Annotated in this window: 63 protein-coding genes (1 of these 63 only partly in view); 22 read left to right on the top strand and 41 right to left on the bottom strand. The window is 55.8% G+C overall.

Annotated features, from left to right (window positions below):
* The 8 genes from PHC90_00315 to PHC90_00280 form a co-directional block, all read right to left on the bottom strand.
* On the bottom strand, positions 1–490 hold the 5' portion of the coding sequence (locus PHC90_00315; GenBank protein MDD3844780.1) for a radical SAM protein. It extends 443 nt beyond the left edge of the window; the window shows 490 of its 933 coding nt (coding positions 1–490); its start codon is at positions 488–490; the stop codon falls past the left edge of the window.
* Positions 491–654: 164 nt separating this feature from the next.
* On the bottom strand, positions 655–1365 hold the full coding sequence (locus PHC90_00310) for a sulfite exporter TauE/SafE family protein (protein ID MDD3844779.1): 711 nt from the start codon (positions 1363–1365) through the stop codon (positions 655–657).
* A gap of 162 nt (positions 1366–1527) precedes the next feature.
* A complete protein-coding gene (gene ybaK, locus PHC90_00305) occupies positions 1528–2013 on the bottom strand; it encodes a Cys-tRNA(Pro) deacylase (protein MDD3844778.1) in 486 nt (161 codons plus the stop codon).
* A 92-nt stretch (positions 2014–2105) separates the two neighbouring features.
* The gene (gene recJ / locus PHC90_00300) at positions 2106–3818 is read right to left on the bottom strand and encodes a single-stranded-DNA-specific exonuclease RecJ (GenBank protein ID MDD3844777.1); all 1713 of its coding nucleotides are present in this window, start codon (positions 3816–3818) and stop codon (positions 2106–2108) included.
* Positions 3811–4713 carry a dihydroorotate dehydrogenase gene (locus PHC90_00295; protein MDD3844776.1) on the bottom strand — a complete coding sequence of 301 codons (903 nt, stop codon included), beginning with the start codon at positions 4711–4713 and terminating at the stop codon, positions 3811–3813. The genes recJ and PHC90_00295 overlap by 8 nt, the downstream gene beginning before the upstream one ends.
* The gene (locus PHC90_00290) at positions 4695–5453 is read right to left on the bottom strand and encodes a dihydroorotate dehydrogenase electron transfer subunit (GenBank protein ID MDD3844775.1); all 759 of its coding nucleotides are present in this window, start codon (positions 5451–5453) and stop codon (positions 4695–4697) included. The genes PHC90_00295 and PHC90_00290 overlap by 19 nt, the downstream gene beginning before the upstream one ends.
* A gap of 103 nt (positions 5454–5556) precedes the next feature.
* Entirely contained in the window at positions 5557–6012 is a 456-nt protein-coding gene (gene rimI / locus PHC90_00285) for a ribosomal protein S18-alanine N-acetyltransferase (protein ID MDD3844774.1), read from the bottom strand.
* Position 6013: 1 nt separating this feature from the next.
* Positions 6014–6640, bottom strand: a complete 627-nt coding sequence (locus tag PHC90_00280; protein ID MDD3844773.1) for a molybdenum cofactor guanylyltransferase — start codon at positions 6638–6640, stop codon at positions 6014–6016.
* A gap of 204 nt (positions 6641–6844) precedes the next feature.
* Between PHC90_00280 and PHC90_00275 the strand changes: the two genes are divergently transcribed.
* Positions 6845–7312, top strand: a complete 468-nt coding sequence (locus PHC90_00275) for a response regulator (GenBank protein MDD3844772.1) — start codon at positions 6845–6847, stop codon at positions 7310–7312.
* Positions 7313–7611: 299 nt separating this feature from the next.
* Here the strand turns inward: PHC90_00275 and PHC90_00270 are convergent, their stop codons facing one another.
* Both PHC90_00270 and PHC90_00265 read right to left on the bottom strand, forming a co-directional pair.
* Positions 7612–8733 carry a sodium ion-translocating decarboxylase subunit beta gene (locus tag PHC90_00270; GenBank protein ID MDD3844771.1) on the bottom strand — a complete coding sequence of 374 codons (1122 nt, stop codon included), beginning with the start codon at positions 8731–8733 and terminating at the stop codon, positions 7612–7614.
* Between the two features lie 3 nt (positions 8734–8736).
* Positions 8737–8877 carry an OadG family protein gene (locus PHC90_00265; GenBank protein ID MDD3844770.1) on the bottom strand — a complete coding sequence of 47 codons (141 nt, stop codon included), beginning with the start codon at positions 8875–8877 and terminating at the stop codon, positions 8737–8739.
* A 580-nt stretch (positions 8878–9457) separates the two neighbouring features.
* On the opposite strand from PHC90_00265, the gene PHC90_00260 reads away from it, so the two are divergent.
* Both PHC90_00260 and PHC90_00255 read left to right on the top strand, forming a co-directional pair.
* Positions 9458–9934: a TRAP transporter small permease gene (locus PHC90_00260; GenBank protein MDD3844769.1), complete on the top strand. Its 477-nt coding sequence runs from the start codon at positions 9458–9460 to the stop codon at positions 9932–9934.
* The gene (locus PHC90_00255; GenBank protein MDD3844768.1) at positions 9931–11241 is read left to right on the top strand and encodes a TRAP transporter large permease; all 1311 of its coding nucleotides are present in this window, start codon (positions 9931–9933) and stop codon (positions 11239–11241) included. Before PHC90_00260 ends, PHC90_00255 begins: the two co-directional genes overlap by 4 nt.
* 251 nt (positions 11242–11492) lie before the next feature.
* On the opposite strand, the gene PHC90_00250 is transcribed toward PHC90_00255, so the two are convergent.
* Genes PHC90_00250 through PHC90_00225 form a run of 6 tightly spaced genes read right to left on the bottom strand, consistent with a single transcriptional unit; the run spans position 11493 to position 16233 of the window.
* The gene (locus PHC90_00250; GenBank protein ID MDD3844767.1) at positions 11493–11945 is read right to left on the bottom strand and encodes an SRPBCC domain-containing protein; all 453 of its coding nucleotides are present in this window, start codon (positions 11943–11945) and stop codon (positions 11493–11495) included.
* 53 nt (positions 11946–11998) lie between these two features.
* Positions 11999–12214: a hypothetical protein gene (locus PHC90_00245; protein MDD3844766.1), complete on the bottom strand. Its 216-nt coding sequence runs from the start codon at positions 12212–12214 to the stop codon at positions 11999–12001.
* Between the two features lie 29 nt (positions 12215–12243).
* Positions 12244–14529: a molybdopterin-dependent oxidoreductase gene (locus PHC90_00240; protein MDD3844765.1), complete on the bottom strand. Its 2286-nt coding sequence runs from the start codon at positions 14527–14529 to the stop codon at positions 12244–12246.
* A 1-nt stretch (position 14530) separates the two neighbouring features.
* Positions 14531–15016, bottom strand: coding sequence for a (2Fe-2S)-binding protein (locus tag PHC90_00235; GenBank protein MDD3844764.1), 486 nt, complete (start codon positions 15014–15016; stop codon positions 14531–14533).
* An 11-nt stretch (positions 15017–15027) separates the two neighbouring features.
* Entirely contained in the window at positions 15028–15900 is an 873-nt protein-coding gene (locus tag PHC90_00230; protein MDD3844763.1) for a xanthine dehydrogenase family protein subunit M, read from the bottom strand.
* A 57-nt stretch (positions 15901–15957) separates the two neighbouring features.
* Positions 15958–16233, bottom strand: coding sequence for a hypothetical protein (locus PHC90_00225; GenBank protein ID MDD3844762.1), 276 nt, complete (start codon positions 16231–16233; stop codon positions 15958–15960).
* A gap of 264 nt (positions 16234–16497) precedes the next feature.
* Here PHC90_00225 and PHC90_00220 point away from each other — a divergent pair, with 264 nt between their 5' ends.
* Complete coding sequence (locus PHC90_00220) at positions 16498–17520, top strand: TRAP transporter substrate-binding protein (GenBank protein ID MDD3844761.1); 1023 nt, start codon at positions 16498–16500, stop codon at positions 17518–17520.
* A 63-nt stretch (positions 17521–17583) separates the two neighbouring features.
* On the opposite strand, the gene hisH is transcribed toward PHC90_00220, so the two are convergent.
* The 15 genes from hisH to PHC90_00145 all read right to left on the bottom strand — a co-directional run bounded on the left by hisH (position 17584) and on the right by PHC90_00145 (position 32334).
* Entirely contained in the window at positions 17584–18192 is a 609-nt protein-coding gene (gene hisH, locus PHC90_00215) for an imidazole glycerol phosphate synthase subunit HisH (protein MDD3844760.1), read from the bottom strand.
* On the bottom strand, positions 18193–18777 hold the full coding sequence (hisB, locus tag PHC90_00210) for an imidazoleglycerol-phosphate dehydratase HisB (GenBank protein MDD3844759.1): 585 nt from the start codon (positions 18775–18777) through the stop codon (positions 18193–18195).
* A 10-nt stretch (positions 18778–18787) separates the two neighbouring features.
* Positions 18788–19657 (bottom strand): ATP phosphoribosyltransferase, encoded by an 870-nt coding sequence (hisG, locus tag PHC90_00205; protein ID MDD3844758.1) that lies wholly within the window; start codon positions 19655–19657, stop codon positions 18788–18790.
* Positions 19654–20931, bottom strand: a complete 1278-nt coding sequence (hisD, locus tag PHC90_00200) for a histidinol dehydrogenase (protein MDD3844757.1) — start codon at positions 20929–20931, stop codon at positions 19654–19656. Before hisD ends, hisG begins: the two co-directional genes overlap by 4 nt.
* Positions 20912–22186 (bottom strand): UDP-N-acetylglucosamine 1-carboxyvinyltransferase, encoded by a 1275-nt coding sequence (murA, locus tag PHC90_00195; GenBank protein MDD3844756.1) that lies wholly within the window; start codon positions 22184–22186, stop codon positions 20912–20914. The genes hisD and murA overlap by 20 nt, the downstream gene beginning before the upstream one ends.
* Positions 22179–22997, bottom strand: coding sequence for a peptide chain release factor N(5)-glutamine methyltransferase (gene prmC, locus PHC90_00190; GenBank protein ID MDD3844755.1), 819 nt, complete (start codon positions 22995–22997; stop codon positions 22179–22181). The genes murA and prmC overlap by 8 nt, the downstream gene beginning before the upstream one ends.
* 6 nt (positions 22998–23003) lie before the next feature.
* Positions 23004–24068, bottom strand: coding sequence for a peptide chain release factor 1 (gene prfA, locus PHC90_00185; GenBank protein MDD3844754.1), 1065 nt, complete (start codon positions 24066–24068; stop codon positions 23004–23006).
* Positions 24068–24274 (bottom strand): 50S ribosomal protein L31, encoded by a 207-nt coding sequence (gene rpmE / locus PHC90_00180; GenBank protein MDD3844753.1) that lies wholly within the window; start codon positions 24272–24274, stop codon positions 24068–24070. Before rpmE ends, prfA begins: the two co-directional genes overlap by 1 nt.
* A 4-nt stretch (positions 24275–24278) precedes the next feature.
* Positions 24279–25532, bottom strand: a complete 1254-nt coding sequence (gene rho, locus PHC90_00175) for a transcription termination factor Rho (GenBank protein ID MDD3844752.1) — start codon at positions 25530–25532, stop codon at positions 24279–24281.
* Positions 25514–26131 carry a dephospho-CoA kinase gene (gene coaE / locus PHC90_00170; protein MDD3844751.1) on the bottom strand — a complete coding sequence of 206 codons (618 nt, stop codon included), beginning with the start codon at positions 26129–26131 and terminating at the stop codon, positions 25514–25516. Before coaE ends, rho begins: the two co-directional genes overlap by 19 nt.
* A complete protein-coding gene (gyrB, locus tag PHC90_00165) occupies positions 26128–28488 on the bottom strand; it encodes a DNA topoisomerase (ATP-hydrolyzing) subunit B (protein MDD3844750.1) in 2361 nt (786 codons plus the stop codon). The genes coaE and gyrB overlap by 4 nt, the downstream gene beginning before the upstream one ends.
* A 3-nt stretch (positions 28489–28491) precedes the next feature.
* Positions 28492–29577 carry a DNA polymerase III subunit beta gene (gene dnaN / locus PHC90_00160; GenBank protein MDD3844749.1) on the bottom strand — a complete coding sequence of 362 codons (1086 nt, stop codon included), beginning with the start codon at positions 29575–29577 and terminating at the stop codon, positions 28492–28494.
* Between the two features lie 117 nt (positions 29578–29694).
* A complete protein-coding gene (dnaA, locus tag PHC90_00155; protein ID MDD3844748.1) occupies positions 29695–31011 on the bottom strand; it encodes a chromosomal replication initiator protein DnaA in 1317 nt (438 codons plus the stop codon).
* A 220-nt stretch (positions 31012–31231) separates the two neighbouring features.
* Positions 31232–31696: a C40 family peptidase gene (locus tag PHC90_00150; protein ID MDD3844747.1), complete on the bottom strand. Its 465-nt coding sequence runs from the start codon at positions 31694–31696 to the stop codon at positions 31232–31234.
* On the bottom strand, positions 31696–32334 hold the full coding sequence (locus tag PHC90_00145) for an HAD-IB family phosphatase (protein ID MDD3844746.1): 639 nt from the start codon (positions 32332–32334) through the stop codon (positions 31696–31698). The genes PHC90_00150 and PHC90_00145 overlap by 1 nt, the downstream gene beginning before the upstream one ends.
* An 87-nt stretch (positions 32335–32421) precedes the next feature.
* Here PHC90_00145 and PHC90_00140 point away from each other — a divergent pair, with 87 nt between their 5' ends.
* From PHC90_00140 to PHC90_00100, 9 genes are all read left to right on the top strand, one after another.
* Positions 32422–33006, top strand: coding sequence for a methyltransferase domain-containing protein (locus PHC90_00140; protein ID MDD3844745.1), 585 nt, complete (start codon positions 32422–32424; stop codon positions 33004–33006).
* Positions 33003–33617: an L-threonylcarbamoyladenylate synthase gene (locus tag PHC90_00135; protein ID MDD3844744.1), complete on the top strand. Its 615-nt coding sequence runs from the start codon at positions 33003–33005 to the stop codon at positions 33615–33617. The genes PHC90_00140 and PHC90_00135 overlap by 4 nt, the downstream gene beginning before the upstream one ends.
* Before the next feature lie 10 nt (positions 33618–33627).
* Positions 33628–34407, top strand: a complete 780-nt coding sequence (locus PHC90_00130; protein MDD3844743.1) for a methyltransferase domain-containing protein — start codon at positions 33628–33630, stop codon at positions 34405–34407.
* A complete protein-coding gene (locus tag PHC90_00125) occupies positions 34404–35420 on the top strand; it encodes an NUDIX hydrolase (protein MDD3844742.1) in 1017 nt (338 codons plus the stop codon). The genes PHC90_00130 and PHC90_00125 overlap by 4 nt, the downstream gene beginning before the upstream one ends.
* Before the next feature lie 133 nt (positions 35421–35553).
* Complete coding sequence (locus PHC90_00120) at positions 35554–35937, top strand: cytochrome c3 family protein (GenBank protein ID MDD3844741.1); 384 nt, start codon at positions 35554–35556, stop codon at positions 35935–35937.
* Entirely contained in the window at positions 35915–37222 is a 1308-nt protein-coding gene (locus PHC90_00115; protein MDD3844740.1) for a cytochrome c biogenesis protein ResB, read from the top strand. The genes PHC90_00120 and PHC90_00115 overlap by 23 nt, the downstream gene beginning before the upstream one ends.
* Positions 37219–38031, top strand: coding sequence for a c-type cytochrome biogenesis protein CcsB (gene ccsB, locus PHC90_00110; GenBank protein MDD3844739.1), 813 nt, complete (start codon positions 37219–37221; stop codon positions 38029–38031). The genes PHC90_00115 and ccsB overlap by 4 nt, the downstream gene beginning before the upstream one ends.
* Positions 38028–38846 (top strand): phosphoribosylformylglycinamidine synthase subunit PurQ, encoded by an 819-nt coding sequence (locus PHC90_00105; GenBank protein ID MDD3844738.1) that lies wholly within the window; start codon positions 38028–38030, stop codon positions 38844–38846. Before ccsB ends, PHC90_00105 begins: the two co-directional genes overlap by 4 nt.
* Positions 38847–38863: 17 nt before the next feature.
* Positions 38864–39148, top strand: coding sequence for an integration host factor subunit beta (locus PHC90_00100; protein MDD3844737.1), 285 nt, complete (start codon positions 38864–38866; stop codon positions 39146–39148).
* A gap of 219 nt (positions 39149–39367) precedes the next feature.
* Here the strand turns inward: PHC90_00100 and PHC90_00095 are convergent, their stop codons facing one another.
* The 4 genes from PHC90_00095 to PHC90_00080 are packed head-to-tail and all read right to left on the bottom strand — an operon-like array spanning position 39368 to position 42646.
* Positions 39368–40303, bottom strand: a complete 936-nt coding sequence (locus tag PHC90_00095; GenBank protein ID MDD3844736.1) for a diguanylate cyclase — start codon at positions 40301–40303, stop codon at positions 39368–39370.
* Entirely contained in the window at positions 40300–41136 is an 837-nt protein-coding gene (locus PHC90_00090; protein ID MDD3844735.1) for an HDOD domain-containing protein, read from the bottom strand. Before PHC90_00090 ends, PHC90_00095 begins: the two co-directional genes overlap by 4 nt.
* A complete protein-coding gene (locus PHC90_00085) occupies positions 41129–41425 on the bottom strand; it encodes a hypothetical protein (GenBank protein MDD3844734.1) in 297 nt (98 codons plus the stop codon). The genes PHC90_00090 and PHC90_00085 overlap by 8 nt, the downstream gene beginning before the upstream one ends.
* A 57-nt stretch (positions 41426–41482) precedes the next feature.
* On the bottom strand, positions 41483–42646 hold the full coding sequence (locus PHC90_00080; GenBank protein ID MDD3844733.1) for a pyridoxal phosphate-dependent aminotransferase: 1164 nt from the start codon (positions 42644–42646) through the stop codon (positions 41483–41485).
* Positions 42647–42822: 176 nt separating this feature from the next.
* Between PHC90_00080 and PHC90_00075 the strand changes: the two genes are divergently transcribed.
* The 3 genes from PHC90_00075 (at position 42823) to PHC90_00065 (ending at position 45299) form a co-directional block, all read left to right on the top strand.
* A complete protein-coding gene (locus PHC90_00075; protein ID MDD3844732.1) occupies positions 42823–44145 on the top strand; it encodes a glutamine synthetase family protein in 1323 nt (440 codons plus the stop codon).
* A gap of 75 nt (positions 44146–44220) precedes the next feature.
* Positions 44221–44562, top strand: a complete 342-nt coding sequence (locus tag PHC90_00070; GenBank protein MDD3844731.1) for a cupin domain-containing protein — start codon at positions 44221–44223, stop codon at positions 44560–44562.
* A 56-nt stretch (positions 44563–44618) separates the two neighbouring features.
* Positions 44619–45299 carry a PilZ domain-containing protein gene (locus tag PHC90_00065; protein ID MDD3844730.1) on the top strand — a complete coding sequence of 227 codons (681 nt, stop codon included), beginning with the start codon at positions 44619–44621 and terminating at the stop codon, positions 45297–45299.
* A 209-nt stretch (positions 45300–45508) separates the two neighbouring features.
* On the opposite strand, the gene PHC90_00060 is transcribed toward PHC90_00065, so the two are convergent.
* The 4 genes from PHC90_00060 to PHC90_00045 all read right to left on the bottom strand — a co-directional run bounded on the left by PHC90_00060 (position 45509) and on the right by PHC90_00045 (position 47862).
* Positions 45509–45736 (bottom strand): hypothetical protein, encoded by a 228-nt coding sequence (locus PHC90_00060; GenBank protein ID MDD3844729.1) that lies wholly within the window; start codon positions 45734–45736, stop codon positions 45509–45511.
* A gap of 144 nt (positions 45737–45880) precedes the next feature.
* Positions 45881–46207 (bottom strand): AraC family transcriptional regulator, encoded by a 327-nt coding sequence (locus tag PHC90_00055; GenBank protein ID MDD3844728.1) that lies wholly within the window; start codon positions 46205–46207, stop codon positions 45881–45883.
* A gap of 334 nt (positions 46208–46541) precedes the next feature.
* The gene (locus PHC90_00050) at positions 46542–47192 is read right to left on the bottom strand and encodes a gamma carbonic anhydrase family protein (GenBank protein MDD3844727.1); all 651 of its coding nucleotides are present in this window, start codon (positions 47190–47192) and stop codon (positions 46542–46544) included.
* Complete coding sequence (locus PHC90_00045) at positions 47182–47862, bottom strand: MBL fold metallo-hydrolase (protein MDD3844726.1); 681 nt, start codon at positions 47860–47862, stop codon at positions 47182–47184. Before PHC90_00045 ends, PHC90_00050 begins: the two co-directional genes overlap by 11 nt.
* Before the next feature lie 306 nt (positions 47863–48168).
* Here PHC90_00045 and PHC90_00040 point away from each other — a divergent pair, with 306 nt between their 5' ends.
* The 6 genes from PHC90_00040 to PHC90_00015 all read left to right on the top strand — a co-directional run bounded on the left by PHC90_00040 (position 48169) and on the right by PHC90_00015 (position 53217).
* Positions 48169–48825, top strand: a complete 657-nt coding sequence (locus tag PHC90_00040) for an MBL fold metallo-hydrolase (protein MDD3844725.1) — start codon at positions 48169–48171, stop codon at positions 48823–48825.
* Positions 48826–48846: 21 nt separating this feature from the next.
* Positions 48847–49371: a hypoxanthine phosphoribosyltransferase gene (gene hpt, locus PHC90_00035; protein MDD3844724.1), complete on the top strand. Its 525-nt coding sequence runs from the start codon at positions 48847–48849 to the stop codon at positions 49369–49371.
* 17 nt (positions 49372–49388) lie between these two features.
* The gene (locus PHC90_00030; protein MDD3844723.1) at positions 49389–49724 is read left to right on the top strand and encodes a hypothetical protein; all 336 of its coding nucleotides are present in this window, start codon (positions 49389–49391) and stop codon (positions 49722–49724) included.
* Between the two features lie 179 nt (positions 49725–49903).
* The gene (locus PHC90_00025) at positions 49904–50404 is read left to right on the top strand and encodes a flavodoxin family protein (GenBank protein ID MDD3844722.1); all 501 of its coding nucleotides are present in this window, start codon (positions 49904–49906) and stop codon (positions 50402–50404) included.
* Between the two features lie 110 nt (positions 50405–50514).
* Entirely contained in the window at positions 50515–52557 is a 2043-nt protein-coding gene (locus PHC90_00020; protein ID MDD3844721.1) for a PAS domain S-box protein, read from the top strand.
* Positions 52558–52566: 9 nt separating this feature from the next.
* The gene (locus tag PHC90_00015; protein ID MDD3844720.1) at positions 52567–53217 is read left to right on the top strand and encodes a response regulator transcription factor; all 651 of its coding nucleotides are present in this window, start codon (positions 52567–52569) and stop codon (positions 53215–53217) included.
* 540 nt (positions 53218–53757) lie between these two features.
* Here the strand turns inward: PHC90_00015 and PHC90_00010 are convergent.
* Both PHC90_00010 and galE read right to left on the bottom strand, forming a co-directional pair.
* Complete coding sequence (locus tag PHC90_00010) at positions 53758–54324, bottom strand: ElyC/SanA/YdcF family protein (GenBank protein MDD3844719.1); 567 nt, start codon at positions 54322–54324, stop codon at positions 53758–53760.
* A gap of 18 nt (positions 54325–54342) precedes the next feature.
* Entirely contained in the window at positions 54343–55320 is a 978-nt protein-coding gene (galE, locus tag PHC90_00005) for a UDP-glucose 4-epimerase GalE (GenBank protein ID MDD3844718.1), read from the bottom strand.
* Positions 55321–55818 lie beyond the last annotated feature (498 nt).

Here is a 55818-nt window from a genome sequence, read left to right as displayed (position 1 = left end):
AATATTTGAAATCGGGGAGATAGATGTCGATAAGCCCGTCGAGAGACCTCAGCGCATCGATGCTGTCGTAGGCGTTCGTGTTATAGAGAAAGGGTATCCCGATCCCCCTTTCTTTCGCCTCTTTGATGGCCGCCGCGATGAACGGGACATAGGGCGTGGGGCTCACGAGGTTGATGTTGTGGCAACCCGTTGCCTCCAGGGAAAAAAACATGGCAACGAGCTCTTCGAGGCTTACCGTCTTGCCCTGCCCCTCGTGGCTTATCTGGTAGTTCTGGCAGAAGACGCAGCGAAGGTTGCAAAAGGAAAAGAAGATATTCCCCGAACCCCCTGTCCCCGTTATGGGCGGCTCTTCCCCGAAATGGGGCCCGAAATGGGCCGCCATGATATCCGCACCGGCCCCGCAGAACCCCCGATCACCGCCGGGCCGGTCGGCGCCGCAGCGACGCGGGCAAAGGATACAAGGAGCGAGCATGGAAAGGTCGGTCTTCATCCGCAATAGTATAGCAGAAACGAGGGGGCGGGTGATGGGTTCCGGATCATACCTGTCCAAGATAAATTTACGGCAGCGGACAGGCAAACCCTCTGGGGCACCTCACGAAAGTTCCCGGAGGGTCCAATGACCAAAGGAGAACCGGCGCCACTGTATCGCTTTTCTCACAGCCCCAGAAACTGGATCATCAAACCGCAGGTGAGGATGGTCAGCCCGGCTATGGCATGAGTGTAACGCTCGGCCCGATCGAGCACCTTGAAGCTTAAGCCCGCCCTCATGAGCAGCACCGCCGCCATCATCGTCGCTATCGTCACAACCCCGAATGTCAGGCTCACCATCGCCACGCCCATAAAGCTTTTCCGGGCAGCAGGATAAATGAGGAGCGGGATCAGGGGTTCGCAGGGGCCAAAAACAAATATTATGAAGAGGACCCAGGGGGTAAGGGTCTTTTTGCCTTCTTCGTGAAGATGGGCGTGGTTGCCGTGGTGCGTATGCTCATGCTCGTGAACGTCGCCGGCACCGTGGAAGTGGACATGTTTATGGGGTCTGTTGAGGATCGCCCGCCTGATCCCCCACGCGCTGTAGGCGAGGCCGAAGGCGATGAGCAGCCATGCCGCCACCGTCCCCCGGGTGGATTCTATGAACTCGAGCTTCTCCAGGGCAACCCCCAGGGCAACCCCTGCGAGGCCGAGAACGATGGAGCTCAGTATATGCCCCAGGCCGCACGAGAAGGTAACCGCCGCGGTCTTCAGGGTGGACCATTTTCTTGACCAGGAGAGCATCACAAAAGGCACATAGTGGTCGGGACCGAAAAGCGTGTGAAAAAAGCCTATCGATACGGCGGCGATGAGCAGTGCGGACAGTTCAGGAGACATAGTGGTCCTTGAGATTGGTCTTAACGGGGGGCATAGGACGTATGGGACATATAGGACGCATGGCACCTGTTGTAGTTTCGTGTCATTATAATAACTTTGCAGCCGCTTGTCCACATCGACGATCCCTCCCCGTCCGGTCTTTCCTTGAACCTTGAACCGTTTTTATTCTATCCCGACGTGTACCAGCTTCGGTTGCAATGTTTTCACTATGTCGCCGGGGTCCATTGCGATGAGGTAGCCGCGCCTCCCGCCGTTGATGTAGATCTTCGGGAGGGCGAGGATCGTCTCTTCCATGTAGACGGGCATGGCCTTGCGGGTGCCAAAGGGCGAGGTGCCGCCGACCATGTAGCCCGAGTGCTTCTGTGCCGTCTCGGGCGTGCATGGTCCCACCTTTTTGACGCCGATAATGCGGGCGAGATCCTTGGTGGAAACCTCTTCGTCGCCATGCATGAGAACGACAAGGGGCTTTTTGTTCTCGTCCTCCATAATGAGGGTCTTTACCACCATGTGCTCATCGACGTGATACTGTTTCGCGAACGTCGAGGTGCCGCCGTGCTCCACATACTGATAGGGATGCTCCGAGAACTCTATCTTCCTGTCCCGAAGGAACCTGATGGCGGGAGTGACATGTGTCTTGTCTTTGCTCATCGACAACCTGGAGAGAAGATAATGATCAATGACCAGACAAAAACAAGACCGGCATGATATTCACTTTGACGTCGTCATTAATTCTTTTCGTTTCATTGGTTATTATCTGCCCCTGCCATTTCTTTTATGTTCAAATGTATAAACCTCTCCCCCATCTCCATCTTCACCACCGGGGAAGCGATTATTCTTGCGCCGTTATCCTTCTGGAAGGGGCCTTTTGTTGCGTAAAAGCCGTACCACGTCCTGTTGCTGCCGTCCGTGATCCTTGTCCGGCCGCTTGGTGCCGCGATAACGCCTGCGGCCTCGAAGAGCAGGTTCGGGCGGGGATTGCCGATGCCGAAGGGGCCGAGGTCTTCCAGACCGTCCATTGCCTCCGTTGTCAGTTCGTCGAATCCCGCCGCGGTGTCAATCTGCACCACGCGTTTCCGCGAAATGATGGTTCCCTCCACCGCTCTTTCGAACGCCTCGGCGAAGAGGGGAAGGTTCCCCTCTTCCAGGGAGATGCCGCACGCGTACTTGTGCCCCCCGTATTTCAGAAGGAGGGGCGAAAGGGAGCATATGGCCTCGAAGAGGTCCATGCCGTCGCCACCCCTGCCGGAGCCCTTCCATATGCCGTTGACCCGGGTGATGACGATGGCCGGTTTTCCGAACTGTTCCGCCAGCTTTTGGGCAACTATCCCCAGAACGCCTGCGTGCCATTTCTCGTTAAAAACGACGATGGTCTTTTTGGCTGAAAGACCGCCCGTCCGCAGGGAGTTCATAATCTCCTCGTGGATCTTTTTCTCCAGCCTTTGCCGTTCGCTGTTCGCCTTCTGAAGTTCCGCGAGCAGGCCGAGGGCTGTGTTTTCGTCGGGCGAGACGAGGAAGTCGAGGGATTTGTGGGGGCGTGAGACCCTGCCCGTGGCATTGATCCGGGGAACGATGACAAAGCCGAGGGCGAATTCGTTGACGAGACCCTTGGGGACGAGCCTGTTCCCCAGCATCGATCGCAGCCATGCCCTTGGTTTCTTGTTCATGACCTCCATCCCGTGGCGCACCAGGATCCTGTTGTCCCCGAGGAGCGGCACCATGTCGCCAACGGTTCCCACGGTCACGAGGTCAAGCTCTTTTTTCAGGTTGATATGTGCCGGGATGAGCCCCTTTTTGTGCATCACCCGGCGCAGGCCGAGGAGAAAGAAAAAGGTGACGCCGCACGCCGCCAAATCCCTCGTGGGAAACAGGGAGTCCTTGCGTTTGGGGTTTATGACGGCGACAGCCGGGGGAACCTCCGCTCCCATCTCGTGGTGGTCTATGACAATGGTATCCATGCCAAGGCGGCGGGCATGGGCTATTTCCTCGGCATTGGAGGCACCGCAGTCAAGGGAGACGATAAGGCCCACCCCCTGTCTCGCCAGGTCCCCGATCTTGTCGATACTGAGCCCGTATCCTTCCTCCCGGGTGGGTATGTGGACGACGGGCGATATCCCGAGATGAAGGAGGAAATTGAACATCAGGGCAAGGCAGGAAACCCCGTCGGCATCGTAGTCACCCCAGATGCAGATCCGCTCCCCCTTGCTGACCGCATCGATAAGCCGCGCGATGCCCTTGTCCATATCGGGCAGCAGGAAGGGGTCGGACAGGTCATCGAGTCGCGGCTTCAGGAAGACGCCTGCTTCATCGGACGTCCTTACCCCCCGGGCGACAAGGATGCGCGCAATGAGGGGGGGCAGGCCGAGGCCTTCCGCTATGTCACGGGCGAACCGGGCGGCGTCCTTTTCCTTCATGCCCTCAAGAGCGACACCGACCGGCACGCCGCTATTATCCATGGGTGGTCCCTACAATCGCGGATATGTCGCCGCAACGGGACTTGTCGAGCCACGAATCGAGTCCGGCTATGATCTTTGGCATGGTGAACGGGTCTATGAATGTGGCGGTCCCGATCTGAACGGCCCTGGCTCCCGCCATGAAGAACGCCAGGGCATCATCGGTGTCCATTATCCCCCCCACGCCGATGACGGGTATGGGAACGGCCTGGGAACATTCGTGAACGGCACGCAGGGCAACGGGTTTCAGGATGGGGCCCGAAAGACCGCCCTTTAAGGGAACCTTCCGGTTTTTCACGTCAACGACCGCCGCCGGCATGGTGTTAATAAGCGTCAGTCCGTCGGCGCCCCCTTCATGGGCGGCGCGGGCGATCTCGGCCAGGTTCTTTACTTCCGGTGTCAACTTGGCGATAAGGGGTATCTCTGTGACCGCTCTTACGGAGCGCACAATGGTGTGGACAGCTGAGGCCTCTTTTCCAAAGCTGATCCCGCCTTTCTTGATATTGGGACAGGAAAGGTTCATTTCCAGGGCGATGATGAGGTCGTGGGGTTCTATACTCCTCGCGCAGGACAGGTATTCCTCTTCGCTGAAACCGAAAAAGTTGACGATGACGGGACACTTTTTCTCAACGAAGAAAGGGAAGTAACGGGAGAAGAAAAGGTCGACGCCGACATTCTGGAGGCCAATGGAGTTTATCATCCCGCAACGCTCCTCCCAGACACGGGGGGTCGCGTTGCCATGGTGGGGCTTCGCGGAGAGACCCTTCGTTACATAGGCCCCCATTGTTTCCACTGCCCAGAGGGGCTCTATCTCGACACCGTACCCCAGGGTGCCCGATGCGTTCATGACGGGGTTCTTGAGCCTCTTTCCGAAAAGGTCTACAGCGAGAGATCCCATAGGCTGAATACCGGTCCTTCCTTGCACACCCGTTTATAGGGACTTGCCTCGTCCCTCGTGGCGACGACACAGCCGAAACACAACCCCATGCCGCAGGCCATTCTCTCCTCAACGGAAACCTGGCAGGGGATCCCGTGGGGTTCGAGGAGGGTCTTCAGGCTCTTCACCATGCCCTGCGGGCCGCAGGCGAAGACCTCCGGGCTCTTCCCCCGGTACTCGCCGAGATGCTGCCCCAGGAGGCCTACCACGTCGCCCGCGAATCCGCTGGACCCGTCCATGGTCGACGCGAAGACCTCCGGCCCTTCAAGGTCTTCGGCCATGCGAAGCTCTTCTTTTCCCGTGACACCGAGGAACAGGGTCGCCCTGTCTCCCAGGCGCCTCAGGAGCATTCTGACGCCGGCATAACCGATCCCCCCGGCAACGACGAGGCGGGTGGTCCCTTTTGTCACCGTAAAGCCATGACCCAGGGGGCCGAGGACCATGACGGGCGCCTTCCTGCCGGCGGCGCTTAAGGCGTCCGTTCCCTTGCCGACAACACGATACACGACCGTCAACGTTCTACCCTGGGAGTTGTAGATACTGAAGGGCCTTCGCAGGAATATCTCCCCGTCAGGGATCTTCAACATGACGAATTGCCCGGGCGACACCTTGCCGAGAGGCCTCTCAAGGCTTACCCTGAGACGCCGGTAGCCGGCCGCAACGCAACCGTTCTCTATGATCTTTCCCGGAATGTCATCCATGCTTTCTTCTGTCCCCGGTGGAATATACCATTATTACATAAAGGCCGACACCTTCGGTAAGCGATTGTAACCCGTAAGACAGCCGGCGCGCAACCCAAATCTCCTACAGCGACAGTCCCATCACAAGGGCGTCCTCACCGGTTTCACCGTAATACCCCTTGCGCCTTCCCACGGGCCGGAAACCCAGCTTCTCGTAAAGACCCCTGGCAGGCATGTTGCTTTCCCTCACCTCGAGAAAACACTCCTCGATGGAGTTCCTCCGGGCAGATGCCAGGACCCGGGACATCATATCGAACGCAAGGCCCCGACCGCGCCGGTCACGTTGGACCGCTATGTTCATGATGTGCATCTCATGGGCTGCGCAATAGGAGATGATGTATCCCGCGATCCGACCCGTCTCCTCTATGATGAGACTGTCGGCCACGGGCGAAGACAGGGTTTGTTCAAACATTCCCCGTGTCCAGGGGGAAAGAAAAGAGGTTCTTTCGATCTCGAGGACCCCGTCGATGTCCGCGGGGGTCATGTTCCGCATCGACACCTCTTTACTGCCGTCGGTCACGTCAGATCTCCCCTGCGTTGCCGCGGGCGAGCTCCTCCGGGGTGTTGATATTGGAAAAGACGAGGGAGCCTTTCTCGGTATAGAAACAGGGGCGGTCACTGACGGTCTTCACCGACACGTAGGGGAGGATGCCCGAAACCTTCAGCTGGTTCAAACCTATGAGACGCAGCAAGGGGGCGAGGCAGGACCGCGCGTACATGGCATGAAGAGGCTGGTAATAGCCTTCCGCCATGGGGATGGTGATGTCTTCTCCTCGCGCCTCGGCGACAATGCACCGTATGGCTTCGACGGAGAGGAACGGCATGTCGCAGGCAACCACAAAGACACGGGGCCTGGCGGAATGAATGAGCGCCGTTGCGATGCCCACCATGGGGCTCTGGATGGGGAGGATGTCCCTCACCAGCGGGGCGTCGACGCCTTCAATGGCGCCATGCACGGACGAGACGACCATGATGTCGTCGAACACTTCCCGCACCCGGTCGTACACCTCCTTGACCAGGGGGGCCCCGTGGAATTGTGCCGTTGCCTTGTCGCGCCCCATGCGCACGCTTCTTCCCCCTGCCAGTATGGCGCACCCGCAATTCATAGCAATCAATCTATCACCTTTGCTTTCCCCGGTAAAGGACATATCCTCTCCCTGACGTTCGCCCGCTGCAAGGCATTATGAGCTATTTCATTGTTCTTGCGGCCCCTTCGCAACCCGCAAAAGACTTGACTAATCCCATGAAAGCACGTATTTATGTACTAGCGGTTCCTGTCTGGAATGACATTATTGGTTGTCCGCCGGCAGCATCCGACTTTCGCCGTGAACGGCACACACGTGGAGGATTGTATGGAGAAATCATTGCTTGAGAATAAGCACATCCTGGCAGTGGACGACGAGGCCGACGTGCTCGGCGTTCTCCAGGAAGAGATAACCGATGCCTGCAAGAGTTGCACCTTCGACAAGGCGACGACCTACGAAGAGGCCATAAAAAAGATCGATTCCACGCATTACGACATCATTATCCTCGACATCATGGGCGTCAGGGGCTTTGAGCTTCTCGATGCCGCAACAAAAAAGGGCCTCAAGGTTGTCATGCTCACCGCCCATGCCCTGAACTCCGATGCGCTCAAGCGCTCTTTCGAGATGAAAGCCCGTTCCTATTTGCCCAAGGACAAGCTTGGTGAGATCGTCCCCTTTCTGGAGGACGTCTTAAGATACGATTTTACCCCCGGGTGGAAGCGACTTTTTGAAAAACTTGATAACTTTTTTGACCAGCAATTCGAGCCCGGCTGGAAAAACAAGATAAGTTATTAGAATAAACAGGTCATGGAAATAAAAAAACAGGGGTTTTTGCCCCTGTTTTTTTATCGTTAGTAAGTGGTGCGCCTTGCTTATTTTTTCTGTTCGCCCTTGATCGCTTCTTTCAGAAAAAGAAAGGTCGCGACCAAAGATACTGCAAGCACCAAAAGCAACATGAACAAATTATATCCGCTCATCGTTCACCTCTCTATCGCGTAATGTTCACTTCTGATCATAATCATGCCACATTCATCCACAAAACGCACCAGGTTTCTTGCAAGGCCCGGTGGTGGTATCCCGTCCTTGTCTTCGTCCTACTTCAGCAAAGACAGGAACATGCCTGCCGCAACAACTGTACCGATGACCCCGGCCACATTGGGCCCCATTGCGTGCATGAGGAGATGGTTCCTTGGGTCAGCCTGCTGACCCATTTTCTGGGATACCCGAGCCGCCATGGGAACAGCGGACACTCCCGCGGAGCCGATGAGCGGGTTTATCTTTTCCTTGAGGAAGAGGTTCATAAACTTTGCCAGCAAAATACCGCCAACGGTCGAAAAGGCAAAGGCCACAAGCCCGAGGATGAAGATGAAGATAGGTTGAGGCTTCAAGAAGACCTGGGCGGTCATTGTCGATCCCACCGCGATACCCAGTATTATTGTGACGATGTTGAGAAGCTCGTTCTGGGAGGTCTTCAGGAGGCGGTCGACAACCTTGCATTCCCTGAAAAGATTGCCCAGCATCAGAAGCCCGATGAGCGGTGCCGCCGGAGGTGTCAGGAGACAAATGACAATGGTGGCAACGATGGGAAAGATAAGCCGTTCCGTGCGCGACACCGGGCGGAGTTGTTTCATGCGTATCTTTCGCTCCTTTTCCGTCGTAAAGAGCTTCATGATGGGCGGCTGGATGAGTGGCACCATTGCCATGTAGGAGTAGGCCGCCACGGCCACCATGCCAAGCATGTGAGGCGCAAGAGCCGATGCCAGGTAGATGGATGTCGGGCCGTCCGCTCCACCGATGATGCCGATGCATCCGGCCTCCTGGAGGTTGAAATTGAAAAATATGGATCCGAAGAACGCTATATAGACACCCAACTGGGCGCTCGCACCAAGGAGCAGCGTCTTCGGGTTCGCTATCATCGGGCCGAAATCGGTCAGCGCCCCGACGCCAAGAAATATGAGGCAGGGGATTATCTCCGTCTCAAGGCCCCATTTGAAAAAGAGGTTTATGAGTTCCCCGGGGCCCGTCAGCGGCGCGAGGGGCAGGTTCACCAGAAAGATGGAAAACCCGATGGGAACGAGCAGGAGTGGCTCGAAATCATGTTTGATGGCCAGATAGAGAAAGAAAAAACCGATGAGCCACATGACAATGTGACCCCAGTACAGTTCGAGAAAACCGGTCTTGGTGATGACAACGTTGAAGAGGTCAAATGCGCCCATGTGCTATTTCCCTCCCTTTTTGCCGCCCGCCATGCGGGCAAAAAAACTCATCAGCTTCACGCTGAACGCGAGAACGATGAGCGTAATGAAAACAACAGAAAAACCGGTCACCGCCACCCGAAAAGCCTCTCCGTACAGACTCATTTCTCTCCTCCTCTTTTCAATTAATATTGAACTTGACGCTCAACCCGTTCCCGCCGGGATGCCTCACATAATCTGCACTATGTTTACAAAGCATCGATTGGAACAAGGTTTCGATAGATTGTCGGGGCGCGTTCGTGAATCTTGAGGCGTCGCGAACACCAGACAGTCACTTGCGTCACCGCGAGCATTATACGAAAAAACTTTTTCAAGCGCAACAGGTTAATTCAACATGAAAAAAGGAACCGTTGATCCCGCCGGGGGATGTTTCCGGGCCGCCCCCGACCCCACATCGGGGGCCAACCGTATGGGCCCGGGCGGGCCGACAGACCCGCGTACGTTATCGTTCATCATGGAGAATTATTGCGGCTTGATTCGTTCGTTCTAAGGGGGCATAATTGTTTGAATTCTGTTGACATCAAGAAATTGATTCAGGTAAAATTGCGACAATAAATAAGTATTGCAGATATCATCCGCAAAGCGTGAATAAATATCGTTCGTTTTTTTAGAAAAGTGGAAGATACACTAGGTAAGGTATTCGTTTACTATAGTGATTAGGTGATCTTGTTAGGGAGGTTCAACCATGAGTCTTTTCGAAAGAACGAAGAGCGTAAACCGAATTATTTTTCTTGTAGCTGGCTGGGCGCTGATGTTCATGATGCTGCTTACCGTCACGGACGTCATCATGCGGGAGTTCCAATTGCCCGTTATTGGAACGTACGAGCTTGTCGGCCTATCCGCCGTCGTTGTCATCGGGTTCTGTATCCCCTATACCACATCATTGAAGAGCCACATATCCGTCGATTTCTTCACCACAAAGCTCTCGGGGAAAACCCAAAAGGTTTTTTTGCTCCTCACAAGAATCCTTGCCATGGTGATATTTTTCCTCATAGCGTATAATCTGTTGCTGATGGCAAACGACCTCTACAAATCGGGAGAGGTGTCTTTGACCATCAAAATGCCCTTTTATCCCATAGCCATCGGAATAGGACTCTGCTGTTTCATGCAGACCTTTACCCTGATCGTTGACTTCATCACCGTAGCGAGGAAAAAATCATGAGCCCTGAACTTGTTGGTGTAATCGGAATTGTAGGTATGTTCGTTCTGTTCTTCATCGGGCTCGAGATAGGCTTTGCCATGGCCATCGTCGGGTTCATCGGGTTCTGGTACCTTACATCCTTGCCAGCCGCCACGAACCTTCTCGCGAAGGACATTTTCGATGTCTTTTCGTCTTATAGTTTGACGGTCATCCCGCTGTTTATTTTTATGGGTCAGCTCGCCGCCAACTCCGGTATAGGGAGAAGGCTTTTCGCGTCTGCACATCGGTTTGTCGGTCACATCCCCGGCGGCCTCGCCATGGCCACCGTCATCGGCTCCACCTTCTTCGGCGCCATATGTGGGTCCACAACCGCCACCGCCGCGACATTCTCAAGCGTCGCGGCCCCGGAGATGCGCAGGTACAATTACCACGACAAGCTTATCGGCGGTTCCATAGCATCCGCCGGAGGCATCGGCGTCATGATCCCCCCCAGCGTCGTCTTCATTGTCTATGGCATCTTTACCCAGCAATCCATCGGCACCCTGTTCGTCAGCGGCATTCTCCCGGGCATCATGATATGCCTCCTCTTTATACTTGCCATTTATCTCTGGTGTAAGAAGGATCCCTCTCTTGGGCCAACAGCCGTAAAATCGTCCTGGGGAGAAAGATTCCGGTCTCTTCCCGGCGCCATCGAGATAGTCATTATCTTCTTTGTTGTCATGGGCGGGATGATGAAGGGGTTTTTCACTCCCACAGAGGGTGGCGCCATCGGTGCCTTCGCCACGCTGGTCCTGACATTGATAACGCGCTCCATAGACCTCAAGGGGGTAGGCAAGTCCATCATTGAGGCTCTCGTTTCCTCCTGTATGATCATGGTCATCGTCGCAGGTGCCACCATTTTTGGCCACTTCCTTGCCATTTCCCGTATTCCCTTCACCGTGGCTGAGCTTGTCAGTTCCCTTCAGATCCCACCGGCTCTCGTCATGGCCCTCATCGTCTTCATGTACCTTGTAATGGGTTGCGTCCTCGACGCCCTGGCGCTTATCATCCTCACCGTGCCGATCTTCTATCCCGTCGTGACCCAGCTCGGCTTTAACCCCATATGGTTCGGCGTTGTTACCGTCGTCGTCCTTATGATGGGCATCATTACCCCTCCCGTCGGCATGAACAGTTACGTCGTATCCGGCGTGGCGAAGATTCCCCTCAGGGACGTCTTCGCCGGCATCTGGGTCTTCCTCGGCGCCCTCTGTGTCGCGGCCATTCTACTCATTCTTATTCCCGACATTGCCCTTATTCTTCCCAGAATGCTTGGCATGAGCGGGGTGTAATCTCTTTCTGCCCCACTTGATAATATTAATTAAGGGCCCGCCGAATTCATTCGGTGGGCCCTTTCCTTTCCTCGGTCATTCATCCATGCCATGCCGCCCGAGTCTCGGCAACCCCCGTCCCGGCCGCCAACTAACGCCCCTTGCCAACGTCACCTGCCGCACATGTGGAGAAAACAAACCTGGGGGCATAAAAAAAGGGTTTCCGCCGAGGCGGAAACCCTTTTCAGGATTTCTTTCTATTTATCCTGCCATCACACGATGCTTTCTAGTTTCTCCTGAAGGTTCTTGGTGAATTGCTTTTCCGTGTCCTTCGCCTTCGCCCTCATGATCCTGTCGCCGAACATCGCGAGCTTGCCCACAATGTTAACGTCCGTCTTGTAGGCGACCTCAACTTCACCGTTGCCCTTCTCTGTCAGGTCAACAACGCTTTTCTGCTTGAAGTGGCCAAGCTTGGTCATGTCTTCGCCCTCGCCCTCGATCTCGATGTGTGTCGGCTTGTTAACGACGGTCATCTTATTCACAAACTTCAGCGTTGCCTTGATGGGGCCGACCTTCTGTTTCACGATACACTCATATGACGTGTCATCGATCATCTTCACCGACTCTGCGCCGGGAAGGCAGGTAAGGATGGTATCCGGTTTCAGCAGGAAATCGAAAAGCTTGTCGATTGGTGCTTTCAGAGTAAAACCGCCCTCTATGATCATGGATCTTCCTCCTTATGTTTAAGTATGGAACCCCCGGGGGGGTTTCCTGATTCTTACAGCTTGTCCTGTGCTTTCTCTATGAGATCTGACAGAATCTCGTAGCTCTTATTGCCCGCTTCGGTGGTCTGCGCGAGAAGAAGCTCGATGTACGAGTGACCCTGTGATTCGATCCATGCCCTGTGCGCCTTGTCGCCGGTGCCGAACATATGGCGTGCCACCTGCTTGCTGCTTGGCCATTCCTTTTTGCATGCTGGACATTTAAAGCTCACGGTAAACCTCCTTAATTATCTTTATATAACTATTTCTGGGCTTCCTGTTCCTTCTTCTCCCTGAGTGCCGTGCGAATCCTTTCGGGAGTTAGGGGTAGTTCTTTCATCTGGATTCCCATTGCATTGAATACCGCGTTGCCGAGCGCGGCCGCTGTCGGGTTCGTGAGGCCTTCGCCTGCCTCTTTTGCCCCGTACGGTCCTTCGGGTTCATAGGTGTCGATCTCGATGATGTCGGTCTTCGGCATCTCGGGCGCCTTAATAACCTTGTAGTCAACGAGGTTCGGGTTCATCATCTTGCCATCTTCGAAGGGCATGTCTTCCAGGTACGCGTAGCCGAGTGCCATGGAGGCGGCACCTTCGAGCTGGCCGATAAGCCCCAGCGGATTGATGGGCTGGCCGCAGTCGTGGGCGGTCATAACTTCGTGGATCTTGATCTTGCCGGTCTCGGGGTCGATCTCGGCGTCTACCGCCTGCATCATGTAGCTGTATGCGGGGGATATCATGCCTTTTCTGTGCGGCGTGTAGTAGCCGCGGCCCATGATGCGCTGGCCGTCTTTTCCGCGAAGCGCCTTTTTAACGAGATCACCGTAGGGCAGGCCCCTTTCCGGGCGCGCGACGATGTGTACCCACCTGTCCTTGATGTCCAGGTCATAGACGATGTTAATGCCCATCTCGGCGTAGGCAAACTCGAGGAGCTGTTTCTTTGCGTCTTCGCATGCCATCTTTACCGCGTTGCCTGCCATGAGGGTCTGCCTCGAGCCCCAAGCACCCAGGTCTGCGGGGCAGTGATCGGTGTCGCCGGAGTGGACCTTTATATCCTCTATCTTGACTCCCAGGGTCTCTGCCGCGATAATCGCCATCGTGGTGTTGGAGCCCTGACCGATGTCCTGGCAACCGACATGAAGCTCGACCGTTCCGTCAACGTTGATGGTTACAACGGCGGAGGAGAATGAATAGGGTGAGTCGAACCAGTTGAAGATACCGCCTGACATGAAACCGCAGGAGGATATACCGATGCCCCTGTTGGCGGGCAGTTTGCCTTTTGCCTTGACCCACTTCTCGATCTCGTTGATGCACTGTTCGAGACCGCAGCTTGCGATGAATGCCTGGCCCGGGACTTCGTAGCCCTCCGTATGGCCGTTCTTTCTTCTTACTTCAAAGGGGTCGAGGCCGAGGTCGGCACACATCCAGTCGATCTGCTGCTCGGAGCAGAACATGGCCTGGGGCGCACCGAAACCACGCATCGATGTCGACGGCATGGTGTTCGTGTAAACCCGGTAACCATCATAGCGGTAGCTTTTCCATTTGTAGGGGAACGAGTGGAAGAAACCCGACAGGTAGAGGGCTGTTGCGCCCATGCCGGTGTATGCACCTCCGTTGGAGAACATGCGGGATTCGCGGGCGCAGAAGGTGCCGTCTTTTTTCATGCCAGTGCGGACATAATAGAACATGGGGGTCCGTCTCTTCGAGGCGATGAAGTCCTCTTCGCGGGTAAGGACGATCTTAACGGGCTTGTGGAGTTTCATCGAGAGGACACCGCTGCAGAACTGCGCTGAGTCGATCTCGAACTTGCCGCCGAAACCGCCGCCGACGTACGGCGCCAAGATGCGGACATCGCCCTCGCGAAGGCCGAAGACGCCTGCCAGAAGCCCCTGATGATAGTAGGCCGATTGCGTGGAGGTCCATACCGTCAATTTTCCCTCGGGCGTAAAGCTCGACACGGCGGCGCGGGTTTCCATGCACATGTGGTGCTGGCCGGAACACTTGAACCAGTCTTCTCTGATGTAGTCGGCCTCCTCAAATCCCTCATCGGCATCGCCCCATTCGATATGGCGGGTGACATTGACATTTCTTTCTACGCCCTCGTGGATCGTGGGGGCGTCTTTCTTTATGGCTTCCAGGGGTTCGTAGACGGCGGGGAGCACTTCATATTCCACGTCGATCAGATCGAGTGCGGCTTCCGCGATCTCTTCCGTCACCGCGGCGACTGCCGCAACAGGCTCACCGATGTAGCGGACCTTCTCCAGCGGGAGGATCTGCTCGTCGCAAAGCTCTTCATAGCGTCTCCAGATACCCTGCTTGATGCCGAGGGTGTCCTTGCCGGTCACAACCGCATGCACACCGGGGAGCTCCATGGCCCTGGACGTATCGATATTGACAATCTTCGCGTGGGGATGGGGGCTGCGGAGGATCTTTCCGTAAAGCATGCCGGGGAGTGTGACGTCAAATGTGTACGTTGCCCGGCCCGTGACCTTCGCAATGCCATCTATATTATGAACCGGTGTATTGATGACTGAAAATTTCTTGTGACTCATATCACTCCTCCTTATATTTGCCCTGGGCAACGGCGTCAATGGCCCTTACAATGCTATTATATCCCGTGCACCGGCAGATATTGCCTTCGATGCTTTCCCGTATCTCTTCCTCGGTGGGTTTCTTGCCCGCCAGATCATCCAGAAACGCCGTTGAAGACATCAGCATCCCCGGCGTGCAGAACCCACACTGGTAGGAACCGTTATCAAGAAAAGCCCTCTGAATCGGGCTCAACTTGCCATGCTTTTCCAAACCTTCAACGGTTGAAACCTCCATGCCTTCACACTGGATGGCAAGGACGGAGCAAGACTTTACGGACATGCCGTTCACAAGAACCGTGCATGCACCACAGGAAACGGTGTCGCAACCCCTCTTGGTGCCGGTGAGGCCGATGTGATCTCTGATCGCTTCCGCAAGCAATGTTTTTGGATGTATAAGGATTTCGTATTCATCACCATTAACTTTAAAAGTCAGTACCTGTTTTTTCATATTTCTCCTCCTTAGGCGGCCTTCTGGGCTTGTTCAAAGGCCTTTTTCAGCATCCTCTTGGTGAGAACGCCCAGAACATGCCTTCTATGCTCTTCAGACGCGTGAATGTCGGCAACGGGCTGTGATTCCTCTGAGGCGATCTGGCCGGCCTCGGCAAACAACTTCTCGTCGAGCTTCTTGCCTTTTAGGAGGTCTTCGGCCTTCGTCACCCGAAGCGGAGTAGGCCCGGCATTGCCGAGAACGATGCGGGCTTCCTTGCAGGTGCCGTCGGCGTTGAGCGTCACCGACGCGGCGGCGGCAACGATACCCATGTCGCTGTCAAGGAGGTTGAACTTCTGATAGGCGCAGCCGAACTTCGGCGCCGGAGCCGGGACGTGCACCTCGAGAACAAGGTCGCCGTGCTCCATCTTCGTTTCGAAGTAATCAACAAAGAACTCGTCGAGGGGCACAGTCTTGTCGCCGCTGGAGTTGCCGAACTTGATCTCGGCGTTGAGCGCGATGAGAACGGGGCCGGGGTCGCCAGCGGGGTCGGCGTGGGCGAGATTTCCGCCTATGGTTCCCCAATTGCGGGTCTGGATGGAGGCGAGCTTCTGCTCCATCGCAACGAGAACGGGGTATTTCTTCCCGATAACATCTGATTTCTCGATTTCTCGATGGGTGGTCGTTGCGCCTAATCTGAGGCCATCCTTGTCGTCGAACTTGATATAGTTCAAGTCTTTCACGTGTTTGATGTCCAGAAGGTATTCGGGGGCAAGCATGCCTTGCCTCAAGACAATCAACAGGGACTGGCCGCCGCAGATGACTTTACAGTCATCGTGTTCCGCGTACATGGCAAGCGCTTCTTTCAGGCTTGCAGGCTTCAGGTAATGAAAATCGTTGATCATAATCCTCTCTCCTTTCTATTGATTCTTTTTCTTTAACAGTCGATCCGATCGTCCGGTTCAGTGGCTTTTCAAGGCGGCAAATTCCTTCTCAATCACATATTCCTCGAAATTGTTTATACACTGCGAGCCGACCTCTATTTTTTCAGGCATTCCGAAAGTCCTGTCGTTGTTGGTCTTCGCTTCGGCCGCCTTGAGCTCTCTGATGCGCTCGGGGTCGAATGACGTTCCCCGGTAGTTCTCTGAATAGCACAAATTGTAGTGCCGGCCGCGGTAGATGCCGCATTCGATGCAAGCGGTTCCGGAGATGGGACATAGTATTTTGTGTTTGGCCATATATGACACCTCATGAGGAAAGTAATAATAACCTAAAAAGCGTTTTGTCGCAAAATTATTGCGGATATTTGTAAAAAAGTCAAGTCCATTTTTTACCATAATAAACGTATGTCTATATCGCATAATATTGCAGGGTTTTCCGTGACAACCTTTGTTCACGTCACCGAACGCTGTGTTCGGCGAGCGTGGTTTCTTTTGCAATTGTGTTGACAAACCCCGCACCCTTTTATATAAAGAGATAAAATAATACTTCAGGAGGGGTTTATGAAACGGTTTTTCGGGGTAAAGTTGTTGCTTTTGGTGTTCTTTGTCGCCACCTGTCTTTTCGCCGTGCCCCACATGGCATCCGCACAGAAGGCGGTTTCGTTGAATTTCTCAAACTTCTTCCCTGCCACGCACAAGAACAGCATTCTTGCACAGGCCTGGTGTAAAGAGGTCGAGAAAAGGGCCGCCGGTAAGGTCAAAATCACTTACTTCCCCGGCGCTGCGTTGACACCCGCCGCACAGACCTACGACAATGTCGTCAAGGGTATAGCCGACATCGGCGAGAGCTGCTTCGCTTATACAAGGGGCAAATTTCCCATGCTGGAGACCGTAGACCTTCCTCTCGGCTACAAGAGTGGTGTCCAGGCTACAAATTTGATCAATGCATACTATGCGAAGTTTAATCCAAAGGAACTTTCTGATGTGAAGGTGCTTTTCCTCCATGCTCACGGCCCCGGCATCCTCCTCAGCAAGAAACCCGTTAGCAAGCTGGCAGACATCAAAGGCATGAAGATCCGCGCAACCGGCCTTGCCGCCAAAGTTGTCCAGGCATTGGGCGGCGCACCCGTCGGAACAACCATGCCTGAAACCTATGACGCTCTTCGCACGGGCGTTGCCGATGCCGCCATGGCACCTGTTGAAGCCGCTCATGGCTGGAAATGGGGCGAAGTTATAAAGAGCATAACCCAGAACTTCGGTTCCGCTTACACAACCGGCATGTTCGTCGTCATGAACAAGGCCAAATGGAACTCCCTGCCGCCTGACGTTAAGAAGGTTATGGAAGAAGTGAGCAAAGAGTGGATCGTGAAACAAGGTAAGGTCTGGGACGAGATCGACAAAGAAGGTTATGACTTCTCTAAAAAGAGGGGCAATAAGGTCGTCACGCTCAGCAAAGAGGAAGATGCCAAATGGGCAAAGGCCGTTCGCCCGCTTCTCGACGAACACGCGAAGCTCTTGAAATCCAAGGGTCTTCCTGGCGACGAAGCCGTCAAGTTCGCCGTTGATTTCCTCAAGAAAAACTAGTAATTGAAATTAACCACGAAAGGGCTCCCGAAAAGGGAGCCCTTTTTTTGTCCAACGGCTCTCTTAGCTGTTTGCGAGATCCAGAAAATTCTTGAGCAGTCTCAGGCCTACCCCCTGGCTCTTCTCGGGATGAAACTGGCACGCGAAGAGGTTTCCTTGTTCCACGGAAGACGAAAAGGGGCCGTCATAGTCGGTGGTCGTGGCAATGACAGACCTGTCGTCGGGGGCGCAGTAATAGGAATGAACAAAATAGAAGAAGTCGCCGGAGCGTATGCCCTTGAGCATTGGGCCCTTCTTCAGGGTGGCGATGCTGTTCCAGCCCATGTGGGGGATCTTCACGGTGCCGGTGAAGCGGGGCACGGTGCCCTTGATGATGCCAAGGCCCCCGACTCCCGGCGTCTCCTCGCTTGATTCGAAAAGTATCTGCATACCGAGGCATATGCCGAGATATCTCTTGCCCTTGCGGATGTGTTCCTTGATGACGGAGGCGAGACCCTTTTTTTCGAGGTTCTCCATGCATCTGCCGAAGGCTCCCACGCCGGGCAACACAATGGTGGAGGCGTCTTCAACGGACCGGGGGTCGCCGGAGACGGCGACCTCGGCGCCAAGCTTCGAAAAGGCATTGAGGACGCTCTTCAGGTTGCCCATTCCGTAATCGACAACGACAATCACTTAGAGCACGCCTTTCGTGCTGAGCACGCCTTTTATGCGATCATCCCTCTCAACGGCGGCTCTGAGCGCCCGCGCGAAGGATTTGAAGACTGCCTCCACTTTGTGGTGGAGGTTGCTTCCATAGAGAAGGTTGACATGGAGGGTCACCTTTGCCTCGTTCACGAAGGCCTGGAGGAACTCCTTCACCACGTCTACGTCGAACCCTCCCGTTCTTCCCTGGAGGCGTCCCTTAAGGACAAAGGCGGGGCGTCCCGAGACATCGACGGCCGTCATGCAGAGCGCCTCGTCCATGGGGACCAGGGCGTTGCCGTAGCGTTTTATCCCTTCCATGCCGCCGAGCGCCTCCCTGAGGGCCTTGCCCATGGCAATCCCCACGTCCTCGACCGTGTGGTGGTTGTCCACATCGGTGTCTCCCTTTGCCGTCACGGCGAGGTCGAAGAGGCCGTGCTTCGCAAATAGATCGAGCATGTGGTCGAAGAAGGGTATTCCCGTGGCGATCTCATATTCGCCCGCCCCGTCGAGATCCCAGGATATGGAGATCGTCGTCTCTTTGGTGGTCCTTTCCACTTCAGCCTTTCTCGCCATGTCCCCCCCCTTACACGATAACCTTGTTCAGAGGATATTCCACGATCCCCTGTGCCCCGGCCCGTTTCAGATCGGGGATGATGTCCCTGACGACCTTTTCGTCGATGATAACCTCGATGGCCACCCATTTGTCGTCGGAAAGGTTCGACACCGTCGGCGTGTGCAGGGAAGGAAGTATCTCCGTGACCCTGCCAAGCTTATTCCTGGGGATGTTCATCTTGAGCCCCACCTTCTCTTCGGCAAGAAGCGCTCCCTTCAAAAGGATGACGAGATTCTCCATCTTCCTCTTTTTCCAGGGGTCTTTCCAGGCGCTCCTGTTCGCGATGAGAACGGTTTCCGATTCGAGAATGGTTTCCACTATCCTGAGGTTGTTGGCAACAAGAGAGGCCCCCGTCTCGGTCACCTCGACGATGGCGTCGGCGAGAAGCGGGGGCTTGACCTCCGTGGCGCCCCAGGAGAACTCGACCGAGGCTTCGATGCCCTGTTTCCTGAGGTACCTCTTCGTGAACCCCACGAGCTCCGTGGCTATTTTTTTTCCCTGAAGGTCCTTCACTTTCTTGATGGGCGAATTGTTCGGCACAGCCACCACCCATTTAACGCCCCGGAAACCGACCTTGCCGTAGCGAAGGCGAACAAGCTCGACTACCTTTGCGTCCTGCTCCATGACCCAGTCGGCACCGGTTATTCCCATGTCGAGGATGCCATTCTCCACGTATCGGGCCATTTCCTGCGCCCGAATGACGAGCCCTTCCATTTCGCTGTCGTCCATGATGGGAACATAGGAGCGTTCCCGGAGCTTGATGGTATACCCGGCGTTCTTGAAAAGTTTGAATGTCGATTCCTGGAGGCTGCCCTTGGGCAGGCCGATCTTCAGTTTCATGGGAGCTCCTTTCGTGCCTTTATTGCATCGGCATGCGCCGGCAGACCCTCTATCCTCGCGAGCTGTTCAGCGCGGTCGCCATATGTTTCGATGAAGGTCCGGTCTATTTTAACAACAACCTTCCGCTTTGTAAACCGGTCGACGGAAAGCCCTCCGGTAAACCGTCCTGCCCCGGCCGTGGGAAGGACGTGGTTCGTACCGATATAATAGTCGCCCATGGCAACGGGGGTGTGGGGGCCGACATAGATAATGCCTGGATAAAGGAGGGAAGAAACGCAGCCCTCATCACCTATGAGCTCCATGTGTTCCGGAGCTATCCGGTTTATCGCCTCGACGGCGAGGGCAAGGTCAGTAAAATGCACCATGTACCCGTTCGCCTCAAGCGCCCTTCCGATGGTTTCCCTGCGCGTGGCCGCATCGATAAGGCCTTCGATGCATTGCCCGACCTCACCGAGGTGCTCCCGGGAAGAGGAGAAGAGCCCCACAGACGCCAGTTCGTCGTGCTCGGCCTGAGAGAACATGTCGAGGGCCACTGTTTTCGGCGAGTGGGCCTCGGTGCAAAGTATGACGAGCTCCGTCGGCCCGGCAAGCATATCAATGCCGACAGATCCATAGACATCCCTCTTGGCCTCCTCCACATAGGCATTCCCCGGTCCGACTATCATGTCCACCTTCGGCACCGAACCTGTCCCGTAAGCAAAGGCGTACACGGCCTGAGCCCCTCCGATGCGGTAGATATCTCTGATACCGAGGAGCTTTGCCGCCGCGGCAACATGGTCGTTAACGGCGCCTCCCGGCCCCGGGGTGGCCACATATATCTTTTTCACGCCCGCTATTTGTGCTGGCAGCGCCCCCATGATCAGCGACGAAGGGTAGGATGCCGTCCCTCCGGGAACATAGACCATGACGCTTTCGACGGGCACGGGGCCTTCCTCGACGAGGAGGCCCTTCTTTTTGAAGACCCGCTTCGGCATCTTCTGTCCTTTATGGTAGGAGGCGACGTTCCTGATCATCCCCTTGAGGATGGTGAGATCTTTCCGGGGTACCCGCGAGGCCGCCTCGTCCAGCTCTTCGCCGGTCAGCTTCAGCGGGTGTTCTCCGCCCCAGCGGTCCCATGCCATGGAAAAATCTATGAGCGCCCTGTCGCCGCGCGCAAGAACCGCCTCCTTTATCTTAGAAACCGCCTCACGAACATCACGCTTCTTACCTTCCCTGCCGGTCTTGACAAAGGATATGAGGCTGTCGTACTCGTCATCAAGCTCCCATATTTTCATCTTTCACCCTTTCGATCCTGGCGCCGAGGTTCTTCAGCTTCTCCTCTATGCGCTCGTAGCCCCGGTCAATGTGGTATATGCGGGAAACCTCGGTCTTGCCGTAGGCGGCAAGGCCCGCGATAATGAGCGATGCGCTTGCCCTCAAATCCGTGGCCATCACCTTCGCGCCCGATATGGATTCGACGCCGTGGATAATGGCCGTGTTGCCGACCACCCTGATGTCGGCCCCCATCCGTCGAAGCTCGGCGGCGTGCATCATCCTGTTCTCGAATATGGTCTCCGTTATGGCGCTCACCCCCCTGGAGGTCGTCATGGCCGCCATGAGCTGGGCCTGCATGTCCGTCGGAAAACCCGGATAAGGCACGGTCGTGATGTCCACGGCCAACGGCCGCTTTTTCGACATGGACGCCTTGATCGTCCTTCCGTCGGAAGATATCTCCATGCCCGTTTCCGTGAGCTTGTCGATCACGGCCTTTATGTGTTCGGGCGTGCAGTTCTCGAGAACGATGTTTCCCCGCGTCATACCGCAGGCGGCAAGGAACGTTCCTGCCTCGATCCTGTCCTCTATGACATCCCAGTCGCAGGGGGTAAGTTCGCCTACGCCCCGTATCCGTATAACGGGTGTTCCCTCGCCGTCGATGCGGGCTCCCATCTTCTTGAGCATCCTCGCAAGGTCGACCACTTCGGGTTCGCGGGCGGCATTCTCTATGAGCGTCTCCCCTTTGGCGAATACGGCGGCCATGAGGAGGTTCTCCGTCCCGCCGACGGTCACCGTGTCGAAGACGATGCGGGCTCCCTTAAGCTTTTTTGCCGTGACGTCGACATACCCTTCCCGTATCGCCACATCGCACCCCAGTGCGGACAAGCCTTTCAGGTGGAGATCGATGGGTCTCTCCCCTATGGCACATCCCCCGGGATAGGACACGGTCGCTTTCCTGAGGCCGCCGATGAGCGCCCCCAGAACGAGGACGGACGCCCTCATCTTCTTGACGAGCTCGTAGGGCGCCACATGGTTCTCCACCCCGGAGCTGTCTATATCTATGGTGTGCTCGTCTTGCCAGACACACCTGGCGCCGAGGAGGTCGAGAAGCTTCATCATCGTGGCGACGTCCATGAGACGGGGCACGTTTCCTATCCTGTAGGCGCCCTTCTGAAGCACCGTGGCCGCGAGAACGGGCAGAACGGCGTTTTTCGAACCGCTTATCCGAACCTTCCCCTTGAGCCTCTCTCCGCCTTCTATAATGAACTTATCCATGTCCTGCCAGCACCCTTTCCCTGCCTGAATAGTCTTTTCTTACGCTGAGGCGCAACCCTGCCCCTTCGAGCATGCCCCCGACAGCGGCCGCTTGCCGCGCGGAACCAATCTCGAGAAGGACGTGGCCTCCCGGCGCGAGGCGCCCGGGCACTTCGGCGGCGATGCGCCGGTATACCTCCAGCCCGCCTTTCCCGCCGCAAAGAGCGCATCGAGGCTCAAAGTCCCTTACGTCCGCCATGAGACCATCCCACTCGTCGTCGGCCACATAGGGGGGATTCGACAGGATCATGTCGAACCGCGTCCCTCCGTGCAGGGCACCGAAAAGATCGCTACAGACAAATCGCGTCCCGCGCGCCACCCCCATGGACAAGGCGTTTATGCGCGCCACCGCCAGGGCCGCCTCGGATATGTCGACACACACAACCCTGTTGCCGGTGTGTTTGGCAATGATGATCCCGATCGCGCCGGAACCCGTGCCCATGTCGAGGATGGAGAGACCTTTTCTGTTGCCGATGATAGCAAGCGCTTCTTCCACGAGAACCTCCGTTTCGGGCCTGGGTATCAGCACGGCCTCATTGACGGAAAAGGTCTCGGAAAAGAACTCCCGCACCCCCGTTATGTATGCCAGGGGCCTGCCCGCGCTGCGCTCATCGAGGACCCTTCGCACAGAACGAAGGCTTTCTTCGTTCATCTCGCGGTCCATGTGGCAGAAGACCTGCTCCTTCGTGAGGTTGCAGGCAAGGCAGATCGCCGCAACGACATCCGTTCTGGATAGACCCTTCTCCCCGGTGATGATCTGGCTGATCCTCAATGTCGTTTACCCTTTTCTGAGCGTTTCCGAGCGGAAATGTGCGGTTACGGGACCCGTTATCTCTTCGATGTTCCCGTTCAGAATATCCTGAAGTTTGTACAGGGTGAGGCCGATCCTGTGGTCGGTGACGCGTCCCTGGGGGAAATTATAGGTCCTGATGCGCTCGCTGCGCTCGCCCGTGCCCACCTGCTTTCGCCGCTCGTCGGAGATCTCCTGTTCCTTTTCCCCTTCCAGCTTTTCCTTGATCCTGGCCCGAAGGACACGCATGGCCTTTGCCTTGTTCTTATGCTGCGACTTTTCGTCCTGACACGTGACCACCGTCCCCGTCGGTATGTGGGTAAGCCTCACCGCCGAATCCGTGGTGTTCACGTGCTGCCCGCCGGGTCCGCTGGAGCGGAAAAGATCGACGCGTATCTCGTCGGGATTGATGTTTATTTCAAGTTCTTCCGGCTCGGGGAGGACGGCAACGGTGATCGTCGAGGTGTGGATCCTTCCCTGGGCTTCCGTCTCGGGCACCCTCTGGACGCGATGGACGCCGCTCTCGTAGCGCAGGGCATTGAAGGCGTCCTTTCCCTCGATGACAACGATAACTTCCTTCAACCCGCCCAGGTCGGAGGGGCTTGAACTCATGATCTCCGCCTTCCACTTCATGCGCTCGGCGAATTTCATGTAGGAGGCGAAAAGGTCCCGCGCGAAGAGCGCCGCCTCCTCTCCTCCGGTGCCGGCCCGTATCTCGAGAAACATGCTTTTGGCCTGTTTCTCCGTCTTTCTCAGGAGGCTATCCGTAAGGACCCCTTCGATCCTTTCCATCTCCTTCGCGAGTTCGGTAAGCTCTTCCCGCGCAAGATCCTTCATCTCTTCGTCCGGCTCATGCCTTAGGAGTTCCGATGTCTTCTCGTGCTCGACGCATGCCGCCTTCCACTGGCGATAGGCGTCGACGATCTCCTTGAGATCGGTCCGCTCCTTCGCAAGCTTCCTGTACTCCTCCATGTTGGAAAGGATTTCGGGCCTTACCATGTCCGCTTCGATCTCCTCGAAGCGTTTTTCAAGCTCAGCGAGTTTGCCGAACATTACTTCTGTTTCTTTCCGTACTTCCTTTCGAACTTCTCGACCTGGCCGGCGGAATCAAGGCGCTTTTCCTTGCCCGTGAAGATGGGGTGGCACTTGGCGCATATTTCGACGCTGATCTTGTCCCTGACGGAAATGGTCTCGAAGGTGTGGCCGCAGGCGCACTTCACCGTCGCTGTTTTCAATTCCGGGTGGATGCCCTTTTTCATGTTCTTATCCTCCTTTGCTCATCGAATAGAGAAAGTCTTTATTAGAATCCGTATCGGCCAATTTTTCAAGGAGAAACTCCATGGCCTCCACCGTGTTCATTGGCTGGAGCACCTTTCTCAAAAGCCAGATGCGCTGCAGGTCGCTCGGCCCGAGGAGCAGCTCTTCTTTTCTGGTGCCCGATTTGTTGATGTCTATGGCGGGGAATATCCTCTTCTCCGCCAGTTTCCTGTCGAGGTAGATCTCGCAGTTGCCCGTTCCCTTGAACTCTTCGAAGATGACCTCGTCCATTCGTGAGCCCGTGTCGATGAGGGCGGTGGCGATGATGGTCAGGCTTCCCCCCTCTTCGATGTTCTTGGCGGCCCCGAAGAAGCGTCTCGGTTTCTGCATGGCCGACGCGTCAATGCCGCCGGAGAGTATCTTGCCGCTCGAGGGAACCACCGTGTTGTAGGCCCGGGCGAGACGGGTGATGCTGTCGAGAAGGATGACGACATCTTTCTTGTGCTCCACGAGTCTCTTCGCCTTCTCGATGACAATCTCGGCAACCTGGACGTGCCTCGTTGCGGGTTCATCAAAGGTGGAGCTTATGACCTCGCCCTTGACGGAGCGCATCATGTCCGTAACTTCCTCCGGCCGCTCGTCGATGAGAAGAACGATGAGATAGATCTCTTTGTGGTTCTTCGTCAGGCTGTTGGCTATGGCCTGAAGGAGCATGGTCTTCCCTGTCCTCGGCGGCGCGACGATGAGCCCGCGCTGTCCCTTCCCTATGGGCGTGAAGAGGTCCATCACCCTTGTTGAGAGGCTGTCGTGGAGTGTCTCGAGCTGCGCCCTCTCGTTTGGGTATATGGGCGTGAGGTTGTCAAAGATGATCTTGTCCCGCACGACGCTGGGGTCGTCGAAATTTATGGACTCCACCTTGAGAAGGGCAAAATACTTCTCGTTGTCCTTCGGCGGCCGTATCTGGCCCGACGTCGTGTCCCCGGTCCTGAGGCCGAACTTCTTTATCTGCGAGGGTGAAACGTATATGTCGTCGGGGCCGGGAAGGTAGTTCGAGTCCGTGGACCTCAAGAAGCCGAAGCCTTCGGACAGTATCTCGAGAACCCCCTCTCCATATACGTTTTCGTTCTTATCTACATATGCCTGCAGGATGGCGAATATGAGCTCCTGTTTTCTCAGTCCCGAGGCGTTCTCGATGTTGAGATCCCGCGCTATCTGCGTTAATTCTCCGATTTTCTTGCTTTTTAGGTCGTTGAGGTGCATCGAGTTCTTACCTCCCATTCGTTAATCCTTTCCAGAAGATCCTCGATATTCTTGTCGAGGTCCTCTCTCGTTCCGTTATTGAACAACACATAGTCAGCTGCATTTTCTTTCTCCTGAAGCGGTATCTGGTGAGATATCCGTTTTTCTATATCGTCGGGGGCCATACCCCGTATCTTTAGTCTTTCGCGAATGACGTCCATGTCAGCGGTGACAACAACGGTCTTGTCGAGTTCCCTGTGAAGGCCCGTTTCAAAAAGCAGGGGTCCGTCGACAACGACCGCCCTCGTCCCTGCCTCGGCGAGCTCCCCCACTATCTGCCAGAGCTGCGCCCTTACCCGGGGGTGAATTATCTGTTCGAGCTTGCGCAGCCTTTCTTTGTCCGTGAAGACGGTGTCCCGCAGCCTTTCCACGATAACCTCGCCGCCCACGATAAACCCGCTTCCCAGCTGTCGCTCTATCTGCTCGTGAACCTCTGTGAGAGTGAGTGTTCTCCTGGCCAGAAAATCAAGGTCTATTACCGGAATGCCCTTGTTCTTCAGGGCCGTGGAGGCCGTCGTCTTTCCGCTGCCGATGATCCCGGTTATGCCGATGGTTATCATATGTCGAGGTTTCTGACGCTCAGGGCGTTCTCCTCGATAAAAGCTCTCCGCATCTCAATATTGTTGCCCATGAGGACCGTGAAGGCGTTGTCGGCGGCAACGGTGTCTTCCATTGTTACCTTCACGAGCTTTCTTCTTTCGGGATTCATCGTTGTTTCCCAGAGCTGCTCGGCGTTCATCTCGCCAAGGCCTTTGTATCTCTGAATATTGATCGCTTCTTTTCCCTTGTCCAAGACGTATTTAAGGAACTCATCGGGGTTCATGATGAGCGGCGGCTTGTTCCCTTCCGTGACACGCACCCCTTCCTCGTAGAAGCTTCTCACTGCGGCATAAGCCCTGTGAGCTTCGACGTAGTCGCCGACGGTGCACATTTCGTATTCTACGCGGATCGTTTTTCCCTTTCCGTTGCGGGGTTCAACCTCGACAAGGAAGAGGTTGTGCTCCCGATCCCTGATCATCTTGCAGCGGTATCCCGCCGGTGTCAGATGGGAAACGAGTTGCTCCAGTTTTGCCTCGTCCTGAAAATCTTCCCTCTTTGCTATGTCGAAACGCATCAGTCCGATGGACACGTCGCGGTCAATTCCGTCCTGATAGGAGTTGCGCACGTAGCTCTCCACGATCTTTATCTTTTCCACCCTCTCGGCGAGCTCGGGACCCTCCTGTGTCGAACCATTCACGGCGCAACGGGTCTTCTCCACGCCCCGTTGGGTTATGGTGCGTTCAAACTCGTCTTCGTCCTTTGCATAGGTCTCCTTGCCGCCAGCCTTTATCTTGTAAAGCGGTGGCTGGGCAATGAAAAGGTGCCCCTCGGAGATAAGATCCGCCATCTGGCGATAGAAAAAGGTGAGAAGGAGCGTCCGGATGTGGGAGCCGTCCACGTCCGCATCGGTCATGATGATGACCTTGTGGTAGCGCAACCGGCCCCTGCTCTCGGGGCCTATGCCCAGGGCAAGATACATGTTGCGTATCTCCTGATTCGTCAACACTTTTTCCTGCCTGGATTTTTCAACGTTCAGAATCTTGCCTCTCAGGGGCAGGATGGCCTGGGTTTTCCTGTTCCGCCCCTGCTTGGCCGAGCCGCCCGCGGAATCGCCCTCGACGATGAAAAGTTCACACTGTGCGGGATCGCTTTCCTGGCAATCAGCCAGTTTCCCCGGGAGCACGCCGTTCTCGATAAGGCTTTTGCTCTTCACGAGGTCTTTCGCCTTCTTTGCGGCTTCCCGGGCACGCCGCGCCTCCACCGCCTTGCCGATGATCGCCTTGGCGATCTGGGGGTTCAGCTCAAGATACTCGCTTATCTTCTCGTTCAACAGGGATTCGACGACACCCTTTATCTCGCTGTTGCCAAGTTTTGTTTTCGTCTGTCCCTCGAACTGCGGGTTCTGGACCTTTATGTTAATCACCGCGACGAGGCCTTCCTTAATGTCATCACCGCTGAGATTTTCCTTGATCTTACCCTGCATGTTGTTCTGTATGAAACCGTTGACGCACCTGGTGAGGGCCCCGCGGAAGCCCGTAACGTGTGTTCCGCCCTCCTTGGTGTTAACGTTGTTGACAAAGCTGTATATGTTCTCGTTATAACCATCGTTATATTGGATCGCGACCTCAAGGAGGTCAAGGGTCTCTTTCGAGTTTGTAACATACATCGGCTCATCAAAAAGGACGGTCTTGCTTGCGTTAAGGTATTTTACAAAAGACCGAATCCCGCCCTCATGCTTGAAATCCTGTTTTCTTCCCCGTCTCTCGTCGTTAAGGATGATATGGATGCCGTTGTTAAGAAAAGATATTTCCCTCATCCTGTGGGCCAGGGTATCGTAGCTGTATTCCGTTGTCTCAAATATTGTGCCATCTGCTTTGAACTTGACTTTTGTGCCCGTGCTTTCCGTGTCGCCGATGACGGAAAGATCGTTCATCCTGTTGCCCTTTTCGTAACGCTGAAAATAGACCTGCCCGGCTCTTTTCACCTCTATTTCGAGGTATTCGGACAGGGCGTTGACAACGGAGAGTCCCACTCCGTGCAGGCCTGCTGAGTAACGGTATGTATCCTTGTCGAACTTACCCCCCGCATGCAGCTTCGTGAGGACGACCTCGAGGGCCGACATGTTCTCCTCCGCATGCATGGCAACGGGTATGCCCCTGCCGTTATCCTCAACGGTGACGCTGTTATCGCGGTGGATCGTTATTGCTATCCTGTTGCAGTATCCCTCCAGCGCCTCGTCCACGCTGTTGTCCACGAGTTCATAAATGAGGTGGTGCAAACCCTCAACGTTGGTATTTCCGATGTACATCGACGGCACTTTTCTGACAGCGTCGAGGCCGCCGAGGATTTTTATACTTTCTGCTCCGTATTCACCCATTTGTCATATCCTTATCGGCATTACTATATTTTTGTAACCCTCCATGTCCTTTGACCTGAACAGGACGGCTCCGTAGGCTTTTGGCGCTGCTATCGTTACCTCATCACTTGCAAGATGGGTCACCACATCTATAAGGAACTTTACGTTAAAATTCATTGTCGTTTCTTCGCCTTCATATTTCATCCCGATGATCTCTTTTGCCCTGCCGATGTCTGATTCGGCTTCTATCGTCATTGTGTTGTCTGCAAAGGTTATCTTCACCGGCTCCGATCTCCCGATAATAGATGAAACCTTCTTGAGCCCGCGGAAGAGGGATTCCCGTTCAACCTCAGCTATATTTGTATTGCCCGAAGGGAGGACATTTTCATAGTCGGGAAAATTTCCCTCTATTATGCGCGATATGATCTTTATCTTTTCCGTGCTGAACTGCACATGTTTCTCATCAATGACTATCCTGACCTCTTCGTTCTCTCCTATTGCTCTTTCCACTTCCGCAACCGACCTTTTTGGAATGGTCATGCCCTGGAAGGAATTAAGACCATCGATCTCTTTCTGATAAAGGGCCATGCGAAAGCCGTCCGTCCCCACCACGGCCACCTTGCCATCCTGACCCCTCATATACATGCCTGTCAGTATGTAACGCGTTTCGTCAACAGAAACAGCAAATTCCACCTTGTCTATCATTTCGAGGAGGATGCTGCCCGGAATTGTAAATTCTTCTTTACCCGTTATCTCCTTTGTTTCGGGAAATTCCTCCGGGTCCTGAAGACTCAGCGAGATCTCCGTCATCTTCTGCCGGATGGTCATAACATTGTCTTCAAAAATGAACTCTATTTCCGCATTGTCCAGTTCCTTGAGTATTTCGAGAAATTTTCTCCCATGGACAACGACTTTTCTCTCCACATCGGTCGTAAAATCTATATACGTGATTGCGCTCACCTCAAGGTCCGTGGAATACACGGTGGTTCTTTCCTTACCAAAATCGATGAGAATGTTGGAAAGAATGGGCATAAGGGACCTTTTTTCCGTTATTGACACGATCTTGGATATTGGCTGCAGGATTGTGTTCTTATCTAGTACTATCTTCATATATTAACTCCTCATAACAGATAAGTGGTGTTGAAATGTTGAAAAATTTGCAACCAACGGACTTTACAGAATTAATCGGATACAGACATTGTTTAAAAAACCACGGCAACTGTTGAATCATGTTGACTTTAGTTTGTGGATGATCTTTTCAACAGCATTTTTCAACTCCTTTTTAACATTTAGTTCACCATCTATCTTTTTTATGGAATGGAGCACCGTGGCGTGGTCCTTTCCACCGAATTTCTGCCCGATGCTGACAAGTGAAGAATCTGTCATCTTCCTCGACAGGTACATCGCCACCTGGCGGGGCATCATGATGGACCTTATTCTCTTACCTGACCTTATATCGCCCGTGGTGACGGAAAAATGGGAACACACCTCCTTAACGATCATATCAATGGTGATTTCCTTATTTTTTTCCTTAATAATGTGGCTCATGATCCGTTTTACCAGATCCGTTGTGATAGATGTGTTGTTGAGTGAAGCATACGCTCCAACGCGGATTAAAGTGCCTTCCAGGGAACGAATGGAGTCCTCCGAGTTGTTGGCTATGAAAAACGCAACATCGAGAGGAAGATCTATCTTTTCGGCTTCGGCCTTTTTGTTAAGGATAGCAACCTTCGTTTCTATGTCAGGCAACTGTATGTCTGCGACCAGCCCCCACTCGAAGCGGGACTTCAGGCGTTCCTCAAAATTCTCTATGTCTCTCGGAAATTTGTCGCTTGTGACGACTATCTGTTTCATATTGTCATAAAGGGTATTGAACGTATGGAAGAACTCCGCCTGTGTCCTTTCCTTGCCGGCGATGAACTGTATATCATCAATGAGAATGATATCCATTTTGCGGAATCTGTTGCGAAAGTCCTCCATTTTTTCATATCGTATGGAATTGATGAGTTCGTTGGTAAAGGTTTCCGCCGTGATATAACATATGCGCTCAGGGTTTATGGTTCCATGCCTGACAAGAAAATTGCCGACCGCATTGAGCAGGTGTGTCTTGCCGAGGCCAACACCCCCATATATGAAAAGGGGATTATAGGTCTTTCCGGGGTTGGTCGATACCGCAAGGCATGCGGCGTTGGCAAACTGGTTGCTCGTGCCGACAACGAAGTTTTCAAAGGTGTACTTCGGATTGAACTGGCTGTAATTCGCCGATCTCCTGATAATAACCTTCTTCTTCTCCTCGATTTTTTCATCACGATTGAGCACGTATTCTATCCTGATATCCCCCTTGGTGACGTCCTTAAGAAGGCTGATGATGATGGGCTCGAAGTTTTCCGACACCCAGTCACGGAAGAAGGCATTGGGTACACCTATGCGACAATTCTGGTTCTGAAGATCGATGAAGCTCAGGGGCTCTATCCAGGTCTTGAAGCTGTCCTCACTGACAATCGAGGCAATCTTAGGCTTTATTTGTGAAAGGATATCGGACATGGTATGGATTTTTTCAACAACTTTTCAACATATGTGGAAAACTACTAGTACCTCAAGGGCATAGAATCAACTCTAGTGTGACTGAGAATCTTGTCAATGGTAATGTGCCGGGTAGCTTGTTTCAAGTCTACAGGACATTTCTGCCCAAGTCAACAATTTTTAGTCGGCGGGCGCCGCCGGGTGTCCACAATTCCGCATCCTCAGGAATGCCCCGGCGCGCCTACAGCAACTTTCTGAACCCCACCAGGTACCTGCGCCAGTAGGCGGACTCCAGCGAATCAATGGCAATGCCCCTCGATTTGGAGGCGTGGACAAAGTCAGCGTTGTTGATCATGATGCCGATGTGGTCATCGCGCTTGATCTTGAAAAGAACGAGATCCCCCGGCTGGACATCGCCGCGCGATATCTCGGCGCCGTAGCGTCCCTGGGCCTCAGCGGTGAGCGGGACGGAAATGCCTGCCTGCCTGTAGCTGAAATAAACGAGGCCGCTGCAGTCGAAATAATCAGGCCCCTTGTTGCCGCTGCGGTACTTCTTGCCCTGCTGGGCGAGGGCGACCTGCACCACGTCGCCGCGGGCACCCTCGGGCATGTCCAGGATCTGCACCTTCTTTGGCGCGCACGAGGGGATAAGCAACAGAAGGGAGAGACACAGAAGCGCGGCGGACCGTCCGACAAACCTTTTCATCAGGCAACCCCCAGGAAGGATTTTGCTGCACAAAGATCTTCAATATATACGGTGCGCCCGGGGAAATTCAAGGAGTCCCCGTTGGTGTTGAAAGCGATGGGCAGGCAGACCTCTTCGAACATGCCCCTGTCGCCTTCACCGTCGCCTACCGCGGAAGCCTCCTCATAGGACAGGCCGCAGCGTTGGAGCGTCCGGCGAACAATGGGGCCCTTAAGGTCGTAGTCGACATTTACGCGTATTTCCCCCGACAGACAGCCGTCCCGGGAAAGAAGGTCGTTGGAGAAGGAAAAATCGATGGAAAGCTCCCTTCTAACCTTCTCGACCAGGATGGAAAGCCCCGTGGAGACCACGACCGTGATAATGCCGGAATCCCTGAGGCGCCCGACAAGCTCCGCCGCACCGCGCTGATAGGGTATCTCGTGAATGACGGATTCCACGTTCGCAACGGGAAGGCCCCTCCACAGGAGGGCGTCCCTCCTGCAGAACTCGTGGTAATCGATTGCACCCTGCCTGAAGAGCGCCTGGTATTCGTCCGCATTGTCCGTCCACAACTTAAGGCGCCGATGAAGGTATTCCCAGCTGCTCTTGACGGTTGTGAGTGTGCCGTCGCAATCGAGAAAGACTATTTTGATGGCCATGGGTCTTATATATCACCGGGAATAAAAAAAAGCTATCCCTTAGGGGCCGTTGGTGGACTATAATACTATCGCGGAGGGATTTCGGGGATGAGGAAAGAAAGAAACGGCCATGGAGCACCAGACTGGGACGAGAGGTATCGAAAAGGCTTCTACGACGGAGCCGATGACCCCCACGACCTTCTCGTGCGATACGCGCACCTCTTTGAGGGCCGTCGCGTGGCCGATATTGCCATGGGCAGCGGAAGGGACGCCCTGTACCTTGCGTCGATTGGCATTCCCGTAACGGGGTTGGAGCGTTCCCGGGAGGGGCTCAAACTTGCCGGGGAAGCCGCGGCCGCCCGAGGGTTTTCGATAGAGATGGTGCGGGGGGACGCCGCACGGTTGCCGTTCAGGAGCGGGTCTTTTCACGGGGCACTCGTGTTTTACTTCTTGCTTCGGGAGATCACCCGGGACATCGCGGCCATCCTCGACAAGGGTGGTATACTTATGTATGAGACCTTCCTCAAGCCAGGCGACGCAGCGAACCACCCCAGGAACCCCGCCTTCCTTCTCGACGAAGGCGAACTCTTGGCCCTTTTCCCCGGGTTCGAGCCCATCCATTACGATGAGGGGCTGCGAAGTCACAAGGGCAAGGTCCGGGCGACGGCGCAGCTGGTGGCGAGGAAGATATGATAGTTGAATGGAACCCCGAACGACCGAAGAAAAGAATCACCGACATCCTGGTGCAGACGATGCAGGAGGGCGGCATCATCGCTTATCCCACGGACACCCATTACGGCATCGGCTGTGACCTTTTCAATATCAAATCCATACGAAAGCTGTACGCGATGAAACACCTTGACGGCAAGAGGGCGCTCAGTATCATTTGCAGGGACATGAAGGACATAAGCACCTACGCTGTCTTGACGGACTTTTCCTTTGATATCGTCAAATGGTACCTGCCAGGCCCCTTCACCTTTGTCCTCAAGGCCAGGAAGATCATCCCCAAGCTTCTCATGACGGACAGGAAAGAGGTGGGGGTCAGGATACCGGCCCACCCGGTGCCGGTGGGCATTGCGGGCCTGTGCGGCAGGCCTGTCATTAACACGAGTGCGCGGATCGCCGGCGAAGAGGTCATCACCGACCCCCGGATCATCGAGAAGACCTTCGGCAACGCCATCTCTCTTGTTGTGGACGGAGGGATCCTGGTAAGCGAACCTTCGACGGTTGTCCGGCTGGCAGACGATGTCCCGGAACTGCTCAGGGAAGGGAAGGGGGCCCTCGACGACCGCCTTTCCCGATAAGGGGTTCTCAATGGCAACGGCAGACGGGAGCGAACAAAGGACGGAAGTGATAGGGAGCTACAGGGACCACAGGCTTCACGCGCGGGTCGGCGCCGTAATACGGGAGCATTCCGGGAACAAGAAGGACATCAGGAGCGTGGTGCGCGACGCGATCCCCTGGCCGAAGGTGAAGGGGGCTCTCGATCTCGGCTGCGGATACGGTTGGTTTGAGGAGGTCATGCCCGGGGGTCTCGACCTTATCGTCGGGATCGATTGCCTGGGCGAGAACGAAGCCCCTTTCCTGACAACCGCCCGCACCCGCGCCCGGCAGGCCGTCTTCCGGGTGATGACGCTGCCCGCGCCAACAGGGTTGCCGACAGACCATTTTGATCTCATCGTGTCGCTCTATTCCCTCTATTTCTTCCCCGGCGCGATCGGGGAGATAGCCCGGCTCCTCAAGCCCGGCGGCCTCTTTCTCTGCCTCACCCACAGCGCCTCCATGCTGGAGGAAGGACAGCACTACTTCGACTTCAGGAACCTGAGGAAGGTGATCGAGCGATTTTCCGCGGAAAACGGCGAGGCGCTCCTCGGGCAGCATTTCAGCGGGGTGAGCCACATCGATTACCCCAATGCCCTTGTTTTTCGCGGCGGGGACGAAGATTCCCTTGCCATGTATATAGATTTCAAGAGAGAATTCATCGAGAAGGACGTTGACCCGGACGTCGTCCGCGATAAGATGATCTCCGAGCTCCACCGAAAGGGTGAGCTCAGCTTCAACAAGAACGACAGGATATTTCTGGCAAGAAAATGAAAAGAAAGGTCTATTGCACCCATTGTGGAACGGTTCTCGGCACGGACTTTCTTGACGGCAAGCACAGACAGGTATGTAGTGGCTGCGACACCGTCTATTACGAGAACCCCGTGCCCGTGGCATCGGTGGTCCTTGCAAACCACAACCGGGAGATACTCCTTGTCCGCCGGGCGAAGGAACCCTTCAAGGACATGTGGTGCTGCCCCATCGGTTTTGCCGAAACGGGGGAGAGCATAGAGAGCGCCGCCCTTCGCGAATTGAAAGAGGAGGCGGGGGTGGAGGGAAGGATAGTGCAGCTCCTCGACGTGGGCTCCCACGTTAATCCCCTTTACGGCGAGCTTCTCATTGTAACCTTTGAGGTCGAGAAGACGGGGGGCTCCGAGGCGGCGGGCGACGACGCGTCGGAGGCGAGATACTTCCCGGCCATGAACCTCCCGAAGCTTGCCTTCGATTCACAGGAAAAGGCGCTGGCAAAGTTCGTGGAGCTGAAGAAAGATCTCTGGAGCATTCACGATTCCTTCGAGACCTTCGTGGAGAGCACGGTGAAGAACAGGATAGACTATCCCGTCATTCTCCTGTCCGACGAGCTTGCCAACGCCGTTCAGGAAAACTCGGATAAGATCGTCAACCTGTGGCTTGACGACATCACGACCAACCCTTCGACGCCGTCCTACAGGCGCCTCGACAGGAAGGACCTGCACTCGAGGGCGATGGTCATCATGGGGCAATTCGGTTCCTGGCTGAGAAAAGAAAAGGGCGAGGGCGAGTCCACCTCTTTTTACATTGCCCTCGGCCGCGAACGAAAGGAGGGCAAGGTGCCCCTCGAGGAGGCCATCAGCTCCCTGAGCATTCTCAAGAAACACGTGTGGATGTTTACGTATTCCTTTGGCGTCTGGGAGAAAGCCGTCGATATATACCGCATGTTCGAACTGGGGGAAAGGCTGGTGTACTTCTTCGACAGAGCGGCGTACCACACGGCGGTGGGCTATAGGAAAAGAAACAATGAACAATGACCAGCCTCCGATAACCAAAGGAGGAAGCGGAGCAAGAACAGGTTTTGCGTTTCCGCGGCGCCTCCTCCTTGACTTACCTCCCAAACTTGCGATATCATTCTGAGTACTTGAAAATCCGATGAAGAGGCGTGATATGAAGAAAGAAGCAACGATCGCACTCGTACTGGCAGTGGTCGGTTTGTTCGCCCTCGTGTTGCTCCCGAGCGCTTTTGCCCAGAAGAAGGCCCCGGAATCGATGATGCTGAAGCTCGAAGGGGGCAAATTCCCCCCGGTTCCCTTTTCTCACCCCGCCCACACCGATAAGGCCAAGGTCGACTGCGTCGCCTGTCACCACAAGGACAAGAACCCCAAAGAACCCGACGGCTGTATGCCCTGCCACGACCGCAAGGACCCGAAGAACGGTGCTTTGCCGATCAAGGACGCATACCACAAGAATTGCACGGGTTGTCACAAGGAGTCTTCGGCAAAAGGCGTAGCGGCACCGACCAAGTGCAATGACTGCCACAAAAAGCAATAACGGGGGCGAAACCGAGCCGGCTTCCCGGTCGGCGTCCCTGTTGCGGTCCCTTGCATCGGTGCGCGTTGGCATCGTGGTCCTGTCTCTCATCGCGGCGACCTCCATCCTGGGGAGCGTCATAATACAGGGCGGGACGGAGGAGGAATATCTAACCCTTTATTCCCAGAAGACCTACCACTTCATCAAGCTTCTCGGACTTGATGACACCTACCATTCGCCATGGTTCTACCTCCTCCTCGTCCTTTTTGCTCTCAACCTTGTGATGTGCACTGCCCAGCGTATAAGGCGCATAACAAAGGAGAGGAGCGCGGGGCCGAAGGCCGTGCCGGATATGGGGGGGCTCGTGGCCGCAGGCGCGGGCTTCACCTCAGACGCGGGGAGCCTTGGCGAGATCTCCCGCAGGCTCGGCAGCTCGTACAGGAAAAAGCAGATATCCGAAACGACGGCGCTCTACGAGAAAGGATCCCTTTCGCGATACGGCGTTGTCGTCATCCATGCGAGCGTCCTTGTCGTTCTTCTCGGGGGCCTTATGGGGCTGGCGGCCGGGCACAGGGGTTTTATCATGCTGCGGGTGGGCGAGGCGGCCCAGAGCGCCGTCTCCCGCGGAAGCTCGCGGTCGCCGATACCATTGGGGTTCACGGTGAGGTGCAGGGACTTTCGGGTCAGCTTTTACCCCGGCGGCCAGCCAAAGGAATACGCAAGCGATGTGGAGATCCTTGATCAGGCCGGGAAGGTTCTGAAGGAAGGCCGGATCAAGGTGAACGAGCCCCTTTCCTACGGGGGGGTCCGGCTCTACCAGTCAAGCTATGGGCGATCGAACAGCTATACCTTCCTCGTCGACGGGAGGAAGATCGTTCTGGCGGACGAAGAGGTGGCGAGAGAGGGCAAGGCCCCCTTCATGGTGGTGCGCTACGCGGCGCAGGTTCACGATTTCGGCCCGGGCGTGATGGTGGCGTACATGGACGGGGAAGAGCCGAAGACACTCTGGTTCCTGAGCGGCGTTGAAAAGATGAGGACCCGGACGATAAAAGGCTCACGGGTCTCCCTCGAAAAGATAGCCGGGGAATACCACACCGGTCTCGAGATGTCCCGCGACCCCGGCGTCCCGGTGGTGCTTTCAGGGTTTGCCCTTATGCTCGCAGGACTCTATATAAACTTCTTCACATTTCACCGAAGGATCTATGTTGTCAATGAGGGCGCCGTTGTTAAGGTGGCGGGCATTGCCTCCAGGAACAAGGAGGGGTTCCTGGAGGAATTGGGCAGATTGGGAAAGGGCCTCGCATGACGACACACCACACTATACTTGGAATTGCGACGATTCTCTACCTGGCGCTCTTCTTCATTCATGTCCTTTATTTTGCCGTCGGAAAAAAAGCCATCCTGACCGTCGCGCGGTACGGTCTTCTGGCTGCCCTTGTCATCCAGGCGGCGGGCATCGCTTTGCGCTGGGTGGAGTCGTACCGGCTTGGCATTGGGCACGCGCCTCTCTCAAACTACTATGAGTCGCTCATATTCTTCTCCTGGTGCGTAAGCCTTTTTGTGTTTGTCATGAGAAAGAGGCTCTATCCCCTGATAACCTTCATGGCCGTTGCCGCCTCGCTTGGCCTCATGGCATACGCCTCCCTTGCCCCGGGGGTAGACAGGGGCATTCAGCCGCTCATACCGGCCCTGCAAAGCAACTGGCTGCACGTCCACGTCATCACCTGCTTTCTTGCGTACGCCGCGTTCGTCGTTTCTTTCATTTGCGGGGTTCTCTCTTTTTTCCATTCCCGGGGGATCGTGCCGCCGGGTCATGCACTGGAGGACATCAATTACAGGAGCATTATTATTGGCTTTTCGATGCTCACATCTGGTATACTAACGGGAGCCGTATGGGCGCACTACGCATGGGGATCATACTGGAGTTGGGATCCCAAGGAAACGTGGTCGCTCATAACCTGGATCGTTTATGCCCTGATCCTTCACCTGCGCTTCGCGGGGGGCTGGAGGGGAAGGCGGATCGCAATAGTATCGATCATAGGCTTTACGTGTGTCGTGATGACCTATTTCGGGGTCAACTTGTTTCTGGCGGGATTGCATAGTTACGCGATATGATAGGTAAAAAACCAAAGAGTCTTGTGGTCTTCGGGAACGGGATCAATTGCGAGAATGAAACGGCGCATGCGAACCGGCTGGCCGGCTTTGTGCCGGAGCTGGTGCACATCGACGAGTTCGTGGAGCGGCCGGGAATGATACACCGCTACACCTTCATAAATTTCCCCGGCGGCTTCCTCGACGGGGACGACCTCGGCTCGGCAAAGGCCCAGGCCGTAAAATGGAAATATCTGGAGATGGCGGGCACGGGGAGGCGCTTTCTCGACGAACTCGTCAAGTTCGTCGAGAACGGGAAGATCATCATCGGAATCTGCAACGGCTTCCAGCTTCTCGTGAAGACGGGCCTCCTGCCGGCGCTGGGAAAGACCTACGGGAAGCAGTCGGCGACCCTCGCCGCAAATGACCTCGGGCGGTTCGAGGACCGCTGGGTCTGTCTGAAGGCAAACCGATTTTCTCATTGCATATTTACGAGGGATATGGATAGAATTTATCTCCCCGTGCGACATGGTGAAGGAAAATGCATCGTCGATTCGGCGGAGAGCCTTTCCGCCATGAAGGAGGGGGGCAACATCGTCCTGCAATATGCCGACAGCGCCGGAGAGGTGTCGATGAGCTATCCCGATAACCCGAATGGCTCGGCGGAGGCCATTGCCGCCATTTGCGACGACACGGGAAGGGTGTTCGGGCTCATGCCGCACCCCGAGGCTTTTGTTGATCGTACGCAGCATCCCCGATGGACCAGGGAAGAGATTTCGAGCGAAGGAGACGGGCTTAAGATCTTCAGGAACGCCTGTAAATATATTTCAGAAAGTTGACTTAAGGAGGGATGTCCATGAATAAGATGGATATAATCAACAAGCTCGCCACAGATATAAACGTGAACCAGAAGATAGCAAAGATTGCCGTGGACACGATCATTGACAGCATAAAAAAAGCGATCATCAACAACGAGCGCGTGGAGATACGCGGTTTCGGCAGTTTTACCCTCAGGGAGTACAAGGCATACCGGGGCAGAAATCCAAAAAGCGGCGAAACCGTTCAGGTCGAACCCAAGAGACTTCCCTATTTCAAGGTGGGAAAAGAACTCAAAGAAATGGTCTGGAAGGACGAGGCCTAGAACTTGTCCCGGTAGGGGCTCGGGGCTCGTCTTGCGGTAGTCACGATGCCCACGACCCCCGGGCGGGACCCCCCTTTCTTCTCGCATCCATAAGCAGGAACCCTTTTTATCGTTGTGGTGATTCCCCCCCGCGGCGCTATCCCCTTCCAATATAGAGAACGCCGCGGAACGGTACCGTTTACGGGCGATGCCGCCTTGGCCTGCAAGCGGGCGCACTGGTCAAGCAGGATTGACGGCTCTACGGTCCGACAGAAAACAGCTTCCCCATGATTGCTTGGCAAGCTTTTTCATTTCCGATGCCACCTCCGTCATTTGACCAAAGTGGGTGAAGGGGCGAATCTTATTGGTGGCGATGCCGATGGAAAGGGCGGTCATGGGAAACTTCCTCGTATTGCCCTGACGGTCGAGAGTTTCTATGAACCCGCTGTCCGTGTCTTTCCTGTCATACAGGGTGGGGGTTATCCGATCAAAGGCGTCGATGATTTCGGCGGAAGCGTCTTCGGCGACATCGACGGATGTTATGAAGACGAAATCATCGCCGCCGATGTGGCCCACGAAACCGTTCTGGGGCTCCTTGCTCTTGACAATGTTGAGGATGAGCCTGCCCGTTATCCGTATCACTTCGTCTCCTCGGGTGAAACCGTAATGGTCGTTGAAGGGCTTGAAGTGATCGAGGTCCGCATAGGCGAGGGCGAAGACGTCGCCCGCCTCTATTCTCGCCTGTATCTGTCTGTTTATGGAGATGTTCCCAGGGAGCTTGGTAAGGGGATTCACCTCCACGATGCGCTCTGAGCGGAGCACCGCCAGGGAGACGCGGGTGAGACCTTCCTGCTCGATATCGGCCCTTTTGAGGTAGTCCTCGACGAAGAGGTTCTTCCAGACCGGCACGTTCAGGATGTCGTCGATGACGACGAGTACCGGCAGTTGATAGAATATGGGGTCGCTCTTCAGGTTGTTTATTACATCCATCGAGTATATGTCCTCTTTGGAGGTGTCGAGGACTATAAGGCTCGGGGGTGAATTATAGATATAATCGATGGCGGACTGGATGTTTCTAAAGAGAAAGACGCCATAGTCGCCGGCAAGGATGCGGTCTATGATCCCCGAGAGGACCACGTCCTGGGATATGACGACGACGGTCTTTTTCTCTTTCATAGCGTCAGGTCTTCCGTTATCTCGAGGGAGTCCTCGGCCTCGTTGAATATTTCGACAACATCCTTCTCGGTGAGCCCGAGAAGCTCCCAGGCCTCCGGCCGGATGGGGGTTATCAGATCGTCGCCGGGAAAACCGAAGCCCCGCGCACGCACGAGGATATCGGCAACATGGACAATGGCGGACTCGACAGGGGTTTGCTTGGTTAGGTGGGGCTTGTGATGGTATTCGATGACGTCGATGAGCTTTGCCGGAAAGCGCCACTTCCGGGCCATCCAGCTGCCGACACTCGCATGGGTGGTGTTGAAATGGTTCTTCTCGGCTTCGTGGATGATGATGCCGGCTTGCTGTGTTTGCGCCAGCGCCCTCTGATATTCATCGGGGAACTGGAGCAGGAGGAAGACCTTGCCGATATCATGGAGGAGGCCATTTACGGATACCTCGTCGGGCTCCTTGTGCCCCGCGCGCAAGGCGATTCTCCTCGAGAATATGGCGGTCCCCACGGAATGCTCCCAGAGGCCGATCATCGTCTTCTGCATGAGGTCGAAGACAGAGACGCCCAGGAGGAGGCCCTTTACAACGGTCAACCCCAGGAGGATGACGGCCTGATTCACCGAAGAGATTCTTCCGGGAAAGCCGTAAACGGGCGAGTTGACCATGCGGAGCACCTTCGTGGTAAGGGCGGGGTCAGAGGATATGAAGACGGAGATCTCGTTAAGGGACACCCTTGGATTCTCGATGACGCCCAGTAGCCTGTTGAGTACCCGGGGAATGGTGGGGAGGGCGTTTATGTGCTCGATCTTTTCCCTGACGGCTCGGACATCCATATTATTCATAAAGGCCCTCGATGTGTTTGCGGGCGGCATTCTTGATGATATTCATAAGGGGCTGATCTCCGACGAGGAGGAAGCGCCTGTCGAGATTCTCAAGAGCGGTCTCTAACGGGGTCGATGGCTTTAGGGAGCCATGGACGTACACCCCGTCCACGTCCATGTTCCTTATCCTGTCGATGAGTTCCGGGGTGAGTTCCGTGTTCTCTCCAAGCAGGACCATGCCGCTTGTATTCACGACGGATCTGGCGGTTTTCATCCCAGGTTCAAGATTGCGAGGGGCTATCTTCGGCACAAAACTTCTCCTGATAGTGTTATCGGCCAAAGGCCAAAAAACGTAATACCCCAGACATCAATTCGGGCGGCATCCGATGTCACGAAGCCACCTCTCGAGCCTGTCGCATCCCTCGGCGAGGTTTTCAAGCTTGTCGGCATAAGAGAACCGCACGTGAGAAGATGCCCCGAAGGCCCCGAAATCATACCCCGGCGTAATGGCGACCCTTGCCTCCGAAAGCGCCCGGTCCACGAAGGCCATGCTGTCCATGCCGAAGCATTCGATTCCGGCGTAAACGTAAAAGGCGCCGTCGGGCTTCGTGGGAATGGAAAACCCGAGGCTGCGCAGGCGGGGCAGGAGAAAATCCCTTCGCTCCCTGTAGAGATCGCACATGCGTGCAAGGCTGGCCGTATCGCCAAAGGCCCCAAGGGCCGCATACTGTGAAATGGAGGGCGGTGCGATGAAAAGGTTCTGTGCGAGCTTCTGTATGGGGCGAACGAGGCCGGGAGGAAGTATCATCCAGCCGAGGCGCCAGCCCGTCATTGCGAAGGCCTTGGAAAAGCCGCTAACAACAACGACCTCCTCGGAAAGGGAGGCGCTGGAAGAAAACCGGGCATCGTAAACGAGACCCGAGTATATTTCATCGACAACAAGGATGCCGCCCCTCGATGAAAGCCGCTCGTGGAGGGCTCTGAGCGCCCCGGGGCGATAGATGGTCCCCGTGGGATTGGAGGGGTTGGCAAGAACAAGGAGGTCCGGTCGGGGGGAGGCGTCCAGCTGCTCGGGAAGGACCTCGTAATTCCTGTCCGCCGACACGGGCAGGGGGGATATCGTGCAGTCCGTAAGGAGGGCGATGTTCCGGTAGCAGGGGTATCCGGGATCGGATATGGCAAGGGTCCGGCCCCGCTCGAGAAGCGCCGCGAAAAGAAGGATGAATGCGCCCGAAGAGCCATTGGTGATAATTATTCGCTCCGGAGAGATGTCGATGTGTTCGCGATCGCGGTAATGGCGGGATACAGATTCCCTGAGTTCGGGGATGCCGAGGCTGTGGGTATAGAAGGTCTTCCCGGCGGCAAGAGCCCGCAGGGCCTCCTCTCTTATGGCGGCGGGCGTTTCGAATCCGGGCTCGCCCACCTCCATATGGATGATGCTGTGCCCCTCGGCCTCCATCAACCGGGCCCTTTCGAGAAGCTCCATGACATAGAAGGGAGATATTTGGGCGGCCCTTGTCGAGATGTTCATGGTTCTTCCCTCATTTGTTTTTCCCGGGGATGCGCCTATCCGGCGTTAGGGAAATGTACCAGAGGAAACGGGCATCTGTCAATGGAATGGGTGCCTTATATACAATGAAAAACATTGACTTTGAAGGGACATCTCTTCATAATTGAGAAAATCGGGGAGGCGACGGAGGGCGCTCGATGACAAAAGCACAGGTCGTGAGGTACGCCAGGGAAAACGGCGTGACATTCATCAAGTTGTGGTTCACGGACCTGCTGGGCTTTGCGAAGAGCTTCACCATCACCGTCGACGAACTTGAGAACGCCCTGGAGGAAGGCATGGGATTCGATGGGTCGTCGATTCAGGGCTTTGCCCGCATAGACGAGAGCGACATGGTTGCGAAGCCCGATGTTTCGACCTTCACCATACTTCCCTGGAGGCCCCAGGGGGATGCCGCGGTGGCGCGGATGTTCTGCGATATTTTCGAGCCCGACGGCACGCCCCACAAGGGGGATCCGCGCTTTGTCCTGAGGCGGAATCTCAAAGCGGCACAGGAGATGGGGTTCGAATTCTTTGTGGGCCCGGAACTGGAGTATTTCTACTTCAAGTCCGATTCGGGGACGCAGACCCTCGACAAGGGGGGCTACTTCGATATCACTACCCTGGATGAGGCCGTGGACCTTCGCAGGGACACGGTGCTTATGCTCCAGAAGATGGGCATTAACGTCGAGTACAGCCACCACGAGGTAGCACCCTCCCAGCACGAGATAGACCTGAAGTACGCCGGGGGCCTCGCCATGGCCGACAATACCATAACGTACCGGGTTGTCGTGAAGGAAGTTGCGAGGAAGTATGGCGTCTACGCAACCTTCATGCCTAAGCCAATATTCGGCGTCAACGGCAGCGGGATGCACGTGCATCAGTCTCTCTTCAAGGGGAAGAAGAACGCATTTTTTGACGGGAAGGACAAGTACCTCCTTTCCGACGTGGGGAAATGGTATATAGCCGGCCTTCTGAGGCACGCCAGGGAGATCACGCTGGTGACGAGCCAGTGGGTAAACTCGTACAAGCGGCTGGTGCCGGGTTACGAGGCGCCGGTGTACATATCGTGGGCGCGGCGCAACAGGTCGACACTGGTCCGGGTGCCGCTGTACAAGCCGGGGAAGGAGAGCGCCACCCGGGTGGAATACAGAAGCCCCGATCCGGCGTGCAACCCCTACCTTGCGTTCGCGTGTATGCTCAGGGCGGGGCTCGAGGGGATAAGGAACAAGTACCCTCTCCCCAATGCGGTAGAGGAAGATGTCTACGAGATGAGCCCGGAACGCAGGAAGGAGCTCGACATAGGGGCCCTTCCGGGAAGCCTCTTCGAGGCCATCGAAGCAACAGAGGGGTCGAAGCTGGTGCGCGAGGCCCTTGGCGAGCACGTTTTCGAGAAGCTCATCGAGAACAAGAAGATCGAATGGGACAGGTTCAGGGCCCATGTGTCGAATTACGAGATCGACACATATCTGCCGGTATTGTGAGGGAGTCGCGAGCTGCCCGAATATGAAAATGTTGGGGGGGGGTGGGGGATTCTCTTGATGACTGAGGGGAGGAGCATGATAGTCAGGAACTTTAATGATCCGGAAGTGATGGGGACCACATACATAGCCCACAGGGGGGCCGTTGCGCGGATGATCATGACGAGCCGGTTCCTGAAAGGGATAGAATTCCTTGCCTATGCCATCCTGCCTCCGGGGAACACGATTGAAGAGCACATAGATCCCGTAGAGGAAATATACCTGGTGTTCAAGGGCGGAGGGAAGATGAAGGTTGGGGACGAGACAAGAGAGGTTGGAGAAGGCGATTCCGTCTGGATACCGGCTGGCGAACCCCATGCACTGGAGAACACGAGGGACGAGGAGACGTTCGTCCTCGTCATAGCCGCATATCCCCGCTAGCAGACATGGGGATTGGGAGAGAAGAAGAGAACCGGGCCGGTCAGGCGCCCCATGAGATGAATATCAGGCCAGGGCTTAACATCAATATCATCATCAACATCGACCACATGAGGGAGACCGTTGATGTCGGGAATTCCGTAATCCATGAAATGGCCGGCGACAGGTTAGTCGTCGCACAGACGGATCCGCCCGTATCAAGGACACACCTCGGCAAAGAGCTTTTCGTGACCTTTCTCGACCGGTCAGGCGGCACGCCGCGGCGGTTTGGTTTTCCAGCGATAGTAGTCGAGTTCATAAAGGAGTTCACGCTTTCTTCTTCGCTGAAGGTCCAGGCCCTGGCCCTGAGAAGGGCGGGGGATTTCGAGGAGTACAACCTGAGGATGTTCTACCGGCTGGAGCCTCCCGGTGGCTGCGGCATCGAAATAGCCGTCGGGGGCAGGTGCGTCAGCATCATCGACATATCCATCGGGGGAGCGAAGTTCAGCCATGAGAAGATATATCCCTTCAAGATCAACGAACCGGTGACGCTGACGGTGTCAGTGGAAGAGGCTTCTTATGAAGTGGTTGCGAAGGTCCTCCGGGTGTGGGAGCCGGAGAACGAGCGGATAAAGAAAACTGTCGCCCTGGCATCGGTGCAGTTCATTGATGTGGAGGCGAATTTCAAGAACATCCTCGCTAGAAAAATCCGTGACGTGGAGAGGGAATTGCGCTGCAAGGAAGTTCGCGTTACGAGATAGCTGCATTTCGTTTGGCCACCCAAGTCTTCGAGATAACAGGCGAAAGGCGTTGTTTCACGTGAAACATCGTCAGCGCAGATTTTCCTCGGCCAGCCCTCCCCCGTTGCTCCCGGTCCTCCGTCTGGGAATGGAAAACAGGGAGGCGGAAAGAGAGGCGGCCAGGCACACTCCCCCAGATCACGTTGTAGTCCCGGAAAACGTCAAAGGGATCACCGGCGGTGATGGAACCGAGGTCGCCCTCGACGGTGCCAGCGCGCCATGATGACGCAGGCCGAAGAGCTTTGCCGGATGAGGGACACGTCGTCGCGGTCCCGGATGCCCGCGAGGCCGGCGAGCGTGCTGTCTTCCTGGTATCCGTAAAAGACGACGCCATCCCCGATCTCGTGCTGCAGCTTCAGGCGAGCCATGTAGGGATCGTGCCAGCGGTCGTCCGGCATGACGCCCTTGTAGGCTTACGCCCCGTTGTTGACGATGTCGAGGATAGCGTCGAAGTCGTGGTCTGTACAGATGTATCATTAGATTAAGAACCTCCCCGGGGAGTGTACAGCGAGAGCGCTGGCTGTCAAGTGGCAGCGTAAGGGCTAATGGGGAGGGATGTCTTGTGCTGGATTGCTGGGGCGGTAGCGGCCGGGGGTAAAGCCGAGGATTGTTCCAAAGGACAGGGTGAAGTGACTCTGGTCGGCAAAGCCCGCCTCCAAGCTGACGTCGGCGGTGGGAAGACCTTGGGAGAGGAGGCGGCGGGCATGATCTACCCGTTTCTGGATCACATAGGCGTGGGGAGGAAGCCCCGCGGCGGCACGAAAGGCGCGCAGAAGATGAAACTTGCTCAGGTTTGCGATGCCGGGGAGCTGACGGAGGGTTACGTTCTCCGTAAAATGCTCGTCGAGATATTCCAACAACGCCTTCACCAGACCCGATCCGCCGTTTCCCGCGCCCCGGGACCCCCCCTCTGTCCGCGTGGCGCGAGATCATGTGCACAAGAACGGAATAGAGGCGGGCCTCCCTTTCGAGGGTGACGTCCGAGAGGTCGAGGGCCTCGAGGAAAGAAAAAAGGCCCGCCGCAACGAAGGGGTCCTTAATGACGGGGGAAGAGAAGTGAGGGGGTTGTGCGTGCAGCCGCTCCCCGCCAGTATGACAGAAGACGAACAACCACGCGTTGAAGGTTCTTGCTCGTTCACGTGACACTGACGAATTGCATTGACAAGCAACCGTCGGGATTGTTTGCATTTGAAACCTGCGTCATCATTCCCCGGTGAGATACGTCCTCGATTTGCGATAGAGGCCGCCGGCCTGTTTTCGTGTGCCTTCCCTCTCATCGAAGGTTGTCTGCCGAAGGACCTTGCCCGGTGACCCGAGGACCAGGGAGTTGGGGGGTATGATCGTCCGGGGGGTGACGATGGTTCCGGCTGCGATGATGGATCCCTCCCCGACGACGACGTCGTCGAGGACTATGGCGCCGGCGCCAACGAGGACGCCGGAACCAATGCGAGCCCCATGTATGATGGCCCCGTGGCTGATGATGGATCCCTCCCCGACGGTGGTGGGAGACCCCTCGGGCGATTCTACGAGGGACATGTCGAGAAGGGCGGAGCCGCTTCCAATGACCGTCCTGGCCTCATCGGCCCTTAAGACGGCCATAGGCCAGATGCTGACGCCGTCCCCGACAAGAACGTCCCCGACAACGCGGGCAGACGCATCAATGAACGCGGTATCATGGATTACGGGAGTCCTGCCTTGAAACGATGAGATATTGCTGTCCACTCCCACCGACGCTGTCCGCCGACCCGCGCGGGCTACCCCGCTCGGCCTGCGCGCGGCAAGGCGTGGTAACGCCGGCAGGGCGCCGAACCTGAAACCTGAAGCCTGGAACCTGGAACCGCTTCTATTCCCCATATTCCTCGAGATAGCGCTCTATATAGGCCGCAACCTTGTTCCCGGGCTGATAGATGCCGAAGTGGCCCTCGCAAAGGACATCGGCCTTGAGAGCAAGAAGGTGCTCCATGGATCGCTGCCACTGTGTCATGTCGGCCCCGAAATCGGCGAGGAAGGGGCCGTGTATGTCCTGGCCGAAGAGAATGCGTTTGCCGTCCTTGTCAAGATAGACCGACGTCGAGCCTGGGGTGTGGCCGGGTGTGTGGAGAAGGACGATGTCATGGCCTCCGATGGCAATAACATGCCGGGACGCGCAGAACGTGAGGTCCACCGGCAGCGGTTGAAACCTGACCCCATACCAGTGGGCGGCGGTCATCCTCTGATCGCCGGCCTCCACAGGTCCGGCATCGAGCTCGTGCATGACGATCCTCGCGCCGGTGCGTTCCCTCAAGGCGGCCGCTCCACCGACGTGGTCGATGTGGCAGTGCGTCAGGATGATCGTCGAAAGCCGGGATGCGTCGAAGCCGAGGCTCTCGATGTTGCGCACTATCGCGTCTGCGCTCGTCCCGGCTCCCGCATCGATGAGCACGAGCTCGCCAAGATCGAGAAGATAGACGCAGCAATCCTTGCCATCGGTGATGTCGGAACTGGCGACAAGATAGATGCCGCTATGTATCTTTTTTGGTCCCATAAGAGCTCCAAAGAAGGTTTGAGGCCTCAGGCCTCAGGCCTCAAGGAAGGCGCCGGCGTTACTGCCTCGGCCGGGTTTCAGCAAAGGCGGAAAAAACATTGGGCTTGTTTCCAACCTGAGGCGTGAAACCTAAAACTCAAGGCTTTTCTATTGTTACAATTCCTTGTCCCGATTGCAAGGGTTTCCGGTCCTTGTATTCGGGGCCGCAGGCCGTCGCGGTCTGGCCATTGGTCGCGGTTCCTGTTCCCCGGCTTCTTGACAGTGAGGTAAAACTAGTTGTAATATAAAGGAAAAAAGGAGGATGCGATGAGGGTTAAATGGTACGGCCATTCGGCATTTCTCATAACGACGGCGAAGGGCGTAAAGATCATAACCGACCCGTACCAGTCTGGCGCATTCGGAGGGGACCTGAGGTACGGGAAGATCACCGATGAGGCGGATATTGTGCTCTCGAGCCATGACCACGATGATCATAATTACACGAAGGACATAAAGGGACACTTCAGGTACATTAACAAGGCAGGAACCTACGAGGAAAAAGGAGTGAGAATACGGGCCGTTCCGAGCTATCACGACGGTTCGAGGGGAAGCCAGCGGGGAAGTAACCTGATTTTTATCATCGAGGCCGACGACCTGAAGGTGTGTCATGCGGGAGATCTGGGTCACACCCTCGAGGCGGCCGGCGTAAGGGAGATAGGGGCTGTCGACATACTGCTGCTTCCTGTGGGCGGTTTCTTCACGATAGACGCCTCGGAGGCGACGCAAGTAGTCGATAGCCTGGGGCCGCGCGTCACCATACCGATGCACTTCAAGACGGAAAAATGCGATTTCCCCATAACCCCCGTGGAAGACTTTACGAGAGGCAAGGAGAGGGTCAGGGTTGCGGGCGGAACGGAGGTGGAGTTCTCGAAACTTACCCTGCCCGGCGAGGCCGAGATAGTTGTATTGAACTACGCGCTTTAGCGGCGGGACGGGGGACGGCACATGCTGAAAAGACTCTTTTCGAAGCAGGATATAGCGAAAACGGTAAAAGGGCTTGCGAGACAGATAGAAAAGGATTTCAAGGGCGAGGAAATCACCTTTGTTTGTCTCCTGAAAGGCTCCTTTGTGTTCACATCGGACCTTGTGCGTTATATAAGGAATCCGTCAAGGATAGACTTCATGCGCGTGTCCTCATACGGCAACGCGATGAGGACCAACGGCAGGATTAACGTGCTCAAGGACCTCGAGGAGGACATTGAGGACAAGAACGTCATTATTGTCGAGGACATCATAGATTCCGGTCTTACCCTGACACACGTACGCAGCCTCCTTGGCGACAGGAAGCCAAAATCCCTCAAGATCTGCGCCCTCATCGACAAAAGGTGCAGGAGAGAGGTGGAGATTGAGGGAGACTATGTGGGTTTTACCATCGAGGACGGCTTCGTCGTCGGTTATGGCATAGACTACGCGGAAAAATACAGAAATTGCCCGGAGATTTGCGTAGTCGTGGAGGAGGATGCCGAGTAAGCAGGCGATATGCCGTTATGTCGGGTGCCTCGATGATCCTCCCCATGCTTTTCCTTGCCTTTGGAGCAGCAGGAGGAGGGGCATACCAAGGGGCCGGATGGCTGGCGCGGGAGACGATCTTTCCTTCGGCAGGGCGCCTTGCGGCCATGGAGTTCGGTTTTGTCGCAGGCAGGCTGACATCAGTGACGCATAGAGTGGACTCTTTTCCTGACTATCTTCTCATGAAGGAAGAGCTCTTCGGGCGGTTCGGAAGGGGAAGGATATCGGAGGATATCGATTCTCGCCCGGAAAGGTTTGTCTGGGAAAAGAGGGGATCGACCACAACGCTTGTCAGCGACTTCAACGTGCCATGAAGCGGCGCTCGCCCGGAAAGGATTCCTCCTGATGAGCAGCAAACGACCAATAACCAAATTAGGATCACCAGATGAGAAGAAAATGACCAATAACCCCAAAGAGAATAACTGGACGGAGACGAACGGTCCGTCTGACGTTGCCGCCACACTGTTGGTCATTGTCTTCTAAAGGAGGTTTTATGGAAGTCTTGGTAGTCTATCATTCAAGGTCGGGGAATACGAAGAAGCTGGCGCAGGCCATTGCCGCCGGTGTCGAATCCGTCGAAGGTGTCGCCTGCACCACGAAGGACACGGGAGAGGTCACCAAGGAGGATTTCCAACGGGCCGACGGCGTGATAGCGGGTTCGCCGGTCTATTTCGGCAGCATGGCGGCCGAATTGAAAGGGGTTTTCGACAAATTCGTCCCCGTACGAAAGCAGATGGCCGACAAAATAGGGGCTGCGTTCGCCACGTCGGGGGACCTCTCGGGCGGGAAGGAAACAACCATGATGTCGATAATTCAGGCCCTGCTCATTTACGGCATGATCGTGGTGGGGGATCCCCTTGATGCAACAGGGCACTATGGTGTATCGTGCACGGGCGCGCCGGACGAGAAGGCGGTGGAAAATGCCGGGAAACTCGGGAAGAGAGTGGCAAGCCTGGTGTTAGCAATAAAGCAAGGAACGCGATGTTCCACGTGAAACACCCAAAAGACCCCTCGGGGCGGCAGAGCACCCAGTTGGCCTGCCGTATTCCGGAACCTGGCGCCCGGCACATGAAATGGTCGCCATCGGTCGGGTGCTGGTAAGACATGAAGAGCCCAAAGATAACGAGGCAAAACGGAAAGGCGCGTGCACCGGCGAAGGTTGCGGCCGGGCAGGCAACCTCCCTCGGCGAAATTCAAGATGTCAAGGCGGCGCTGGAAGACAGCGAGGCACGGTATCGCCTGCTCGTCAGGCATTCGTCAGATGGTGTGTTCCTTTTCAATCCCCGCACGCTTAAGATCCTCGAGGCGAACGCCAGCTTTCTGAAGATCACCGGATTTCGAGAGGAGGAGATGACCCGCCTTGCGTTACCCGATATCGTGGTCATGAGGAAAAAAGAGATTGTCGAGAACGTCCGGAGTGTTCTTCAACAATCGGAGATCGTGTCGGGATTGAGGCAGTACAGGAGAAAGGACGGCACCTTCATCGATGTGGAGATCACCTCTTCGCTCATCAGCCACAGGAGCGAACAGTTCATCATGGTGAATGTCCGAGACGTGACGGAAAGGCTGAGAGCGCAGCATGAGCTTGAGCGGCAGGCAAGGATGCTCCGCGAGCAGGCGGAGATTATCGATATCGCGGAAGACGCAATCATCGTTCGTGACGCGAAGAACCACATTCTTTCCTGGAACAGGGGCGCGGCAAACCGTTTTGGATTTTCCTTTGAGGAGGCCCGGGAGCGGCCCCTATCAGTTCTCTTGAAGACACGGTATCCGCAACCGCTAAAAACAATCAGGAAAACCCTCCTTGCCGAAGGAAGATGGGAGGGAGAGCTTGTTCATCGTACGAAGGATGGCAGGCGGATCGTGGTGGAAAGCAAATGGAAGCTTAGAAGGGACAAGAAGGGCAGGCCTGCCGCGGTGCTGCAGATCGACAACGATATTACGGAGCGCAAGCTCGCCGAGGATGTGCTGAAAAGATCAAAGAAGGAACTGGAGCGGCGGGTGGTGGAGCGCACGAGCGAGCTTACGGAGGCCAATACGCGCCTTGTTCAGGAACTGAAAAGGCGCCAGCAGGTCGAGGATATGCTCAGAAGGGGGGCCGAGCGGTACAAGAACCTGTTTGAGAACTCACCCATGGGTATATATCGGACTGACCCCCGGGGGCTGATTCTTATGGCGAACCCGACCCTGATCCGCATGATGGGTTATTCCTCATTCGATGAGTTTGCCGCCGCGAAGTCCCGCAAGAAGACCTGCGAGCCCACGTACCTTAGCACAAGGATAAAAGACCGACTGGAGGGGGAAGGTCGGGTCCGCGGGTTCGAGGCAAAATGGAAAATGCGCGGCGGTTCAAGCATATACGTGCGGGAGAATGCAAGGGCGATACGCGATGCCAGCGGGCGGACCCTCTATTATGAAGGCACCGTTGAGGACATCAGCGAACAGAAGCAGGCAGAGGAGAGGTTGGACCAATATCAGCGTCAGCTGCGGTCGCTGGCCTCCGAACTCTCCCTGGCCGAGGAGCGCGAGCGTAGAAGGATATCGAACCTCCTCCACGACCACATCGGCCAATTGCTCGCGACGGCCAAAATGAGGCTGGGATGGATCGAAAGCGCCGTTCAGGACAAAGCTGTCGAGCGGGAGATAGACGAGATACGCGACCACATCGGCCAGGCCATCCAGTTCAGCCGTTCCCTGATCTTCGAACTGAGCCCGCCCATACTCTATGACCTGGGTCTCGAGGCGGCGCTTGAATGGCTCACGGAGCAGGTGGAGGAGCACAACTCGATCCACCGGGAATTCGAAAATGACGGCATAGACAAGCCGATACGGGACGAGATACGAGTCCTTCTCTTCACGGCGGTACGGGAACTCCTCGTCAATGTCGTTAAGCACGCCAGGGCGACCTGCGTGAAGGTAACGGTGCGCAGGGTGGACGAGAGCATATCCATCCACGTCGCAGACGACGGGACGGGCTTCAACACCTCCAACCACAGCTATCATATAGCGGAGTCTCGGGGCTTCGGGCTATTCAGCATCCGCGAGCGCCTCCATTCGCTGGGTGGCCACATGGAAGCGCGCTCGCAGGTCGGCAGAGGGGCGCGGATAATACTGATGGCGCCGCTCAAGGCGGAACAGGAAGATTAAAGGTTTTTTATGAAGATTAGAATAGTGGTGGCAGATGACCACAAGATCATGCGGGAAGGCCTGAAGGCCCTCATTGAGAAACAGCTCGACATGGAGGTGGCGGCCGAGGCACAGGATGGTGTGACGGCAACAAAGCTGGCCCGCAAGCTTCTGCCGCACATCGTCATCATGGATATAGGCATGCCCGAGATGAATGGCATCGATGCCACCCGCCAAATCGTGGCCGAGAACAAGGGCGTGAAGATCATTGCCCTGTCGATGCATTCAGACAGGAGGTTTGTCCTCGAAATGCTCAAAGCCGGGGCATCGGGGTATCTCCTGAAGGACAGCGCCTTCGAGGAGCTTGTGAGCGCCGTCCACACAGTAATGACGGGCCAGTCCTATTTGAGCCCAAGGATCACGGATATAGTCGTCAAGGAATATCTCCATAACCTTCCCGGGAACGACCAACCCACCGCCTTCAGCATCCTTACCCGGCGGGAGAGGGAGGTCCTGCAGCTCCTGGCCGAGGGGAAGACCACGAAACAGATAGCCTGTACCCTGAATCTGAGCGCGAAAACGGTAGAGTCCCACAGGCAGCAGATCATGGACAAGCTCCAGACACGCAGTGTCGCGGAATTGACCAAGTATGCGATCAGGGAAGGCATAACCTCGCTCTAGGGACGGGATTCATCGGCCAGGAAGTTGGGCCTTGCGCATCGGGTGCCCGAAAGAACCCGGAGGTGCCTGGTGGATCTCGGGGAAAATACCCCCGAAAATCAGGAAAATCCCTATAGCATGCCCGGCGGGAGAGGGGTACACTTGTACTATAATGCGGTGCGCGGCGACGATGTCCTCATGGCTTCAGAGTTTAAAGTATCAAACAGAGAACGGAGCCTCGTTCAAGGTCTGTGCCCGCCACCGCCCGACGGAAGCAGGGAACGATGCTGCGGGGAGAAGGGGGAAAAGAACTTCGCAAACCGTAAGCGCGACATTTGGGTGCAGCGTCTCCAGCCTTGCCGGACCCGTGAGAAAGATAGAAGAACGAAGGGGGGACGTCGCGGCCCCACCGGCGCCAGATCGCTGATCACAATTATCCCGACGGAGGTCGGAATCCAAACGCCCTTGCCCTGCGTACCAAGAGGATTCCGGCCTCCGTCGCAGTTAACGTAAAAGCAAAGATCGCCCTTGCCCTGAAACCTGAAAGTTAAGCCAGCCCCCTTACTTCATCCACCTGTAGAGGAAAAACCACAGGATCTTGCCATACTCGCTGGTCACCTTTTTTATCTCTGATTCGTGGAAGAACCACAACCCATCGCTGCGCCTCTCAAACCGGGTCGGCACGAATGTGGTCCGATAGCTGCCCCGGGGGAACACCCGGTCTGTTATCAATTTGATTCGCCTCATATGGTGAGGGGAACTGACAAATATGGCAGACGACAGGCCCCTCGTGTCCATCAGTTTCTTTGCCTCGATGATCTCGATGTGGGTGTCCTCGTATACAATAGGATAATGGGGAGGACGCGAAGGGACGACCTTGCGTGACGCGTCGCCATGGTTGTGCGCCTGAGCCACCCTGCCGTACGCGGGTATAACGAGATAGGATGCGTATCCTTCGCCCATGAGCTGTATGGCTTCCGCCCGGCGCTCCTTGTATTCGTTGCCCAGGAAGAGCACGACGGCATCCGCCTTCTGCGGTGGATCGGCATAGAGAAGGTAGGCGGGTGCGTACACCACAAGACCGGCAAAGGCGACAATGACGGCAATGGCGGCCGCAAAGGTTCTCATCTATAATCCCTCAATCCTTCACCGCTCCCATCTCTTCTTCTCCCATGCCCATGCGGTCTCTATGATGAAACCCAGGTCATCGTAAAGCGGTGACCACCCCGTCAACCTCTTGAGTTTTGAGCTGTCGGCGACCAGTTCGGGCGGGTCGCCCGGCCTGCGCCCGGCGAATTCCACGGGGAAGTCCACCCCCGTCACCGCCTTGGCCGCCCTGACCACGTCGAGGACGGAAAATCCATGTCCGTAACCGCAGTTCATAACATCGGAAAGGCCTGTTTCCCCGAGATACGTGAGGGCCAGGAGATGCGCTGCCGCGAGGTCCTCTACGTGTATATAGTCCCTGACGCAGGTGCCATCCGCCGTGGGATAATCGGTACCGAAGACGAGGAGCTTCCTCTGGTCCCCGCGGGCTGTTTGAAGGGCCCGGGTGATGAGGTGCGTGGCCTCGCGGTAAGCCTGACCTATCCGGGCTTCCCGATCGGCGCCGGCGACGTTGAAATAGCGCAGGGCGATGTAACGGAAGTCTCCACCGGCGGCCATGTCCTGAAGCACTCTCTCCACCATGACCTTTGTCATTCCGTAGGGGTTTATGGGACAAAGAGGCGTATTTTCGTCGACGGGGCTCTTTTGCGGCGCCCCGTACGTGGCGGCCGTCGACGAATAGATGAAATAACGCACGCCGTGCTCGGTGAGTGCCTCAAGGAGATTTATGCTGTTTATGACGTTGTTGCGGTAATACATGAGCGGTTTTCGGACCGATTCTTCCACCTGGATGGATGCCGCGAAATGCATGACCGCGTCGGGAGCATATTCCCCGAGCGTCTTCTTCAAAAGCTGCCCGTCGGCAAGGTCTCCCTTGACGAGATCTGCCGACAACACGGCCCATTCATGGCCCGTGGAAAGGTTATCGTAGACGAGGACACTGTGGCCCTGTTCCCCGAGAAGCTTTACAACGTGGCTGCCGACATAACCGGCGCCGCCCGTGACAAAAACCTTCATTGACCCTCCCTGTGGGATACCGCTGTCTCTCGAATTCATACCGGCCGGGCAAAAAATTAAAGGCACCACCAGGAAACGCAGGATCGACACCCGCCCCTGTCGGGTTTCCCGGGCCCGGGATTGCCTCCCCGGCGCTATGTCCTCGTGATGACACGCGCCCGGCCTCGATAGGATGACATTCGTATATATCTTACCACAATCGTTTCTGATAAGTAATCCTTTCTCAACATCCGCGCCAGTGATTGCAGGGCTTTGCGCGGAAAGCCCTGCCACGATCGAATCCTATCGGGGAAAGAACAGGACGACGTTTTCCTGCCCCCCCGAACCACCCTTCAGGGCTGGATAAGGTATTAGGAAGTGATGCATCGGGATGGTAACGTCAAGTATTTTGTGTCAGCAGCCAAAAACATAGTGCACCCCATAGCGTATGTTCTCATAGAGGAAGACTGCATACAGGATCCGCTCCATGCTGGTCCTGTTCTCGAAGACCCCCATGGG

Source organism: Syntrophorhabdaceae bacterium, assembly GCA_028698615.1.
GTDB lineage: Bacteria > Desulfobacterota > Syntrophorhabdia > Syntrophorhabdales > Syntrophorhabdaceae > Delta-02.
Note: the sequence above shows the minus strand (reverse complement) of the source record. Positions and strands in the feature narration are given on the sequence as shown.

Coding starts and splice junctions, on each gene's coding strand:
- PHC90_00310 (MDD3844779.1), bottom strand. CDS start 1,365: ATGTCTCCTGAACTGTCCGCACTGCTCATCGCCGCCGTATCGATAGGC.
- ybaK (MDD3844778.1), bottom strand. CDS start 2,013: ATGAGCAAAGACAAGACACATGTCACTCCCGCCATCAGGTTCCTTCGG.
- recJ (MDD3844777.1), bottom strand. CDS start 3,818: ATGGATAATAGCGGCGTGCCGGTCGGTGTCGCTCTTGAGGGCATGAAG.
- PHC90_00295 (MDD3844776.1), bottom strand. CDS start 4,713: ATGGGATCTCTCGCTGTAGACCTTTTCGGAAAGAGGCTCAAGAACCCC.
- PHC90_00290 (MDD3844775.1), bottom strand. CDS start 5,453: ATGGATGACATTCCGGGAAAGATCATAGAGAACGGTTGCGTTGCGGCC.
- PHC90_00280 (MDD3844773.1), bottom strand. CDS start 6,640: ATGTCCTTTACCGGGGAAAGCAAAGGTGATAGATTGATTGCTATGAAT.
- PHC90_00275 (MDD3844772.1), top strand. CDS start 6,845: ATGGAGAAATCATTGCTTGAGAATAAGCACATCCTGGCAGTGGACGAC.
- PHC90_00270 (MDD3844771.1), bottom strand. CDS start 8,733: ATGGGCGCATTTGACCTCTTCAACGTTGTCATCACCAAGACCGGTTTT.
- PHC90_00265 (MDD3844770.1), bottom strand. CDS start 8,877: ATGAGTCTGTACGGAGAGGCTTTTCGGGTGGCGGTGACCGGTTTTTCT.
- PHC90_00260 (MDD3844769.1), top strand. CDS start 9,458: ATGAGTCTTTTCGAAAGAACGAAGAGCGTAAACCGAATTATTTTTCTT.
- PHC90_00255 (MDD3844768.1), top strand. CDS start 9,931: ATGAGCCCTGAACTTGTTGGTGTAATCGGAATTGTAGGTATGTTCGTT.
- PHC90_00250 (MDD3844767.1), bottom strand. CDS start 11,945: ATGATCATAGAGGGCGGTTTTACTCTGAAAGCACCAATCGACAAGCTT.
- PHC90_00240 (MDD3844765.1), bottom strand. CDS start 14,529: ATGAGTCACAAGAAATTTTCAGTCATCAATACACCGGTTCATAATATA.
- PHC90_00235 (MDD3844764.1), bottom strand. CDS start 15,016: ATGAAAAAACAGGTACTGACTTTTAAAGTTAATGGTGATGAATACGAA.
- PHC90_00230 (MDD3844763.1), bottom strand. CDS start 15,900: ATGATCAACGATTTTCATTACCTGAAGCCTGCAAGCCTGAAAGAAGCG.
- PHC90_00225 (MDD3844762.1), bottom strand. CDS start 16,233: ATGGCCAAACACAAAATACTATGTCCCATCTCCGGAACCGCTTGCATC.
- PHC90_00220 (MDD3844761.1), top strand. CDS start 16,498: ATGAAACGGTTTTTCGGGGTAAAGTTGTTGCTTTTGGTGTTCTTTGTC.
- hisB (MDD3844759.1), bottom strand. CDS start 18,777: ATGGCGAGAAAGGCTGAAGTGGAAAGGACCACCAAAGAGACGACGATC.
- hisG (MDD3844758.1), bottom strand. CDS start 19,657: ATGAAACTGAAGATCGGCCTGCCCAAGGGCAGCCTCCAGGAATCGACA.
- hisD (MDD3844757.1), bottom strand. CDS start 20,931: ATGAAAATATGGGAGCTTGATGACGAGTACGACAGCCTCATATCCTTT.
- murA (MDD3844756.1), bottom strand. CDS start 22,186: ATGGATAAGTTCATTATAGAAGGCGGAGAGAGGCTCAAGGGGAAGGTT.
- prfA (MDD3844754.1), bottom strand. CDS start 24,068: ATGTTCGGCAAACTCGCTGAGCTTGAAAAACGCTTCGAGGAGATCGAA.
- rpmE (MDD3844753.1), bottom strand. CDS start 24,274: ATGAAAAAGGGCATCCACCCGGAATTGAAAACAGCGACGGTGAAGTGC.
- rho (MDD3844752.1), bottom strand. CDS start 25,532: ATGCACCTCAACGACCTAAAAAGCAAGAAAATCGGAGAATTAACGCAG.
- coaE (MDD3844751.1), bottom strand. CDS start 26,131: ATGATAACCATCGGCATAACCGGGATCATCGGCAGCGGAAAGACGACG.
- gyrB (MDD3844750.1), bottom strand. CDS start 28,488: ATGGGTGAATACGGAGCAGAAAGTATAAAAATCCTCGGCGGCCTCGAC.
- dnaN (MDD3844749.1), bottom strand. CDS start 29,577: ATGAAGATAGTACTAGATAAGAACACAATCCTGCAGCCAATATCCAAG.
- dnaA (MDD3844748.1), bottom strand. CDS start 31,011: ATGTCCGATATCCTTTCACAAATAAAGCCTAAGATTGCCTCGATTGTC.
- PHC90_00150 (MDD3844747.1), bottom strand. CDS start 31,696: ATGAAAAGGTTTGTCGGACGGTCCGCCGCGCTTCTGTGTCTCTCCCTT.
- PHC90_00145 (MDD3844746.1), bottom strand. CDS start 32,334: ATGGCCATCAAAATAGTCTTTCTCGATTGCGACGGCACACTCACAACC.
- PHC90_00140 (MDD3844745.1), top strand. CDS start 32,422: ATGAGGAAAGAAAGAAACGGCCATGGAGCACCAGACTGGGACGAGAGG.
- PHC90_00135 (MDD3844744.1), top strand. CDS start 33,003: ATGATAGTTGAATGGAACCCCGAACGACCGAAGAAAAGAATCACCGAC.
- PHC90_00130 (MDD3844743.1), top strand. CDS start 33,628: ATGGCAACGGCAGACGGGAGCGAACAAAGGACGGAAGTGATAGGGAGC.
- PHC90_00125 (MDD3844742.1), top strand. CDS start 34,404: ATGAAAAGAAAGGTCTATTGCACCCATTGTGGAACGGTTCTCGGCACG.
- PHC90_00120 (MDD3844741.1), top strand. CDS start 35,554: ATGAAGAAAGAAGCAACGATCGCACTCGTACTGGCAGTGGTCGGTTTG.
- PHC90_00115 (MDD3844740.1), top strand. CDS start 35,915: ATGACTGCCACAAAAAGCAATAACGGGGGCGAAACCGAGCCGGCTTCC.
- ccsB (MDD3844739.1), top strand. CDS start 37,219: ATGACGACACACCACACTATACTTGGAATTGCGACGATTCTCTACCTG.
- PHC90_00105 (MDD3844738.1), top strand. CDS start 38,028: ATGATAGGTAAAAAACCAAAGAGTCTTGTGGTCTTCGGGAACGGGATC.
- PHC90_00100 (MDD3844737.1), top strand. CDS start 38,864: ATGAATAAGATGGATATAATCAACAAGCTCGCCACAGATATAAACGTG.
- PHC90_00095 (MDD3844736.1), bottom strand. CDS start 40,303: ATGAAAGAGAAAAAGACCGTCGTCGTCATATCCCAGGACGTGGTCCTC.
- PHC90_00090 (MDD3844735.1), bottom strand. CDS start 41,136: ATGAATAATATGGATGTCCGAGCCGTCAGGGAAAAGATCGAGCACATA.
- PHC90_00080 (MDD3844733.1), bottom strand. CDS start 42,646: ATGAACATCTCGACAAGGGCCGCCCAAATATCTCCCTTCTATGTCATG.
- PHC90_00075 (MDD3844732.1), top strand. CDS start 42,823: ATGACAAAAGCACAGGTCGTGAGGTACGCCAGGGAAAACGGCGTGACA.
- PHC90_00070 (MDD3844731.1), top strand. CDS start 44,221: ATGATAGTCAGGAACTTTAATGATCCGGAAGTGATGGGGACCACATAC.
- PHC90_00065 (MDD3844730.1), top strand. CDS start 44,619: ATGAATATCAGGCCAGGGCTTAACATCAATATCATCATCAACATCGAC.
- PHC90_00060 (MDD3844729.1), bottom strand. CDS start 45,736: ATGCCGGACGACCGCTGGCACGATCCCTACATGGCTCGCCTGAAGCTG.
- PHC90_00050 (MDD3844727.1), bottom strand. CDS start 47,192: ATGGGGAATAGAAGCGGTTCCAGGTTCCAGGCTTCAGGTTTCAGGTTC.
- PHC90_00045 (MDD3844726.1), bottom strand. CDS start 47,862: ATGGGACCAAAAAAGATACATAGCGGCATCTATCTTGTCGCCAGTTCC.
- PHC90_00040 (MDD3844725.1), top strand. CDS start 48,169: ATGAGGGTTAAATGGTACGGCCATTCGGCATTTCTCATAACGACGGCG.
- hpt (MDD3844724.1), top strand. CDS start 48,847: ATGCTGAAAAGACTCTTTTCGAAGCAGGATATAGCGAAAACGGTAAAA.
- PHC90_00030 (MDD3844723.1), top strand. CDS start 49,389: ATGTCGGGTGCCTCGATGATCCTCCCCATGCTTTTCCTTGCCTTTGGA.
- PHC90_00025 (MDD3844722.1), top strand. CDS start 49,904: ATGGAAGTCTTGGTAGTCTATCATTCAAGGTCGGGGAATACGAAGAAG.
- PHC90_00020 (MDD3844721.1), top strand. CDS start 50,515: ATGAAGAGCCCAAAGATAACGAGGCAAAACGGAAAGGCGCGTGCACCG.
- PHC90_00015 (MDD3844720.1), top strand. CDS start 52,567: ATGAAGATTAGAATAGTGGTGGCAGATGACCACAAGATCATGCGGGAA.
- PHC90_00010 (MDD3844719.1), bottom strand. CDS start 54,324: ATGAGAACCTTTGCGGCCGCCATTGCCGTCATTGTCGCCTTTGCCGGT.
- galE (MDD3844718.1), bottom strand. CDS start 55,320: ATGAAGGTTTTTGTCACGGGCGGCGCCGGTTATGTCGGCAGCCACGTT.